A 57,671-nucleotide genomic window follows, 5' to 3' on the forward strand; every position below is an offset into this window, starting at 1 on the left:
ACGTGACCGTTACGGCGCCATCCGGGCTTAGGCCGACGCAAAAGCGGGCCGCAGCAAACTCGAAACCGTTTGTCGTACGTCAAAGAGGGCCGGCGTTTTTGCTCTAGTGTGAATTCAACGAAGCCGAGGGCTTCCAGACAAGGAGTAAGAAAATGAAGAAGATTTTGGCATCCCTGGTCGGTGCGGTGATCGCCACGGCCGTCTGCGCCACGGCGGCGTCGGCCGCCGATTTCGAAGTGCATATGCTCAACAAGGGCAATGACGGCGCGATGGTATTCGAACCGAGCTCCCTCAAGATTGCCAAGGGCGACACCGTTACCTTCGTCCCGACCGACAAATCTCACAACGCCGAAACCATCGACGGCCTGATCCCGGAAGGCGCAAAGCCGTTCAAGGGCCAGATGAATGAAAGCGTGAAGATCACGTTCGACGTCGAGGGGGCCTATGCCGTGAAATGCGCGCCACACGTGGGCATGGGCATGATCGGCCTTGTCGTTGTCGGCAACGCTCCTGCCAATGTGGAAGCCATCAAGACCGCGAAACTGCCCAAGAAGGCGCGCGAACGTCTCGACGCGGATATCGCTGCTTCCGGCGTTTAAGCGGGGGGCGTTCAGCGGCGGCCATTCCCTCTCCCCCTGGCCGCCGCTGCGCTCATTCTCCCGGCTTGATCCTGCGCGAAGTCAGCGCATCAGGCCGGCCATGCGAAGCGCATTTTCGATGATCTGCTGGATACCTTCAGGCTCTTTTGCTTCCGGGGAGGGAGCCGATGCCCGCCTGGGTCGGTCGCTCTCTGCCCGCAGCGGCTCCACGCCTTCGCGAAGCAGTCCCCAGCGGTTTGCCGAGTGAAGCGTCGACGATATGCCGACATCCAGCAGGTAGGGCGCGGCGTTCTCATAACCGAGCGTCGGGTCGATGGGTGTCCCGTGGCCCATACCGGCAATGCTGTAATATTCGATGACCTGCCGGCCGCGGGGATCCTTCCAGACGGCTTTCGACCGGCCGTCGACCTTTTCCTCCAGGTCCGGCCGTGAGCCGACCTCGTGAACGCCACGCCACTGGTCGATGATCGCCTGCGCGTTTGCTTCCGCGACCGTATTGTCCTGGGTGCCCTGCCATACCGAGATGGTCGGCCAGGGTCCCTGATGGGTGGAAGCGGCCTTCAGCCGCGACTGAAGCGCCGATGGTGCCGGCAGGCCTTGCCCGCGCATGCGGTCGAAGGCTTCGGGAACCGTCGCGGCGACGCCATAGGGCAGGCCGGCGATGATCGCTCCACCGGCGAAAACCTCCGGATAGGTGGCCAACATGATATTGGCCATCGCACCCCCTGCGGACAACCCGCTCACATAGATGCGCGAAGGGTCGATCCCATGCCGGGAGACGACGGCGTCGATCATCTGGCGGATCGAGTGCGCTTCGCCCTGGCCGCGGCGCGTGTCCCCGGGAAGGAACCAGTTGAAGCAGAGGTTGCCGTTGTTGGCCCGGACCTGTTCGGGGAAAAGGACCACAAAGCCGTGGTGTTCGGCGAGCTTCGACCATCCGGTACCGTGATCATAACCGGACGCGGTTTGCGTGCATCCGTGCAGAACGACGACGAGGGCGGGGCCTTTGGGAAGCAGGGAGGGAACATATACCCTGGCTCCCAGCGCCCCGGGGTTGGAGCCGAAACTGCTCAGTTCCTCCAGATGGCTGGGCGTGTCGGTCTGTTCCCGACCGAGTGATTTCAAGCGGGCAAGCCGCTCCAGCGTATCCGACAACGATCTCATATTGGCTCCTGGCAATCATTGCCGGGATGGCAGTGATCAGCGACAACGTTCCCTATATGGGTAATGTTGCTGCACTGCACAAATATTTTCTACCGTCACGAGACGGCGGGAGCCGAGAGGTTCGCTGCCCGCGAGGTCTTGCGTCCGCTTTCGATCAGCGCCTTGGTGTATTCGTGCTGAGGCGACAGGAAGAGGGTTTCCGTTTCGCCCTGTTCGACGATCTCGCCCCGTTTCATCACGATGGTCCGGTCGCAGATCTGGCGGATGACGGCGAGATTGTGCGAGATGAAGACATAGGTGAGGTCGAGTTCGGCGCGCAATTCCTGCAGGAAATCGAGCACCTGCGCCTGTACCGAGATGTCGAGCGCCGAGGTCGGTTCGTCGAGGATCAGCAGGCGCGGATTGAGGGCGATGGCGCGGGCGATGCAGATGCGCTGCTTCTGGCCGCCGGACAGTTCGTGCGGGTAGCGATACTTGAACATTTTCGGCAGCTGGACGATGTCGAGCAGCGCTTCGACGCGCGCCTCGATATCGCGTCGGCTCATGCTTGTCTGGATGCGTAACGGTTCGCCGATTGCGTCGCCGATCGTGTGACGGCCGTTGAGCGCCGAATGCGGGTTCTGGAAGACGAACTGCATGTGCCGGCGCATCAATCGCAGCGGTTCGCCGGTCAGGCCGGAAATGTTACGGCCGTCGAATATGATGTCGCCGGAGGTCGGCTCGATGAGGCGCAGCAGCATGCGCGCCAGCGTCGACTTTCCTGAACCGGATTCGCCGACCACGCCGAAGATTTCGCCGGTCGCGACCGAGAGGTTGATGCTGTTGACCGCCGTCACTTCGGTGCCGGACTGGCTGCGGTAGACTTTCTTGAGGTCGATCGCTTCCAGAAGCACGCCGGGTTTCGCCGGCTCTGCGATCGCCGGTTGGGCAGCTACCTTGGTTGCCGCGGTATCGATGTCCGGCACGGCGGCGAGCAGCCGTTTCGTATATTCGTGCTTGGGGGCGCTCAGGATATCCGCCGTCAGGCCCTGTTCGACGATCTCGCCCTTGTACATGACCGCGCAGCGCTTCGCGATCGTGGCGATGGCGCCGATATCGTGGCTGATCATGATGACGGTGAGGTTGAGCTTCTCGACCAGCGAATTGATGAGGTCGAGCACCTGAGCCTGGACCGTGACGTCGAGCGCGGTCGTCGGTTCGTCGGCGATCAGCAGGTCCGGTTTGCCGGACAGCGCCATGGCGATCAGCACCCGCTGGCGCATGCCGCCGGAAAGCTGGTGCGGATACTGGTCGAACAGCATGCTCGGGTTCGGCAGGCCGACCTGGTCGAGCAGGTCCTCGGTGCGGGTGCGGCGGGCGGCCTTCGAGGAAACGCCGTGGCCCCCCGCCTTTTCATGGGCGGCGATGACGTCGGAGATTTGCTGCCCGATCGTGAAGAGCGGGTTCAGATAGGTCATCGGATCCTGGAAGATCATCGAGATGCGGATGCCGCGGATCTTCGTCCAGTCCTTTTCGGGGAGCGCGGTGATGTCCTGTCCGTCGAAGGCGATCTTGCCTTCGACCACTTTCGATGCCTTCGGGCCGATGCCGAGCACGGAGCGCACCAGCACCGTCTTGCCGGAACCGCTTTCGCCGACGATGCCGAGCGTATCGCCGCGATTGACGGTCAGGTTGATGTCTTTCAGCACATGCACCGGGCCGTCGAACGTGGCGATGTCGAGCCGGTAGTTGTGGATGTCGAGAAGAGGTCCGGTCATCGGTCGCGGCTCCGGGGATCGAGAATGTCGCGCAGGCCGTCGCCCAGAAGGTTGAAGCCGAGCACGGTCAGGAAGATTGCGGCACCCGGGAAGAGCGAGTACCACCACCAGTCCGGCATGTAGGTGCGGGCGACCGAAATCATCGCCCCCCATTCGGGCGCCGGCGGCTGGGCGCCGAGACCGATGAAGCCGAGGCTGGCGGCCGACAGGATCGCCATGCCCATGTCCATGCTCATCTTGACGATGATCGGCGACATGCAGTTCGGCAGGATGTGATGCCAGAGGATCCAGGGCGTTTTGGCGCCGATCGAGCGGGCCGATTCAACGAACAGTTCTTCCTTGACGGAAAGCGTCTTCGCCTCCACGAGGCGCACGTAACCCGGCCACCAGACGAGCGACAAGGCGACCACGCAGTTGGTGATGCCGGGGCCGAGCGCCGCGACGATCGCCAGGGCAAGGGCCAGTCCCGGCACGGCGAGGAAGAGTTCAGTGATGCGCATGATGACGGCGCGCACCCAGCCACCGCGATACCCGGCGATGATGCCGAGCGGCACGCCGATGATGGCGCCGACGCCGGTGATGATCAGGCCGATCCACAGCGAGGTGCGGGCGCCGATGATGACGCGCGAAAGGATGTCGCTGCCCATTTCGTCGGTGCCGAACCAGTGGGCGGCGGTTGGCCCCATCAGCTTGTTGGCCATGTTGAAGGCGCCGACGGTGTCTTCCGGATAGGGCGCAAGCCAAGGCCCCAGGGCTGCAAGCAACAGGAAGAGCACGACCAGGCCGAGGCCGAGCATGGAGGAAAAGCTCTTGCCGAACATATGCGCATAGAGCCGCCACTGGCGGATCTTGCTTTCATGCCGTTCGCGGAAGGTGAGGGGCCGGGAGAGTTCCACGGGCGTCGTCATCAGGCGCTCCTGAGGCGGGGATCGATCCACGCATAGGCGAGATCGACGAGGGTGTTGGCGACGATGAAGAAGAAGCCGATCACCAGCGTGACGCCGATGACGGGCTTGAAATCCGATGAAAGCGCCGAAGAGACGGCATAGAGGCCGATACCCGGCCAGTCGAAGACGGTTTCGACGAGCACGGTGGAGCCGAGCATCCAGCCGAAGCGCAGGCCGATCATTGCAAGCGTCGGCAGCAGCGCGTTCTTCAGCGCATAGATGGCGACGATGCGGAACGAAGCGATGCCGTGGGCGCGTGCGGCGACGATATAGTCGGACTGCAGCACCTCGATCATCTCGGCGCGGTTGACGCGCAGGATCGAGGCGAGGCAGGGGAAGGAGAGCACGATCGCCGGGAGGATGATGTGCCGCAGCGCCGTCCAGAACGTATCCAGCCGGCCGGCGAGCAGGCTGTCGACGAGCAGCAGGCCGGTGACCGTTTCCGGCGGGCGGGTGACCAGCGGCAGGCGGCCGGAGACCGGCAACCAGCCGAGATCGACCGCAAATGTCAGCTGCAGGATGATGCCGAACCAGAAGGCCGGCAGCGCGACGCCCGAGATCGAGAAGATGCGGGTGATATGGTCGATCGGGCCGTCCTTGTAGACGGCCGACAGCATGCCGAGCGGCACGCCGACGATGATGCCGATGGCCATGGCGACGAAGACCAGTTCCAGGGTTGCCGGCGCATAACGCAGCACTTCTTCCAGCACCGGTCTTGTGGTGACGATCGACTGGCCGAGATCGCCGGTCATGAGGTCGCCCATATAGACGACGAACTGCTCGGGAAGCGACTTGTCGAGGCCGTATTCGGTGCGGATGGTCGTCACCATGTCCTCGGTCGCATTGGGGCCGGCGACCAGGCGGGCCGGATCGCCCGGCGCGACGTTGGTGATGACGAAGGTAAGTGCCGCAATGCCGATCATGGTTCCGACCAGCGTCAGCACTTTGCGGAAGGCGAATGCCAACATCGTCTTCTCCGGTGGCTATCTTCTAAAAAACTGCGCATGGCCCGGCCGGTTGGGATGGCCTGGCCATGCGCATCATGCTGGCTGCAGGAGGGGACGCAAGCCAGTTTCTATTCGGCCTTCACCCACATCGGGTAAAGATCGACCTCGCCGGTGAAGCGGACCGGGCTGAACTTGAAGCCCTGCAGATAGTCGCGATGCGCCCAGCGGCGGTTCTGGAGCATGCCGAAGACTTCCGGCTGGTCGGCGACGATCTGCTTCTGGATGTCGGCATAGAGCTTGGCGCGGTCGTCCCAGTTGGTGGCGGCGCGGGCCTGGTCGATCATCTCCGAAACCTTCGGATTGTCGTAGAACATCATCGCGTAATACTGGCCCCAGCTCGCCTTGTGGTACTGGTAGGCGACGGCATCCGGGTCGGTCGAAACCGGCGTCGTGAATACCGAGGTCATGGCCGGCGAGGTCTCGACCTTGGAACCGGCGGCGACCATGTTTGGCCACTGTTCCGGCTTGACCTCGACGGTGATGCCGAGTTCCTTCAGGTTGTCGAGCAGAACGAGGCCGATGCGGCGGGCTTCTTCGAGGCCTGCGACATGGACATAAGGCAGGGTTATGCCGCCGTTCGGATAAGCCGATTTTGCCAGGTATTCCTTCGCCTTGGCGAGATCCTTGCGTGGCATGCCGGGAACGGCGACATGGCCCTTCATGGCGTCCGGCAGCGGGCTGGTCTCGAGCGAGGCGGCGCCGTTATAGATCTGGATCAGCGCATCGTAGTCGAGCGCATAGGCGATCGCCTTGCGCAGGTTGATGTCGGCTGTCGGACCCTTCTGGGTGTTGAACTTGATCCCGAAAGTGGTCATGCCCTTGTGGTCCTGGATGACCACGCCGGGGACGCGCTTGATCTGGATATAGTCGTCCGGCGTCAGACCTTCGACGATATCGGCTTCGCCGCGCTGCAGGGCAGCCTTCTGGGCGGCAGGTTCGCGGATGATCTTGTAGATGACGCCGGCCGGGCGGTTCTTTTCGCCCTGCGGCCAGCCCTTCCAGTAGCCAGCATTCGCTTCGATCTCATAAAGAACGTTCGGTTCCCAGCGGCCGAGCTTGAACGGGCCGGAGCCGGCGGCATGGTCGGTCAGCCACTTCTGGCCGTAGTCGCCATCCACCTCGTGGGCCTTCACCTCAGCCGGGTTGACAACGAACCACCAGGGCAGGAAGGACAGGAATGGTGCGTAGGGCGCCCTGAGGTCGAAGCGGACGGTGTTGGCATCGACGGCGACGATGTTTTCCGGCGCGAGGAAGTCCTTGAGCATCCAGGCGACGCCCTTGTTGAGCTTCAGGCCGCGCTCGAAGGAGTAGCGCACGGCTTCGGCGGTCACCGGATCGCCGTTGTGGAATTTGGCGTTCTTGGCGAGGTGGAAGGTCCAGCTCTTGCCATCGGCGCTGGTTTCCCACTTTTCGGCGAGCCATGGCTTGATCTCGGCCGGGTTGCCTTCGTACTTGACCAGGGCGTCATAGACCGACTGCTGGATCATGCGCGTCGACCAGTCGTAGCGGATGTGCGGATCGAGGACCGGGATGGCCTGGCGACCGCCGAAGACGATGACATTGCCCTTGTCGGTACGCTCGAAGGCGTCGGCGGGCGCGGCGAGGATCGAAGAGGCGAGCAGCCCCGCGACCGCAACGTTTTTCAGGATTTTTCCGAACATGTGGTTCCCTCTGTTTTTAATGTGGCTCGGTAATCAGATCATCTGGCGGACGACGCCCGCGACGACGCGGCGCGACAACAGGACTGGGGCATCGACGGCGCGGCGCACCTCGTCCAGCATCCCGGCGGAATAACCCATGCAATGCATGACGATGAGGTCGCAGCCTTCGAGCGTCTTCGCCCGCTCACCCATATCGTCGCCGGCATAGGGCGAGGCGGCCACGAATTTGGGCTCGCCGCTGAAGACGTGGCGATCGGCGAAATCCTTGACCTGCCGTTCGAGTGGCAGGATGACGCCGAGCTTGCGCGAGGAGGCGGCGAGCGCCTCGACGGTCGAATCGACGATCCGCTGGGCTTCGACGACCAGCGTGTTTTCGAGCGGATCGATCCGGGTGCCGGTGCAGAGGAGAACGACAAGGTCGAAGCCTTGCGCATCGATCGTCTTCAGGAGGACGTTGAGTTTCTCTTCGGTCCGGGCCTTGGAGGTGACGATTTCCTCGCCGCTCTTGAGACGCGTGGCAAAGGAATGTTCGCCATCCACGGCGCGCATCGCGTCCAGTTCAGCCGGGTCCATGCCGTCGAGCACGCCGAATTCACGGAACTCGAGGCGACCTTCCGGCAGGCCGATGCCGATCTCGGCCATCATTTCCGGAACAAGGTCGATACGCGGCGTCTGGCCGATGGTCACGAAGGCGATCTTGGATGTGGAAGGCATGCTCTCATCGTTCCCTGCATGGCACTATGGAACGGAGCCTAACGCTCGGAAGCGCGGCTTCACTATAGGGTAATGCCCCTAGAACGACATGATTCTGACATGGTCAAGGCGACCAATTTTTAGGCAGACAGGTCTTTTGACGCAATTTTCTTGCGCGAATGCACTTATTTTCGATCAGGGATGGCCGGCGGAGATGACCATGCGGATGAGCGCATTGGACGAGGTGACTTCCATCTTGCTCATGACGTTCGAGCGGTGGATCTCGACGGTCTTCGGGCTGATGCCGAGCTGGCGGGCGATCGCCTTGTTGGAAAGACCTTCGGCGACAAGCGACAGGACCTGTCGCTCGCGCGGCGTCAGGCGAAGAAGCTTTTCCGCAAATTCCGGCGAGACGCCCGGCAGCGTCACCGGCTGCGAACGATGCAGGAGAAGCCGGATGGCGCTTGCGACGATGCGGCGGGCGAGAACCACGGGCTTGCCGCTCGCCTTGGCCACCATCTGCCGGTCGGCCTCCGTGAAACTCACGGAATTGAGGACGATGATCTCCGCATCGGCGAGATCGACCAGCGCGCCGGCCAGCAGTTTGCGGTCGCCATCGGCGGCGTAGCTGGCGCAGATCTTGTAAGGCGCCAGCGCGGGGATATCGAGTTCGGCTATCTGCTGCTGCAGCGGCTGGATGAGGCCAACGGAAGCGCCGTGCGCGGCAAGCGAAATCACCGCCGATTCCATGGCGCGCTGGGCGTTGACCGTCGGGCAGGTGCTTTCGAAATCGCGGAACAGGCCGGTCGAGAGGATGACGACCAGATCGAATTCGTTGGGCTGGAAAGCGGCGGCGATCTTTGCCATGCGCTCGGCGATACGTGGTTTGGACACGACGATATCGGTATTGTCGGCAAGCCGGGTGACGATGCTCTGTTCCCCCGGACGCACTTTCAGATCATCGATTTCTGCCTTGGAAAGCCCGTCCAGCGCGCCGATTTCAAGCGCTTCGATCGGCACGTCGAGATTGGTCAGCATGTCCCCGATGAGATCGGCACGCGGCGTCTGGCCGACGCTCAGAAACATCACCCGGTGGTGCGGTTCCGCACCTTCCGGCGAGGTCGGGGCCAGCGCATAGGGGCTCTTCGACATGTGCAGGGAATCGGTCCTTTCGATCGTCCAACCATGATGATGCCGGGCATGCCTAAAATCAAGGCAAGCTCATTCTAGGGGCAGTCCCCTATAGGCATCCTTCGTCACTCATGGCTAGGTTCTAGCACATTCTTCGGAGGTAAACATGATCCGTGATTTCGAAGCGGGCGAGATCGACCCGCTTGCCGTTGGCGCCTGGATTCTCGGCACCGGCGGCGGCGGCAGCCCCTATCTGGCGCAGCTCAACCTGAAAAAGCTCTACAAGGACGGCAAGCGCGTCAAGCTCATCGATCCCCAGGCGCTCGACGACGGCGATGCCGTCGCGGTCGTCTCCAAGATGGGTGCGCCGCTGGTCGGCCAAGAGCGCCTCGTCGACCCCGCGCATCTCGCCCGGGCCATGCAGCTGATGGAAGAATATACCGGCCGCAAGTTCCGCGCCGTGATGAGCGTCGAGATCGGCGGCGGCAATGCGCTGTCGCCGTTTCTGGCCGGCGCCATGCTGGACATTCCGGTCGTCGATGCGGACGCGATGGGCCGTGCCTATCCGGAAGCGCAGATGACGAGCTTTGCGATCGGCGACCTGCCGATGTATCCGCTGACGCTGGTCGATTGCCGCGACAACGAGGCGATCGTCGCCAAGGCTGCCTCCTGGAAGTGGATGGAACGGATTTCCCGCAAGATCTGCACCGAAGTCGGCTCGACGGCGGCGACCTGCAAGGCGCCGCGCACCGGCCGGGAAGTCAAGGACTGGGGCGTGCTCTACACGGTCACCAAGGCGGTCAGCCTCGGCCGCGCCGTGCTTGAGGCCCGCGCCGCCCACACGGATCCGGTCGAGGCCGTGCTCGCCCATGAAGGCGGCAAGGTGCTGTTCAAGGGCAAGATCGCCGATGTCGACCGCACCACGACGGGCGGCTTCCTGCGTGGTTCGGCGATGATCGAGGGTCTCGACGGTGATCGCGGCTCGAAGGTCGAGCTCGCCTTCCAGAACGAATGGGCGGTCGCTTTCCGCGACGGCCAGCCGATCGCCATGACGCCGGACCTGATCTGCCTGCTCGATACCGTCTCGGGAGAGGCGATCGGCACCGAGACGGTGCGGTACGGCCAGCGCGTCACGGTCGTGGCACTGCCGGCGCCTGACGTGCTGACCAGCGCCAAGGGCCTCGAACACGTGGGCCCGCGCGCCTTCGGATATGACCTGGATTTCAAATCGGTGTTTGCAGCATGAAGCGGATCGGAATTGACGTCGGCGGCACCAATACGGATGCCGTGCTCATCGATGGCGAGAAGGTTCTCTCGGCCATCAAGTTTCCCACCACGTCGGACGTGATGCAGGGCGTGGTCAATGCGATCGGCCATGTGGTCTCCTCGCAGGCGCCGGGTTCGGCACCGGTTGACGCGGTGATGATCGGCACGACGCATTTCACCAATGCGGTGGTCGAGCGCGCCCGTCTCGATCGCGTCGCGGCGATCCGCATCGCCATGCCGGCCGGCGCTTCACTGCCGCCGATGGTCGACTGGCCGGACGAGCTGCGCGACGCCGTCGATCCGCTCTCCTTCATGGTGCATGGTGGCCATGAATACGACGGCCGTCCGCTGGTGCCGCTTGCAAAGGATGAAATCCGCGACGCGGCAATGAAGATCCGCGATGCGGGCGTCGATTCGATCGGTATTACGGCGCTCTTTTCGCCGCTGACGGCGGAATGCGAGCTGGAAGCGGCGGAGATCGTTCGCTCGATCATCCCGAATGCGCGCATCACGCTGTCCCATACGCTCGGCCGCATCGGCCTTCTGGAACGCGAGAACGTCACGCTGCTGAACGCTGCGCTGCAGGGTCTCGGCCGCAAGACGATCGATGCCTTCAAGGACGCGCTGAAACAGGCCGGCATCGACGCTCCATTTTATCTGACCCAGAACGACGGTACGGTGGTGCTGGCGGATGTCGCTGCCGCCAACCCGGTCTACAGCTTCGCCTCCGGCCCGACCAATTCGATGCGCGGCGCTGCGTTCCTGACCGGTCTCAAGGAGGCCATGGTTATCGACGTCGGCGGCACCACCTCGGATGTCGGCTGCCTGGTCGGCGGTTTTCCGCGCGAGGCGAACAATGTCGTCGAAGTCGGCGGCGTGCGCACGCTGTTCCGGATGCCGGACCTGCTGCCGATGGCGCTCGGCGGCGGCACGATCATCGATCCGGAAACCCGCAAGATCGGTCCACGTTCGGTCGGTTATCGGATCACCGAAAAGGCGCTGGTCTTCGGCGGCGATACGCTGACGACGACGGATGTGGCGGTTGCCGCCGGCCTCGTCGAGATCGGCGACCGCGACCGGGTCAAGCATCTCGACAAGGCGCTGGTGGCCGACCTCCTGAAGCGTGTCGAGGCGATGGTGGAAGACGGCGTCGACCGGATGAAGACTTCGGCCGAAGGTGTCCAGCTGATCGCTGTCGGCGGGGGTGCCTTCCTGATCCCGGAAAAGCTCAAAGGTGCGAGCGAAGTGCTGCGCGTCGAACATGCCGGCGTGGCGAACGCGCTCGGCGCGGCGATGGCGCAGGTGTCCGGCGAAGTGGACCAGGTGTTTTCCGGCATGTCGCGCGAAAAGGCGATCGCCGAGGCCGAGCGCATTGCCCGCGCCCGCGCCGTCGAAGCGGGTGCCAGCGCCGGTACGATCGTGACGCTCGACACGGAAGATATTCCGATCGCCTATCTGCCGGGTGACTCCCGGCGGGTGCGGGTGCGCGTGGTCGGCGACATCGCCTTCATGAAGGACGAACAGAAGCGCGTGGCCGGGGCCGTGCGCTGAACCCAAATCTCCTCCCAGGGAGAATCGGCGGGCTGGCTTGTTGCCAGTCCGCCGATTTCATTTTGGGCTGCCCGGAATTCTGCAAGTCTCGGTGTCGATGGCGGCTATGCGCTCCACCGCGCTCTTCCTAGATAAAAATCGATAGGTATATTTATTTTACCGAAAGTGGCAGTTAAGCTTACCTTTATCGATGGCCTCCAGAGGTGACGCTTTTCATGACCCATGAATTCATCCAGACACTCCAGCGCGAACTCGCTCCCGATGTCTTTTTCGGTGAGGATATTCCTGTCCGCTTCCACAACGATTGGGGCGGCCTTTCTCCGGTCGTGCCGCTGGCCCTGGTGCGGCCGCGCACGACGGAGCAGGTCTCCGCAACGCTGCGTCTCTGCAACGAGTTCAAGGTGCCGGTCGTGCCCCAGGGCGGGTTGACCGGTCTTGCCGGCGGTGCGCGGCCCATCGAAAATGGCGTTGCGCTGTCGCTCGACCGCATGAACGGCATCGAGGAAGTCGACACGGTGATGGCGACGATGACGGTTCTGGCGGGCACGCCGCTGAGCGTCATCCAGGCGAAGGCGGAAGAGGCGGGGCTGTTCTTCGGGCTCGATCTCGGAGCCCGCGATTCCTGCGTCATCGGCGGCAATCTCGCCACCAATGCCGGCGGCAATCGCGTCATCCGGTTCGGCATGGCGCGCGAACACGTGCTGGGCCTTGAAGTGGTGCTGCCGGACGGCACGATCGTCACATCGCTGAACAAGATGCTGAAGAACAATGCGGGCTACGACCTCAAGCAGCTGTTCATCGGTTCGGAAGGCACGCTGGGCGTCATCACCCGCGCCGTGCTGCGGCTGCAGGCGAAACCCGCGGAGCTTGCCAGCGCCTTCTGTGGCTGCCCGGATTTTCCGTCGCTTCTGGAGCTCCTGAAGAGCGCCCGCCAGGGCATGGGCTCGGCGCTGACCTCGTTCGAGGTGATGTGGCCGAGCTTTTACGACTTCATGACGGGTAAGCTTCCTGACCTGCGCCGCGCCTTCAAGGAGCCGCACGGGATCTATGTGCTGATCGAAACCGGCGGGCGCAATGCCGAAGAAAACCGGGCGCTGCTGGAGCAGGTGCTGTCGGATGCGCTGGAAGCCGGCTGGGTTTCCGATGCGGTCCTGCCATCCTCGGAGCGCGAGACCAGGGACCTCTGGGCGGTGCGCGAAAGCGTGTCGGAATACGGCAAGCTGATGGGGCCGCTGACCGCCTTCGACGTCGGCCTGCCGACCAGTGCTGCCGGCCGGGTGGTGGACGAGATCGAGGCCGCGATGAAAGCCCGCTGGCCGGACGCGATCGCGCTCAGCTATGGCCATATCGGCGACAGCAACCTGCATCTCGTCTGCAACATCCCGTCTTCCGGCAGCGACCAGCCGCATAAGGAGATCACCGAACTGGTGTTCGGTTCGATTGCGCGCGAAGGCGGCACGATTTCCGCCGAACACGGGATCGGCCTCCTGAAGAAGCCCTATCTCAAGCTGTCGCGCACGCCGGAGGAGCTGGCGCTGATGGCGCGCATCAAGCTGGCGCTCGATCCCAACAACATTCTGAATACCGGCAAAGTGCTTTCCGTCTGAGCGGGATAGGAGGCGCCGGTGAATAGACATTTCCAGCCCGTCAAACTGCTGCTTCCGAATGAAGAGGTGGCGCGCCGGCTTGCCGATGCCATCAGGACCGGGTTTTTCCGGCTCGGTTCCCGCCTTCCTTCCGAGCGCAGCATCGCCGAGCAGATGCAGGTGAGCCGCCCGACCGTGCGCGAGGCGGTGAAGCTGCTGGTCGAGGCTAACATCCTCACCGTCAAGCCGGGCGCCGGCGGCGGCACGTTCGTCAGCAGCGAGATCGTGCCGCTCGACCTGATCGTGTCGAGGCCGGACATGCGGCCGGGGGATATCGACGAGGCGATCGAGGTGCGCCGGCTGATCCTGCCCTGGGTGGCGCAGATCGCCTCGCAATATGCCGAGGATGTCGATTTCGACCGGATGCGGGAGGCGATTCGGTTCGGCCGGGATGCGTTGCCGCCGCCGGAGGTGACCAGGAGTAGCCCGGAGCATATCAACTCGATCATCATCGCTTCGATGCGGTTCGACCTCGCCCTGGCGCAGGCGACCCGTAACAGCCTCGTCCTGGAACTGATGGAACTGCTGCTGCAATGGGTCGAGCCGATGCGGCGCGGGACGCTGCATACGCGGGCCGATCTCGCGCTGTCGCTCGAACTGGTCGAGACCATGATGCAGGCGATCGAATCCGGCGATCCGGCGCAGATCGCCGAGATCACCGAAAGGCGTCTCGGCATTCTGGAAAATGCGCTTGAGGAACAGACCGGGCGGCGCCTTCGCCGCAACCGTAGGCGGGCCACCGCGGGCTGATCAACGCCCCAGCGTTTCGTGCCAGGCGGTGCGATAGGCAGCAACGTCCCAGGACGGCGCGGGCACGGAGCGGCCGGGCTTGGTGTTCGGCGAAATGCCGGCCAGAAGTGCTGCGCCCTGGCTGGTGCCGGTCGAGCCGGGGAGGGCGACCACCTGGCGGCCGAGCAGAGCCGTCAACGCCTGAAGATAGGCCAGATTGGCGGAGAAAGGGCCTTCGACCAGAACCGGTCCCTTGGAGCCGATGAGGTCCAGACAGGTCTCCGTCATCAGCGCGAGATAGAGACAGGCTGCCGCCCAGCGCTGGTCGGTCGAGGCAGTGGTGTCGTTGATCCATTGCCGTTCGCGGCCGGGGAAGGGGCCGGAGCCGGCGGCAATGTTCGGCAACAGCATCAGGCCACTTTCGATGACATCCGGCACGGCTGCAAGGGCAGCTTCCGGCGAAAGTGCGCCGAGTTCCGCCGTCAGCGTCTCGAACTCGCGGCCGCCCATGAAACGGCTCGAGGGCACGGCGCGGCTATAGGCGTCGACATTGGCAAGTGCGTCGCGCTGGGGATCGAGATGATCGAGATCGCCGCCGACCGCGAAATTGATGACCCAGGTGCCGGTGGAGACGACCGCGAATGGCGGTTCCCGTCCCACCAGATGCGGCAGCAGCGAGGCATTGGAATCGTGGATGCCGCAATGGACCGGGATGGGTGTCGAAAGGCCGATCTGGGCTGCAATGTCCGGCAATAGGGGACCGAGCGCGTCGAAGGCCGAACGGACCGGCGCCATCAGGTCGCGGATGCCGAGCGTATCGACCAGCGGGGAATAGGTGCCTTCGCGCGGCCGCCAGAGATCGGTGTGGCAGCCGAGCGAGGTGACTTCGTTTGCCGTCACGCCGGTCAGCCGGAACGCCCAATATTGCGGGTAGGTGAGGATGGTGCGGGTACGGGCAAAGGCTTCGGGAAACGCCGTCTTCTGGTAGTGGAGCTGCGCGCCGACATTCAGTCCACCGGACAGCGACGGCGAGAAGGTTTCCGAAAAGGGCGGGCGGATCGTTTGATAGGCTCTGCGGATGTCTTCCGGATATTCGTGCTCGTAATCGAGCACCGGCAGGGCCAGTCCACCCTCGGCATCGAGAAGCACCGCCGATGCGCCGTGGGTGGTGATGGAGATCGCATCGAAGCCGGGTTGCTTGGCAAAGGCGGACAGGGCTTCGAGCACGAAGGTCCAGAGCGTTTCGATATCGTAATGCGGATAGGGTGGACCCGGCAGAACCCGGTTCGGCGCGCGCCTTTCGGCGATCTCCTCGCCGGTCGTGCAATCGAGCACGACGACCTTGGCATTGGTCTTGCCGATATCGAGGACGGCGATCTTTTCCGGCGTGGTCATGGCAGGTGGAAGACCGTTACCAGATCGCTCTGGACCGGCGAATTGTCGGGATTGGTTTCCATGATGTCGGCCATATGCGCCCACCATTTCTTCATCACCGGATGGTCCGGCAGGCCGGCCATCGTGTGGTCCGCAGGCCGTGTCAGAACGCCGAACAGCGTGTTGGTGTCGCGATCGAGATGGATGGAATAATCGCTGGCACCTGCCTGGTGCAGGAGGTCCACGAGCTCCGGCCAGATCTCGTCGTGGCGCTTGCGGTACTCCGCTTCCATGCCGGGATTGAGTTTCATCTTGAAGGCGTGCTTTTCGAGCGTCATCAGCTCATTTCCTTGATGCGGCGGGCGATGATCGGGATGGCGATGGTGATGATCAGGAGCAGGCCGACGAAGATCGACATGACGATGCCGGGCACGTTCAGGAGGCCCAGTCCGAAGGTGACGAGGCCCATGACAAAGGCGGCGATGACGACGCCGGCGATCGTGCCTGCACCGCCAAGGATGGAGACGCCGCCGAGCACGACCATGGTGACGACTTCCAGCTCCCAGCCTTGCGCGATCGAAGGGCGGGTCGAGCCGAGGCGGGAGGTGAGGCAGACGGAGGCCACGCCGGCCATCACGCCGGTCAGCAGGAACAGGATGAACTTCACCCGTTCCACCGGAATGCCGGAAAAGCGCGCCGCGAACTCGTTGTTGCCGATCACATAGACTTGCCGGCCGAAATTCGTGGCGTGCAGGAGGATGCCGAAAGCTGCGGCAAACACGAGGAACAGTACGAATTCGAAGGAAAAGACCCAGGCGACGTAGCCCTGGCCAAAGTAGGCAAAACTTGCCGGGTATTTGCCATAGGCCTGATCGCCCAGCACGATATAGGAAATGCCGCGGAAGAGGCTCATCGTGCCGATGGTCACCACGATCGACGGCAGTTTGAGGCCGGCGACGAGCAGGCCGTTGAACGCACCGCAGAGAAGGCCGGTGCCGATGCCGATCGCCACCAGTCCCGGCGTGCCGATGCCGGCCTGGGCTGCGGCGCCCATCGCAGTCGAGGCGAGCGCGATGATCGCCGCCACTGACAGATCGATCTCGCCGGCGATGACGAGCAGCGCCATGGCAAAGGCGATCATCGCCTTTTCGGTAAAGTTGAAGGTGGCGTCGGAGAGGTTCCAGGCATTCAGAAAGTAAGGCGAGGCGAACGAATTGAAGACGAAGATCAGCACCGCCACGCCGAAGAGCAGAACTTCCCAGCTCGCGAGGAGACGCGAGGTCTTGCTGCCGAGCCGGTCGGGGATGACCCGTTTCGAGGAAACGACGTCGCTCATGCGGACACCTCCTTTACACCCCGATCGCGCAGGATGATGCGGCCGGCCTTGCGTTCGGCGCGGGCATTAAAGACGACGGCGAGCACGATGACGATGCCGGAGATCGCCATCTGGGCAAACGGTGAGACGCCGATGACGGGCAATGCGTTCTTGATGACTCCGAGGAAGAGCGCGCCGAGCACGGCGCCGCCGACCGAGCCGATGCCGCCGGCGATCGAGATGCCGCCGATGACACAAGCGGCGACCGTATCCAGTTCGAAGCCGGCGGCGATATCCACATAGGCGACCGCATAACGCGACACCCAGAGATAACCGGAGAGGCCGGCGAGCGCGCCCGACACCACGAAGGCGATGAACTTCGTCCAGCCGATGTCGATGCCGGCATAGATCGCCGCCGTCGGGTTGCCGCCGGATGCATAGGCCGCCCGGCCGAAGGGCAGGCGGGTCAGCACGAACCAGGCGCCGAGCACGATGAGGATGGCGATCCAGGAGAGAATCGGCAGGCCGAGCACCGGCATTCGCGGGACGTTGAGGAAGGTGGGCCCCATCTGGTGGGCGTTCACCCAGCCGCCGCCCGACAGCACGAAGGCCATGCCGCGGTAGATGGTCAGCGTTCCGAGCGTCACGACGATCGGCGGAATCCGCAGCGCCCAGACGAGGTAGCCGTTGATCGCACCCAGGAAGGCGCCGATGCCGATCGCCATGACGATGAGCAGGGCGAGCGGCAGATCGGGATAGGCGGCGTTGGTCATGGCGACCGCCATGCCGGTGAAGGCAAGGTTGGCGGCGACCGAGAGGTCGATCGATTTGGTCAGGATCACCGTCATCTGGCCGAGCGCCAGGATGATCAGTATTGAGGTGTCGTTGAAGATATTGGCGAGATTACCGGGAGCTGCAAAGCCCTGGGCGCGGGTGGAAAAGCCGGCGATCATCAGGGCAATGATGACGGTAAGCAGGATTTCGCGGTTCTTCAGGAGGCGGTTCATCTGGTTCTCCTCACTGGTTGCCGGTCGCGGCGCGGACCAGCGCTTCGGCGCTCAAGGCCTCGCGCTCGAAGACACCGGCGGCCAGGCCCTCGCGCATCACCATCACCCGGTCGGACATGCCGAGAATTTCGGGAAGCTCCGAGGACACCATGATGATCGACAGGCCCTCGGCGGCGAGTTCGCCGATGAAGGCGTGCACGGCGGCCTTCGAGCCGATGTCGATGCCCTTGGTCGGCTCGTCGAGAATGATCACCTTCGGCTGGGTCGCCAGCCATTTGCCGATGACGACCTTCTGCTGGTTGCCGCCCGACAGGGTGCCGACCGGCACCGAAAGAGCGGCGGCGCGCAGGTCGAGCCGTTCGGCATATTTTCGCGCAAGCGCCAGTTCGTTGGCGGCCTTCAGGAAACCCGAGCGTGATGTCTTGCCGAGCGACGGCAGCGACATGTTCTGAAAGATCGGCATGGGTAGCGCCAGGCCGTGGCGGCCGCGTTCCTCCGGCACGTAGACGATGCCGGCGCGGATCGCATCGCCCGAGGAGCGGATGTCGAGCGGCTTGCCTTCCAGCACCAGCCGGCCGGAGGAGGGCCGGGTCACGCCGAACAGCGACTGGCAGAGCTCCGAACGTCCGGCGCCGATCAAGCCGTAGAGCCCAAGGATTTCGCCGCGGCGAAGCTCGAAGGAGATGTCGCGGAATTCGGTCGGGTGGCAGTAGCTTTCGACACGGAAGACCGGCGCGCCGATCGCAACCTCGACCTTGGGGAAAACGTCCTTCACGTCGCGGCCGACCATCAGCCGGACGATCTCGTCCTGCGGCGTCTGCTTCAACCGGCCCTGGCCGACGGCGCGGCCGTCGCGGAATACCACGAAATTCTCGGCGATCTCGTAGACCTCATCGAACTTGTGGCTGATGAAAAGGATCGCCTTGCCCTGGCGTTTCAGGTTCTCGACGATGCGGAAGAGGTCGTCGATTTCCTTGCGGGACAGGGCGGCGGTCGGTTCGTCCATGATGACGATCCGCGCCTCGACCGAGAGCGCCCGGGCGATCGCCACGAGATGGCGCTGGGCGATCGACAGGTCGCGCAGGCGGATCGTCGGGTCGATCTCGCTTTCGAGCTGCAGCATCAGGGCCTTGGCGCCGGAATTGATCTTCCGCCAGTCGATCGTGCCGAACCGGGTGCGCGGCGCATGGCCAAGAAAGATGTTTTCCGCGACGCTCAGCTCGTCGAAAAGCACGGTTTCCTGATGGATGGCGGTGACGCCTGCATCGATCGCTGCCTGCGCGCTTGCGAATGTGGTGGGCACGCAGTCGATCAGGATCTCGCCCTCGTTCGGGCGGTAGATGCCGGTCAGGATCTTGACCAGCGTCGACTTGCCGGCGCCGTTTTCGCCGATCAGGGCCGTTACCTGGCCGGGGTAAAGCTTGATGCTGACGCCATCCAGGGCTTTGACGCCCGGAAAGATCTGGCTGATGCCGCGCATTTCCAGGATCGGCATTGCTTCCGTCGTCGGTGCCGGTTGGGGCGATCGGTCTTGAATTTTCGTAACGCCGTTCATCAGGGACATTTTCCGACGAGTCTTTGAGATTACGTCTGGTTATTTTTCGCGCGCAAAAGGTCGATGGTTCCGAGTTTGGAGCGGCCCTCAACCCGGTCTCCGCTCCGTTCGGCCACCCTCTCCTCGAGGGGAGAGGAGGGAATAGCGAAGGCGCGACATATTTCTTCTCCCCGGCGGGGAGAAAGTGCCGGCAGTCGGTCGAGGGGGCGCTCGCGCCTGCCGGCAAGTGGAGTTCTCCAGATCAGAAGATCTTGGAGAACTCGTCGATGTTCTTGGCATTATAGACGAAAGGGTCGGCCATGGCGCCCTCGCCATTGTCGCCCACCTTGATCGAGCCCATGCGACCGGCCTTGATGGCCGAACCGGGCTTGGCGTCGGTATCGCCCTTGACGAGGTGATAGGCGATCTGGGTGGCCGAGTAACCGAGGTCGATCGGGTTCCAGATGGCGAATTCCTTGGTCGCGCCAGACTTGATGGCGCCGGCCATTTCGGACGGCAGGCCAAGACCGGTCACGTAGACCTGGCCGATCTTGCCGGCATCCTTGACGGCCTGAGACGCGGCGAGCACGCCGACCGTCGTCGGAGCGACGATGACCTTGACATTCGGCTGCGAGGTGAGGAGACCTTGCGCTTCGCGATAGGACTTGTCGGCAAGGTCGTCACCATAGACTGTCGTCACCAGGTTCATGCCGGGGAAATCCTTGAGCTGCTTCTTCATCTCGGCAATCCAGGTGTTCTGGTTCGTCGAAGTGGTGGTAGCCGAGAGGATGGCGAAACCGCCCTTCCCGCCGTCCAGGTGGTTCTTGGCGAGCGTCAGGCACATCTTACCGATCAGCTCGTTGGAAGACGGGTTCAGGTGCATGATGCGGCCTTCCTTGGCCACCGCCGAATCCCAGGAAATCACCTTGATGCCGCGCTGTGCGGCCTTTTTCAGCGCCGGGATGACGGCATCCGGATCATTGGCGGAGATGGCAATCGCATCCACCCCTTGAGCGATCAGCGAGTTGATCACTTCGATCTGGCCTTCGGCCGTCGTGGAGGTCGGACCGGTATAGATGACCTGGACGCCGCCGAGTTCCTTGGCCGCTTCCTGTGCGCCCTTGTTGGCCGCCTCGAAGAAGCCGTTGCCGAGCGATTTGACGACAAGCGCGATCTTCATGTCGGCGGCAGTTGCCGCCGTCGTCATTGCGGCGAAGGCAAGTGCCACGCCGAGAGCGAGTTTCTTTGCAAGTTTCATGATTTGTCCTCCCAGTTGATAGTTCGATCTTTCTCCCGCCGGTCGCTCCTCACGCGGCCGACGAGGAATCCTCCTTGGCCATGTCCGCTGCTGCGGCACCGGCAATGATCAGCTTGACGCCCGCGTCCTCGATCATCCGTGCGGCGTCGTCGGTCACGCCATCATCGGTGATGACGGTCGTCACCCGGTCGAGCGGGCACAGGATGAGGCTCGAGCGGCGCGAAAACTTCGATGAATCCACCATCACGATCAGTTCCTCGGCCTGGTGCATCAGCTTCTGCTCGCTTTGGATCACCAGCGCGTCGGCTTCCATCACCCCAAGCGGGCCGACGCCTTGCGCGCCGATGAACATGCGCCGGGCGTAAAAATTGCGGATCGCATCATTGTCGAAGGGCGACAGGATCAGGCTCTGCTCGCGATAGATCGCGCCGCCCGGTATCGTCACCGTGTTCTTCGAATGCTTGACCAGATGTTCGGCGATAGCAAACGAATTTGTCATCACCTGCAGGCGCCGCGCCGACATGAAATGCACCATCTGGAACGTGGTCGTGCCGCCGTTGATGATGACGCTGTCGCCTTCGTCGCAGAGTTCGACCGCGCGGCGGGCTATTGCACGTTTCTTGTCGATATTGACCGATTCCGACACCCGGAACGATCGGGCCGAAAGCTGGCCGATCTGCGGAGGATGCATGGCTTCCGCGCCGCCCCGGACGCGCCGGAGCTTGCCCTGAACGTGCAGGGAAGCGATGTCACGCCGGATCGTCGCTTCCGATGCCTCCGTCAATTCGGCGATATCCTGCACCGTGATGACGGGCTTTTCCTGGATAGCGCTCAAGATGATGCGATGGCGTTCACGTTCGTGCATTGGCTCCTCCTCGGCGACAACTATTACCGGAAAATTTATGTTGTCAATCAGAAACGATCAATTTCGCTTTTACTGCGCTGCACAATGAAACTTTATGATCGTTTATGATTGACATGCGGCGTGACAATGCGCGATACCGGTAACAGGGAGATGGCGGCTGCCTCGTCGCCGTGAGCCGAAACACGTTGGGAGGACAAGCAATGTCGGGCCAAACCCGCCTTCTCGAAAACCGTTGGGACGATGCCCAGGCTGCCAAGCTCGATGAGCCCGGCAAGCTGCTCTATCGCTCCAACCTTCTCGGTGCCGACAAGCGCATCACCAATTACGGCGGCGGCAATACGTCGGCCAAGGTGATGGAAACCGATCCGCTGACCGGCGAAAAAGTGAAGGTCATGTGGGTGAAGGGGTCGGGCGGCGATGTCGGCACGATCAAGCTCGACGGTTTCGCCACCCTCTACATGGACAAGCTGGAAGCCCTGAAAGGGATCTACAAGGGCGTCGAGGACGAGGACCGCATGGTCGGTTTCCTGCCGCACTGCACCTTCAACCTCAACCCGCGCGCCGCCTCCATCGATACCCCGCTGCACGGTTTCGTGCCGTTCACGCATGTGGACCACATGCACCCGGATGCGATCATCGCGATTGCGGCTTCGAGGAACTCGAAGGACCTGACGCAGCAGGTCTTCGGTTCCGAAATCGGCTGGCTGCCCTGGCGGCGGCCGGGCTTCCAGCTCGGGCTCGATCTGGAAGCGTTCGTCAAGGCTAACCCGACGGCAAAGGGCGTCGTGCTGGAAAGCCATGGCCTGTTCACCTGGGCAAATGATGCCAAGGCCTGCTACGAGCTGACGCTCGAAATCATCAACAAGGCGATCGAATGGTTCGCCAAAGAGACCGAAGGCAAGACGATCTTCGGTGGTGCAGCGACCAAGAGCCTGCCCGCGCCGGAACGCCGGGCGATCGTTGCAAAGCTGATGCCGGAGATCCGCGGCCGGATCGGCAGGGCGGAGCGCAAGCTCGGCCATTTCGACGACCAGGACGCCGTGCTGGAATTCGTCAATTCCAAGCACCTGAAGCCACTCGGCGCGCTTGGCACATCCTGCCCGGACCATTTCCTGCGCACGAAAATCCGTCCGCTGATCGTCGATTTCGATCCGGCGAAACCAGATGTCGATGCTGTCATTGCTGCGCTCGACAAGGCGCTCGAAGATTATCGTGCCGACTACACGCGCTACTACGAGACCTGCAAACACGGCAATTCGCCCGCCATGCGCGACCCGAACCCGGTCATCTTTCTGATCCCCGGCGTTGGCCTGCTGTCGTTTGCGCGCGACAAGGCGACCGCCCGCATTGCCGGCGAGTTCTATGTCAACGCCATCAACGTGATGCGCGGCGCGTCCACCGTTTCCGAATATCAGGGCCTGCCGGAGCAGGAGGCCTTCGACATCGAATACTGGCTGCTCGAAGAGGCCAAGCTGCAGCGCATGCCGAAGCCGAAAAGCCTTGCCGGACAAGTGGCCTTCGTGACCGGCGGCGCCGGCGGCATTGGCCGGGCGACCGCAGCCCGACTGATGGGCGAGGGCGCCTGCGTGGTCCTTGCCGACATAGACGGCGGCGCACTCGACACGACCAGGGCAGATTTCGAAAAGTCCTTCGGCAAGGATGCGGTGCGCGGGGTCCTGCTCGACGTGACGACCGAGGATGCGGTGATCACCGCGTTTGCCGAGGCCTGTGTCGAATTCGGCGGCGTGGACATCCTCGTCTCGAATGCCGGGATCGCGTCATCCGCGCCGGTCGAGGAAACCACGCTTGCCATGTGGAGCAAGAATATCGACATTCTGGCGACGGGTTATTTCCTCGTTTCGCGTGAGGCCTTCCGGTTGTTCCGGCGCCAGAAGCTCGGCGGCAACGTCGTCTTTGTTGCGTCCAAGAACGGGCTTGCCTCTTCTCCGAATGCGTCGGCCTATTGCACCGCCAAGGCTGCCGAAATTCATCTCGCCCGCTGCCTGGCGCTCGAGGGCGCCGAGGCCGGCATCCGCGTCAATACGGTCAATCCGGACGCCGTGCTGCGCGGATCGAAGATCTGGAACGGCGAATGGCGCGAACAGCGGGCGGCCTCGTCAAAGATCGAGGTGGACGACCTGGAGGAGCACTACCGCAAGCGGTCGCTGCTCAAGCTCAATGTCTTCCCGGAGGATATTGCCGAGGCGATCTATTTCCTCGCCAGCGATGCATCCGCCAAGTCGACAGGCAATATCATCAATGTGGATGCCGGCAACGCGCAGAGCTTTACGCGCTGAGTTTGCCAGACGCGTTGGCTGAATGGAATGATATGGGAACGGCATTCTCCACCCTCATTCCTGTGCTTGTCACAGGAATGAGGGTGGAGAATGCCGAAGCTTGAGGCTTTGGTGGAGGAACACATGCCTGAATTGAAGATCGCCGCGGACGTCATTTCCGAAGAAAACGGCAAGCGCGCAGCAGCGCTCAAATCCGATTACGACGCGCTTGGCGAAAACCTGTCGCGGCGTGGCGTCGATATCGAGACGATCACCAGAGAGGTCGAAAAGTTCTTTGTCGCCGTGCCCTCCTGGGGTGTCGGAACCGGTGGTACACGCTTCGCCCGCTTTCCAGGCCAAGGCGAGCCACGCGGCATTTTCGACAAGCTCGATGATTGCGCCGTCATTCACCAGCTGACGCGGGCGACGCCCACCGTTTCGCTGCATATCCCCTGGGACAAGGCGGATGCCAAGGAACTGCGCGCCAAGGGCGATGCGCTGGGCCTCGGTTTCGATGCCATGAATTCCAACACATTCTCCGATGCGCCGGGGCAGGCGCATTCCTACAAATACGGTTCGCTCAGCCATACGGATGCCGCAACGCGCGCCCAGGCGATCGAGCACAATCTCGAATGTATCGAGATCGGCAAGGCGATCGGCTCCAAGGCGCTGACGGTGTGGATCGGCGACGGCTCCAACTTTCCGGGCCAGAGCCATTTCACGCGGGTGTTCGAGCGCTATCTCGCTTCAATGGCGGAGATCTACAAGGCGCTGCCGGACGATTGGCGGCTTTTCTCCGAGCACAAGATGTACGAGCCCGCCTTCTATTCGACAGTGGTGCAGGATTGGGGCACGAACTACCTGATCGCCAATACGCTGGGGCCGAAAGCCTTCTGCCTCGTCGATCTCGGGCACCACGCGCCGAACACCAATATCGAAATGATCGTCGCCCGCCTCATCCAGTTCGGAAAGCTCGGCGGCTTTCACTTCAACGATTCCAAATATGGCGACGACGACCTCGATGCCGGTGCGATCGAGCCATACCGCCTCTTCCTCGTCTTCAACGAACTGGTGGATGCCGAACATCGTGGGATCAGGGATTTCCGCCCCGCGCATATGATCGACCAGTCGCACAACGTCACCGATCCGATCGAGAGCCTGATTTCCAGCGCCAACGAAATTCGCCGCGCCTATGCGCAGGCTCTATTGGTTGATCGAGGAGCGCTTGACGGGTTCCAGCAGGAAAACGATGCGCTGATGGCGTCCGAGACGCTGAAACGTGCCTATCGCACCGATGTCGAACCGATCCTGGCAGAGGCTCGCCGCCGCTCCGGCGGAGCGATCGATCCGGTCGGGGCCTATCGCGCCAGCGGATATCGCAAAAGGGTCGCGCTCGAACGGCCGGTTTCGATCAGCGGCGGCGGTGGGATCATCTGACCCCTCCAGCCTGTAATGATGCCGGCGGATGAGGTCCGCCGGCGGTCAATTCCTGTGATCCGGTCGAATGAACCGATCAGGTGTTCCGGCCGAGCGCGCGCTCCATGCGGCTCAGACCTTCTTCAAGCAGACTGCGCGGGCAGCCGAAATTGACGCGGACGAAGTTGCCATAGGCCTCCCCGAACTCAGATCCGGCATTGAAGCCGACCTTGCCATGTTCGAGAAAATAGCTCTGAGCATCCGGTTGCAGGCCGAGTTCCGAGCAGTCGAGCCAGGCGAGGAACGTGCCTTCCGACGGGATGAGCTTGATCTTGGGAAACCGGCGCGCCAGTTCGGCCGATAGAAAATCTCGGTTAGCCTCGATATAGGCAAGCATCCGCGTCTTCCAGTCTCCCGCCTTCGAGAAGGCCGCAAGCGTCGCCTCGAGCCCGATGATATTGGCGTTGTCGACCATTCCGAGGCGCGCCTGGTTGAACTTTTCGCGGATGGCCTTGTTGGCGATGATCGCGAAGGCGGTCTTGAGGCCGGCGATGTTGTAGGTCTTGCTGGCGGCCATCAGGGTGATGGTGCGATTGGCGGCATCTTGCGAAAGCGTGGCGATCGGTACGTGGCGGCGACCATCGAACAGGAGGTCGCAATGGATTTCGTCGGAGATGATCAGCGAATCGTTCTGGCGGCAGAGGTCGGTGATTGTCCTCAGTTCCTCTGCCGTGAATACTTTGCCTGTGGGGTTCTGCGGGTTGCAGAACAGCAGTGCCTTCGATTTTGCCAGTTCCTCCTTGAAGGCATCGGCATCCATCACATAGCCTTCAGCAGCCGGGGTAAGCGGCGCTTCGTGCCGAACAAGGTTCCAATTCGCGGGGGCTTCGAGGATGGGACGGTAGACCGGCGTCTGCACCAGCACGCCGTCACCGGGCCGAAGCATCGCGTGCAGCGCCATGTTGAAACCCGGAACGACGCCTGGGAGGAAGACGATCTCATCGGGCGCAACGGTCCAGCCGTATTTTTCCAGCATGTCGGCGATGATCCGGGCACGCAGTTCGTCGCGGGCGACGCCGTAGCCGAGCATCGGATGCTCGAGCCGGTTGCGAATGGCGTCGACGATCTCCGGTGCCGCGGGGAAGTCCATATCCGCGACCCACATGGGCAGTACGTCGTCCGGATACTTGCTCCACTTCGAGCTGCCGGTGCCCCGGCGTTCGTGCACCGCATCGAAATCGGTCATGCTATCAAATCCCCTGTTGTCATTCTGCCGGTCAAATCGATCGGCCATCCTCGTTTTCGACGCGGGCCGCGAACCCGGCAAAGCGCGAAATCAGCTCCCCGTTGTCCCCAACCGGCCGCGCGCCTGTCAACGCCTTTCTTCCCGTAACCGGCGAGCGCATCGTCTGACGCTTGTCCCGGCAAGGGAGCGAGCAGCCTGCTTCGTCATGGGGATGACGCGGATCGATCTGGCGGAAAGCTCAGGCGCGGATCAGGATATGCGCTTCCATAGCCGCTTCGACGAAGGCCTTTCTGGCCTCTTCCGGCTTGCGTTTTCCGGCATCCACCGCGGCGCAGACTTCGAGCGCCCGGTCGAGGGCCGTGCCATCCTCCACCGGCCAGTCTTCGATCATCGCCCATGCCGCGGCCTGCGTCGTTTCAATCGCGGTTTCGGCTGGCGGCTCGCCGATCGATATGACGACCGGCTTGTTCCAAGGCGTGTTCATTCTGTTCGGTGTCCCGTCTCGTCCATGCCGGTCTCATAGACCGATTTGACTGCCGTGGCGAGGGTCGGCAGTCGGCGATGCGGGAAAGAAAGGAGGGGCGCCCTACCTAGAGCAAGCCGCGGGCAGCGAGGTTCTTCATCAGCGCCGAGATGCCGAAGCTCCAGGGAGGGCATTCGGTCGAGAGGCGTACCGTGTTGCGCAGCGTGCCGAGGCCCGGAGAGGAGATCTCGACGATGTCGCCGATCTTGTGGGTGAAGCCTTGGTTCGGCACGTCGCGATCCTCCGTCGGCGCAAACAGCGTGCCGAGAAACAGCATGAAGCCGTCGGGATATTGATGATGCTCGCCGCATGTATGCTTGACCAGATCGAGCGGGTCGCGGCTGATCTGCGACATCGAGCTCTTGCCGTTGAGGACATATCCCTCCGGCCCGGTGACGCGCAGGTCGAGTTCGGCATTGCGGACATCGTCCAATCCGTAATCTTCATCGAAGAGGCGGATGAAAGGCCCGATCGAGCAGGAGGCATTGTTGTCCTTCGCCTTGCCGAGCAGAAGCGCCGACCGCCCCTCGACGTCGCGCAGGTTGACGTCGTTGCCGAGCGTCGCTCCCTTGATCTCGCCCTGGCTGCTGACCGCCAGCACGATTTCCGGCTCCGGATTGTTCCAGGTCGATACGGGATGGAGGCCGACATCCGCGCCCCAGCCGACCGAGGCCAATACCGGCGCCTTGGTGAAGACTTCAGCATCCGGGCCGATGCCGACTTCGAGATATTGCGACCACATGCCCTCCCTGATCAGCGCTTCCTTGACCTTCGCGGATTGCGGCGAACCGGCCTTCAGGTCCTTGAGGCTGCCGCCGATGATCGTGCTGACGGTCTGCCGGATGGCGGCCGCCCTGTCCGGATTGCCGGCGGCCTTCTCCTCGATGACGCGCTCGATCATCGATTGCGCGAATGTCACGCCGCAGGCCTTGATCGCCTGCAGATCGACGGGCGCCAGCAGATGGGGGCGCGACGGATCGGGCCTGCCCGTGCTGTTCCTGGCAAGGTCTTCCAACGTGCCGATGACCGGGCCGGCGGCGTTTCGGACAAATTCCGCAACATCGGCGCGCTCCAGAAGCGCGCTGAGGGTCGGCGCTTGTTTGCTGGTGATATCGACGACGGCACCGTCATGCAGCGTGACGACGCTCGGGCCTGAAACGGCAGGATTCCAGACGCGGCCGACAAAAAGCCCGTTGGCGAACGTATCGATGAGATTGTCGGTCATGCTGGTGTATCTCCTCCCGTCAGATGTGGCCGAAGGGGCCACTCTATCTTGTCTTGTTCTTCCGCCTGGCGCAAAGCGCGGTCTTCAGCTCGCAGCCAAGGCTGTGTGTTTTCGCTGTCGAAGACGCATTCGTCCAGCCCCAGGCGGCAAATTAGATCGAGATTTTGTGGGGCGCCGGTGCGTCGCACAGCCGATCGAGGAGCTCCGCGAACCACCTCGACTGAAACCTCCCGGCGCCGGGGTCGCAAAATATCGTTGTCAGGCGGCCGCCGCCGCTCGTTTCTCCTCCCCATTGACAGGGCGGTTACGTTCTATATTCTGTTATAAAAGTCTATATAACATAATTGTGGAACATAAACGGGAGACTATCATGAAATTGAAGCTTGCATTCCTTGTTGCAACGGCGCTCATCGCCGCGCCGTCATTCCTGATGGCGCAGGAGAAGGGCGGCATCATCAACGTCGCGACCATCGGCGAGCCGCCGACGCTCGATCCGATGACCTCGACAGCCGACCTTGTTGGTATCGTCACGCAGCACATGTTTGAAACGCTCTATACGTTCGACAAGAAGTGGGGCGTCACGCCGCTTCTGGCGGAAAGCCTGCCGGAGGTGAGTGCAGACGGCAAGACCTATACGATCAAGCTGCGCACCGGCATCAAGTTCCATGACGGCAGCGACATGACATCGGAAGATGTCGTCGCGTCGCTCACCCGCTGGACCAAGCTCGCCTCGCGCGGCAAGCAGGCCGCCGGTTTCATCGAGTCCGTCTCCGCCACCGATCCGGCGACCGTGACGATCAAGCTGAAGCAGCCCTATGCGCCGCTCGCCTCGCTGCTCGCCTTCAACAACTCCGCCGCGATCATCATCCCGGCGGAAAAGCAGGCCGATACGATGACCGACTTCATCGGTACCGGCCCCTATATGCTGAAGGAGCGCAAGGCCGACCAGTATATCCAGCTCACCCGCTTCAAGGACTACAAGCCGCGTTCGGGCGAGAGCGACGGTTATGGCGGCGCCCGCCACCAGTATCTCGACGAGATCCGTTTCGTGCCGGTTCCGGACCCGAACACCCGCGTCGAAGCCGCCGTTTCCGGCCAGTACGACTATGTCGACTCGCTGCCGGTCGAATCCTTCGACAAGCTGAAGGCCTCGAAGGCCACCCAGCCGCTGCTCCTGAAGCCGTTCGGTTATCCGGTCTTCGTCTTCAACACCGCGGAAGGTGCCGCCAAAAGCCTTGGCGTTCGAAAGGCGATCCGTCAGGCGCTCAGCATGGAAGACATGCTTGCCGCCGCCTTCGGCAGCAAGGATTTCTATGCCCTCGACGGCAACATCTACCCGGCTTCCTTCACGTGGAGCACGGATGCCGGGGTGAAGGGCAATTACAACGTCGCCGACCCGGAAGGCGCTGCCAAGGCGGCGAAGGCCGCGGGTTATGACGGCAAGCCGATCCGCATCCTGACCAGCCGCCAATACGAATTCCACTACAAGATGGCGCAGGTCGCCGCCGAGTATCTGAAGCTTGCCGGCTTTGCCGTCGACATGCAGGTGGTGGATTGGGCGACGCTCACCCAGCGCCGCACCGACAAGGCGCTTTGGGACATCTACATCACTCACAGCCCCTTCCTCCCCGAACCTGCACTGATCGGTTCGCTTGCGCCGACATCCCCGGGCTGGTGGGACACGCCGGCCAGAAAGGCGGCCGTGGATGCTTTCTCGGCAGAGTCGGATCCGAAGAAACGCGTCGATCTCTGGGCCAATGTCCAGAAGGCTCTCTATGACGAAGCGCCTTTCATGAAGATCGGCGATTTCAACGCAGTCTCGGCGATCTCGACCAAGCTTCAGGGCGTCGATCCGGCTCCGTGGCCCTATTTCTGGAACGCATCGATCAAGAAGTAATAGTCCTCCCAAGGGACGCGGATGCCGGTTTACGGACCGGCATCTGTCTTCGATGATGTCCGCAATGCCGGACACAGGAAAACCTTCGTATGATACGCTATATCCTTCAACGCCTTGCCGGCATGATCGTGGTGATGTTTCTCGTCGTGACGATCGTCTTCGTGATCGTTCGCGTGACGCCCGGCGATCCGGCCGCGGTCATGCTCGGTCCCGATGCCACGGCCCAGGACGTCGCCGAACTGCGGACGCGCCTCGGCCTCGATCAGTCCATCGCAGTTCAATATGTCTTCTATATCGGCCAGCTTCTGAGGGGCGACCTCGGCCAATCGATATTTCTCAACATGCCGGTGACGTCAGCGCTTCTCGACCGCGCCGAACCGACATTTTTCCTGACGATCTTCTCGTTGGCGATTGCCGGCGTCATCGCACTGCCGATCGGCATCTATGCGGCCTACCGGCGCGGGTCCTTCGTGGACCAGGCCGCGACGACGGTCGCAATGCTGGCGGCCAGCATTCCGAGCTTCTGGCTCGGCCTCATCCTGATGCAGTTCTTCGCCGTGCGGATGAATTTCTTCCCGGTTTCCGGCTATGGCGGGCCGGGCGCCAGCTTTGCCGAACGGATGTACCACCTAACGCTACCAGCCTTCGCGCTCGGGCTCGTTTCGTCGGCGCTGATCCTGCGGTTTACCCGGGCATCGATGCTCGACGTGCTCGGCGACGACTATATCCGAACCGCCCGCGCAAAGGGGCTGATCGAGCGACGCGTCGTGCTGAAACATGCGCTGAAGAACGCGCTGATCCCCATCCTCACCGTGCTGGGCTTGACTGCTGCCGTACTGATTTCCGGCGCCGTCGTCACCGAAACCGTATTCGGCCTGCCGGGCGTCGGCAATCTGGTGGTTTCGGCGGTGCTGCGGCGTGACTATCCCGTCATCCAGGGTGCGCTGCTCGTCATCGCCGCCCTCTATGTCCTGATCAATTTCGCAATCGACATGCTCTATCTGCTGGTCGATCCAAGGGTGCGCTACTGATGGCGGAAATTGTCACCACCAAACCGGCCTCGAGCGAGGGCGCCAAGTTCTTCCGTCGTTTCCTGAAACGCAAGACGGTCGCGCTCGGACTGGTCGTCATCGTGATCTTCGTTCTGCTCGCGGTTTTCGCGCCGTGGATCGCGCCCTATTCGCCGTCGAAGCTGTCGATCGTCAACCGGCTGAAGCCGCCGAGCGAGATCTACTGGTTCGGCACCGACGAGTTCGGCCGCGATATCTTTTCGCGAACAATCTATGCCGGGCGGCTGTCGCTGCTCGTCGGGGCGGCGGTCGTCACTCTTTCGGCCGTCATCGGCGTGACGCTCGGGCTGCTGGCCGGCTTCTTCCAGAAGCTCGATACCCCGATTGCCCGGCTGATCGATGCCATGATGGCTTTTCCGGATATCCTGCTTGCGATCGCGCTGGTCGCAGCGCTCGGGCCGTCGCTGGTGACGGTGATCATCGCGCTGTCGATCGTCTATTCGCCGCGGCTTGCCCGTATCGTCCGGGCCTCGACGCTGGTGATCCGCGAACTGCCTTACGTGGAGGCGGCGAAGGCGTTGGGCATTTCGACCTTCCACATCATGACGCGGCATGTGCTGCGCAACCTGATATCGCCGATCCTGGTGCAGGGCACGTTCCTGTTTGCCAGCGCCATGCTCGCCGAAGCCGGACTTTCGTTCCTCGGCCTCGGCGTCAGCCCGGAAATCCCGACCTGGGGAACGATGATCTCCGCCGGTCGCCAATATGTCGGCCAGGCCGACTGGATGACCTATTTCCCGGGCTTTGCCATCATTCTTTCCGTCCTGTCGCTGCAGATGGTCGGCGACGGATTGCGGGACATGCTCGATCCAAGACTTCGAAAGGACCTGTAAATGACCGGTGAAACAGCGGGCCAGCCGCTCCTCCTCACCAATGTGAAGCCGATGGCTTTCGGCGGCAGTGCGGCCTCCGGCACGACCGACATCCTGGTCGGCGCCGACGGAAAGATCTCCGCGATCGGCCCGTCGCTTGCAGCCCCCGCGGATGCGATCCGCGTCGATGGCAAGGGCGCCTTCATCTCGCCCGGCTGGATCGACCTGCATGTGCACATCTGGCATGGCGGCACAGATATCTCGATCCGTCCGTCCGAATGCGGCGCCGAGCGTGGCGTCACCACGCTGGTCGATGCCGGTTCTGCGGGCGAGGCCAATTTCCATGGTTTTCGCGAGTACATCATCGAGCCGTCGAAGGAGCGTATCAAGGCGTTCCTGAACCTCGGTTCTATCGGCCTCGTCGCCTGCAACCGCGTCGCCGAACTGCGTGATATCCGCGATATCGACCTCGACCGCATCCTCGAATGTTATGCGGAGAACAAGGAGCATATCGTCGGAATCAAGGTGCGGGCGAGCCACGTCATCACCGGTTCCTGGGGCGTCACGCCGGTGAAGCTCGGCAAGAAGATCGCCAAGATCCTGAAAGTGCCGATGATGGTGCATGTCGGAGAGCCACCTGCGCTCTATGACGAGGTGCTGGAAATCCTCGGCCCCGGCGACGTCGTCACCCATTGCTTCAACGGCAAGGCCGGTTCGAGCATCATGGAAGACGAGGATCTCTATAATCTTGCCGAACGCTGCGCCGGCGAGGGCATCCGCCTCGACATCGGCCATGGCGGCGCGTCCTTCTCCTTCAAGGTGGCGGAAGCGGCGATCGCCCGCGGCCTGCTGCCCTATTCGATCTCGACCGACCTGCACGGCCATTCGATGAACTTTCCGGTCTGGGACCTGGCGACCACCATGTCCAAGCTGCTGTCGGTGGGCATGCCTTTCGACAAGGTTGTGGAAGCGGTCACCCATCATCCGGCTTCGGTCATCAAGCTTTCCATGGAAAACCGGCTGTCGGTCGGTGAACGGGCCGATTTCACGATCTTCGATCTCATCGATGCCGATCTCGAGGCGACCGATTCCAACGGTGACGTCTCGCGTCTGCAGAAACTGTTCGAGCCGCGTTACGCCGTCATCGGCTCGGAAGCCATCACCGCCAGCCGCTACATCCCGCGGGCCCGCAAGCTCGTTCGCCACAGCCACGGTTACTCGTGGCGCTGAGGCGTTTCTTGAAATCGCATGACAGGAGTTGACGTGAATACGTCTTCAGCAAAAGCCGCTCCCACGGCACAGACACCTTACGATCGGCTGATCGCGCTCGGCATCAAGCTGCCGCCGCCGCCGCCGCCGATCGCCAATTTCGTCACGCATGTCCGCGAAGGCAACATGCTCTACCTCTCCGGGCAGGGTCCGCGCGAGGCGGATGGCCATCTGCATGCCGGCAAGGTGGGCGCCGATGTCAGCGTCGATCTCGCCTATCAGCATGCGCGGCTCGTCGGCATCAACCTGCTTGCGGTCATGCACGAGGCGCTCGGGGACCTTTCACGGGTTAAGCGGGTCGTGAAACTGCTCGGCATGGTCAATGCCGTACCGGATTTCGAGGATCATCCGAGCGTCATCAACGGCTGCTCGGACCTCCTCATTGCGGTGTTCGGCGATGCGGGCCAGCATGCCCGTTCGGCGGTCGGTTTCGGCTCGCTGCCGGGCAATATCACCGTCGAAATCGAGGCGATCGTCTCGCTGAACGACTGAGGAGGCAAGGTCAGTGGTTGCGCCAACCCATCAGCTTCTCGATCCGCTGGGCGGAAGCACGGACGTGCTCCGTATAGTGGTTCCCGTCGGACACGACTTTCTGTTCCGGCAGCACGATGGAAATGGTGGCGACGCATTCACCGCTCCGGTCGCAGACCGGCGAGGCGATGCAGGCAACCGCATAATCGGACTCCGCCACCTGGATGGACAGCCGTTCCTCGAAGGCCTTGCCGGCCGAGTCCGACAGCGTGCGGGCGTCGATCTCGGCGCGGCCGGTGGGCGAGGTGCGGGCGCAGCGCTTGAACAGCTCGATCCGCTCGGCCTCCGGCAGATGCCCGACGAGAAGCCGGCCGGATGCCGTCCAGTTGAGCGGCACGCGGGTGCCGACGCGAGACGCGACCTGATAATGGCTCGGCCCGTCCGCCATGGCGAGCACCAGCATGTAATCGCCGTCGCGACCACAGACCTGCACGGTTTCGCCCGCCTGCCGGCAGAGGTCGTGCATCTCGTGGGTCGCGACACTCATGAAATCCAGCGACCGGGCATAGGCGAGGCCGTAATGGTAGAGCCGGGCGCCGAGCCAGATAGAGCCGTCGGCATTGCGGGCGAGCATGTTCTTTTCGACCAGATCGTCGATGATCACGTAGACGGTCGACAGCGGCGCCTTGACCGCCTTGGCGATCGCATAGGCGCCGGACGGCGCACCCGTTTCGTAGAGATAATCGATCACCTGCAGCGCGCGGTCGATGCCGCTCACGCGCGAACGGCGCGCGCCCTTGGCTTCCGCTTCGGAGCCAGCGTCACCGGTGAGGTCTGCGGATGAAGTCTTTGCGTCCAATTCAACGCTCCTCGTCTGAATTCGAGAGGCTATTACATTATTATGGCATATCTGTCGATGGCAATTCGCCACTGGCCGCCACTTTGGAGAACCACAATGAGCGATGATATCCGCACCCAGATCGGCCTTCGCCCGGTCATCAACGTTTCCGGCACGATGACCAGCCTTGGGGCCTCGATTGTCGTTCCCGAAGCGATTCAGGCGATGGCGGCGATCCTGCCGCAATTCGTGGAGATCAATGACCTGCAGCGCAAGGCGAGCGCGATCATCGCCCGGTTGACCGGCGGTGAGGCAGGCTTCGTCACGGCCTCCTGTTCCTCGGGCATCAGCCTCGCAGTCGCGGGTGCGATCACCGGCAACAACCTGCTGGCCATCGAGAAGCTGCCGGATACCGTGCCGGACAAGAACGAAGTGCTCGTGCAGATGGGCCACGTGGTGAGCTATGGCGCACCGGTGGACCAGGCGATCCGGCTGGCCGGTGGCAAGGTGGTGCTGGTCGGCCAGGCGACCTCGACGCACCGCTACCACATGGAAAACGCGATCACCGAGAAGACGGCTGCCGCCGTCTATGTCGTCTCGCACCATGTGGTCGACTACGGTCTGCTCAACCTTGTCGAGTTCGTCGAGATCGCCCATGCCAAGGGCGTGCCGGTCATCGTGGATGCGGCTTCCGAATATGACCTCAAGCTTTTCCTGGCGCAGGGCGCCGATATCGTCCTTTATTCCGGCCACAAGTTCCTCGGCGGCCCGACTTCAGGCATCGTTGCCGGCAAAAAGGAACTGGTGCGCAGCGCCTTCCTCCAGAACATGGGCATCGGCCGCGGCATGAAGGTCGGCAAGGAAAGCGTCTTCGGCGTCATGGCGGCGCTGGAAGCCTGGGAGAAGCGTGACCATGCGGGCATCCGCGAACGCGAGACGGGTTACCTCAATCTCTGGAAACAGACGCTCGACGGCCGTCCGGGTGTCACCGCCCTGATCGAACCCGATCCGACCAACAATCCGCTCGACCGCATGCGCGTCATCATCTCCGCGCAGGAGGCGCATATCACCGCCTGGGATCTGGCCGCAGCGCTCGGCCGTGGCAATCCACCAATCATCGTCCGCGACCACGAGGTGGAGCATCACTATTTCTACCTCGATCCCTGCAACCTGCATCCGGGCCAGGAAACCATCGTCGCGGCCCGCCTGACGGAAGAACTCGACAAGGCGCGCGCCTCCAACGAGATCATCGCCACCCCGATCGAAGAACGCAGTCGCCACCGTTTCGACGGTGCTCTCCGCTGGCCGGACTGAGCAGAAAACAACGACAAGAAGGGAACGATCATGGCCATCTCGCAAGCACAAACCGTCCAGTCCGCTCAGCCGGTCCTCTCGGTGGAGAACCTGACCACCTCGTTCAATGTGGATGGCGAGTGGAAGTCGGTCGTGCGCGACGTTTCCTTCACCGTCGCTCCCGGCGAGACTGTGGCGATCGTCGGCGAAAGCGGGTCCGGCAAGAGCGTCACCTCGCTCTCGATCATGCGGCTGCTGCAGGAGGGTACAAGCCGTATCCAGGGCAAGATCATGCTCGGCGGGCGAAACCTTCTGGCGCTTCCCGAACACGAGATGCGCAAGGTGCGCGGCAACGATGTGGCGATGATCTTCCAGGAGCCGATGACGAGCCTCAATCCGCTCTTCACCATCGGCGACCAGATTTCCGAGGCGCTGCTCTGCCACAAGGCGATGTCAGCGGCGGAGGCTAAAGCCGAGACCATCCGGCTGCTCGAAAAGGTCCGCATACCGTCGGCGGCCTCCCGTTTCGACGAATATCCGCATCGCTTTTCCGGCGGCATGCGCCAGCGCGTCATGATCGCCATGGCGCTCGCCTCGAAACCGAAGCTGCTGATCGCCGACGAGCCGACGACGGCGCTCGACGTCACGATCCAGGGCCAGATCCTCGACCTGATAAAGGTGCTGCAGGACGAGGAGGGGACGTCCGTCCTCTTCATCACCCATGATATGGGCGTGGTGGCCGAAGTCGCCGACCGCACGATCGTCATGTATCGCGGCGAGCAGGTGGAGACGGGCGATACGCCCGACATCTTCCATCGCGGTAAACATCCTTATACGCGGGCGCTACTGGCCGCTGTGCCGGTACTCGGCTCGATGCAGAAATACGAGCGGCCGCTGCGTTTCCCCGTCGTCGATGTGGCGACCGGGGAATCCGATGTGCAGGTGGAGGTCGCCGATACGGTTGCGGCCAACGACCGGCCCATTCTGGAGGTGAAGAACCTCACCAAGCGTTTCGACATCCATTCCGGCCTGTTCGGCCGTGTCAGCGGCCGGGTGCATGCGGTCGAGAACGTCTCCTTCGATCTGCATGCCGGCGAGACGCTGTCGCTGGTCGGCGAAAGCGGCTGCGGCAAGTCGACGACGGGCCGCGCGATCATGCGGCTGATCGAGCCGGATGCCGGTTCGGTTGTCGTCGAGGGCCGCGATGTGCTGGCACTCGACAAGCGCGAGATGCGCGAGATGCGCAAATCCGTGCAGATGATCTTCCAGGATCCGTTCGCCTCACTCAACCCGCGCATGACGATCGGCCAGGCGATCGCCGAGCCCTATCTCGAGCACAAGATGGGCACGGCGAAACAGGCCAAGGACGTGGTTGCCGACATGCTGCGCAAGGTCGGTCTGACGTCCGACATGGTCAACCGCTATCCGCACGAATTTTCCGGCGGCCAGCGCCAGCGCATCTGCATCGCTCGGGCGCTTGCGCTCGAGCCCAAGGTAATCGTTGCGGATGAAAGCGTCTCGGCGCTCGACGTGTCGATCAAGGCGCAGGTCATCAACCTGATGCTCGACCTGCAGCAGAGCCTCAACCTCGCCTTCCTGTTCATCTCCCACGACATGGCGGTGGTCGAGCGGGTCAGCCACCGGGTGGCGGTGATGTATTTGGGCGAGATCGTCGAGATCGGCCCGCGCGCCTCGGTGTTCGGCAATCCGCAGCACGCGTATACGAAGAAACTGATGGCCGCCGTGCCGGTGCCCGACCCCGATCGCCGCCGCGAAAAGCGGACGGTCGCCAGCGACGAGCTCAAGAGCCCGATCCGTTCAGTGGACTACAAGGTGAATCCGCTCGACTATAAGACGGTTTCACCGGGTCATCTGGTTGCCATGTAACGTCTGCGGATAATCTCCGCAGCAATCAATCGATCACCGCCTCGATCAGGAAGGGTCCCTTGCGGATGAGCGCGCCGTCGAACAGCTTGACGAATTCCTCGATCGTCGTCGCGCGGCCGGACTCGACGCCCAGACCCTTGGCGAGCGAGCACCAGTCGAGTTTTGGCGCGTCGAGATCGAGCATGCGCTGGGCATTGCGGCCATAGGCATTGACGCCGACATTGGTCATTTCGCCCTGAAGGATGCGGTAGGCGCTGTTGGCGAAGACGATGGTGACGACGTCGAGTTGTTCGCGCGCCTGGGTCCAGAGGCCCTGCACGGTGTACATGCCGCTGCCGTCGGCCTGCATCGCCACCACCTTGCGATCCGGCGCCCCGATCGCGGCGCCAGCTGCGAGAGGGATGCCGATGCCGATGGCTCCACCGGTGATCGGAAGGTGATCGTGGGGTGGGAGCCCGGGTGCCAGAACCGGATACTGGCCGATGGAGGTCAGGCCTTCATCGATGACAACCGCATTTTCCGGTAGACGGCGCCCGATCGCGAAGCTGATCGCATCGGGGGTCAGCGCTCCGGTCGGCACCTGGATATCATTCTGGATGAACCGGTTGCGGACGAAGTCCGAACCCTGCTTGATCCCGAGTGCATCGGCGAGCGTCACCAGCACGTCGGCGAGATCGTGTTCGTGCTCCGCCAGCTGGATGACCTCGCAGGAAGGCGGCAGGGTTGTGCTCGGCTTCCCGGGATAGGCAAAGAAGGTAACTGGGCGCGGCCCGCCGATGCAGATGGCGACCTCGAAATCCTGGAGCGCCTCGAGGGCAAGATCGATCTTGTAGGGCACCGGTCTGATGAGCGCGCGCCCGGCGCCGCGGGCGCTGCGGCCCGAGGACGTGGAAAAAAGCACGGCGCCGGTGGCGGCAGCGATGCGGCCGGCGATTTCGGCAGGTTTTTCCCTCAACGCCGCTCCCGCCAGCATGATCACGGCCCGCTTGCCGCCGCGCAGCGCGGCAACGGCGGCTTTCAGGGTCTCGGGGTCGACCGCCGGAGGGGCAGGGATGGGGGCAGGCGTGAGCGTTTCCGGCGAAACCTCGCCCCAGGCGGCGTCCGCCGGCAGGATCATGGTCGAGACGCCGCGATTGGCAAGCGCCGCCACATAGCCTTCTTCGGTGCAGCGGCGGATATCGGCAGCGCCGGCGGCGCGTCCGACCCAATGGGACATCGGACGGGCCAGGCTTTCGATATCGCTGGTAAGCGGCGCATCATATTGAAGGTGATAGGAGGCATGGTCGCCGACGACATTCAGCATCGGCGTTCGGGCGCGGCGGGCATTGTGGAGGTTGGCCAGACCGTTGGCGAGGCCGGGGCCGAGATGGAGAAGGGTAGCGGCCGGCTTGTCCGCCATGCGGGCATAGCCATCGGCGGCACCCGTCACCACGCCTTCCGACAGACCGAGCACGCAGCGCATGGCCGGCTTGCGGTCGAGAGCGGCGACGAAATGCATCTCCGACGTGCCGGGATTGGCAAAGCAGACATCGACGCCGTTCACCAGAAGGACGTCACACAGCATATCGGCGCCGTTCATGCGCTTTTCCTTATCTTTGCAGCATGCCAAAGGCTGCCGCGACCGAGAAAAACCGCGGGCCCGATCGGTCCGCGGTCAGCGGTGATGCGCGAGGTTCAAGCGGCTGCCGAAGCGGTCGCGTCGGAGAACGCTGCCTCGATCGAAGCCTCGAGAATGGCTAGCCCTTCATCCAGAACCTCCCACTCGATGGTGAGCGGCGGCAGCAAACGGATCACATTGAAGCGTGTCCCGCAAGACAGGAGGATCAGGCCGCGTGCCTCCGCTTCCGCAATGATGCGGTTGGTGAGAGCGGGCGACGCTGCCTTCGACTGGCGGTCTTCGACCAGTTCGAACGCCACCATGGCACCGAGGCCGCGCACGTCGCCGATATGTTCCATGCCCTGGCGGGAGGGGATCATGGTCAGCCGCTCAGTGATCCGGCGGCCGACTTCGGCGGCGCGTTCGCAGAGCTTTTCATCCTCCAACACGTCGAGTACGGCATTGGCGGCGGCGACGCTCAGCGGATTGCCGGCATAGGTGCCACCGAGCCCGCCCGGATGGGCTGCGTTCATGATCTCGGCCTTGCCGGTGACGGCCGAAAGCGGGAAGCCGCCGGCCAGACCCTTTGCCATGGTGATCATGTCCGGCTTCACGCCGGCATGTTCGAAACCGAACATCCGGCCGGTGCGGGCCATGCCGGCCTGGATCTCGTCGGCGATCAGCACGATGCCGTATTTATCCGCGACGTCGCGAAGGTGGACGAGGAATTCCCTCGGTGCGACGTTGAAGCCGCCTTCGCCCTGGACCGGCTCGACGATGAAGGCCGCAATCCGCTCCGGATCGACATCGGCCGCAAACAGCCGTTCGAGTCCGGCGATCGCCTCCTCGGTCGAGAAACCGAGATAGGGGGTGGGGAAGGGCGCATGGTAGATGTCGGCCGGGAAGGGGCCGAAATTCTTCTTGTAGGGCATGACCTTGCCGGTCAACGCCATGCCGAGCATCGTGCGGCCGTGGAAGGCACCCGAAAAGGCGATGATGCCGGCGCGGCCGGTATAGGCGCGGGCGATCTTCACGGCATTTTCGACCGCCTCGGCGCCGGTCGTCACCAGCATGGTGCGGTTTTCAGCTCCGGTCGGCGCCAGGGCGTTCAGCCGCTCGGCGAGCCTGACATAACCTTCGTAGGGCGCGACGTGGAAGCAGGTATGGGTGAAATGTTCGGCCTGCTCGGCGACGGCGCGCATGACGGACGGATGCCGATGGCCGGTATTGTTGACCGCGATGCCGGCGGCGAAATCGATGAAGCGCTTGCCATCGACGTCCCAGAGCTGTGCGTTCAGGGCTTTCTGGGCGAAGATGCCCCGGGTTCCGACGCCGCCCGCCACGGCGGCTTTCTGGCGGGACTGCAGATCTGCTGAAATGGTCATGACGATATCCCCTGGGGTCGATGACCTAAGCTATAGTCCTGCTCATTATTTTGAGCAAGAGGCATTCGAAAAATCAGAGATAGGGCGGCGAGCAAGCTGAAATGACGATCGTCTGCCGATCCGAGAGGTTGCGGAATCGGTGAGGCATGCGACTGTCGAAGAGGTAGGCCTCGCCGGCTTTGAGGACGCGAACGTCGTCGCCGACCGTCACTTCCAGCTCGCCCTCGACCACATAGCCGCCTTCCGAGGACGCATGCTGCAGCCGTGTTTCGCCGGTGTCCGCATGGGGGCCGTAGATCTCGTGGAGGATCTGCAGGTTATGCGCCCGCGCATCGCCGATCTGGCGAAAGATCAGCGCGCCGTCACCGCCTGCAATCGGCGATGCGGCAACCTTCGAAGTCAGGTCGACCAGTTCATGTGCCGAGAAGAACGGGCCTTTCGGCGGGCTGCGTTCCGGCTCGAAAAAATCACCCATGCCGACGCCGAGACCGTTCAGGATCTTGCGAAGCGTTGAAACGGAAGGGCTGACCTTGTTGGTCTCGACATTGGATATCTGCGCGTGCGGGACACCCGCCCTTTCGGCGAGCTGGCGCTGCGAAAGGCCGGCGGCCGCGCGCATGGCGTTGAGGCGTGCACCGATGTCGAACTTTTCATCCATCTCAAATGTCCCGGCTGTTCGGGTCGGTTATGCCGTGGATCGGGATCGTGATCAACTGGATGATATTTTGAGCGCCATGGTCCCAGGGCGCCACCGGTGCATGACCGCTCGCGGTGGTGGCCGCGATCGACCGCCGTGGATATCAATGGAGCGCTGTCCCGCCTGAAGTGGTCCATTCTCTCCATCAGCCACGAGGCCGATAGGCCTATCGATATAGCTCATTTGGTGCAACTGCCCGCGACTCACGCGCGTGTTATCCTTGCTGCCCTGCGGATCAGAGAGGATTTCGCTCATGTTCAGGTGCGGAGACTGCAAGGACACGGGCTGGGTTTGCGAAGCTCATCCTGCCAAACCGTATACCGGTACCCGATGCTGCGGCTGCGGCGCGGTTGAAATGCCATGTCCCCGCTGTCTCGCGTTTCAGGACCTGGACAAATATCCCGAGGTGGCGCGGGTCTTGCCGAAGCTGCCTGGCGTCGGGATCCCCTTGGTTCAAGGTTTCGCTGAGCGCTCCGATGTAGCGCAAACCCGCACCTGAATGCTGAGTTTTCCTTTTAGAAAACCTGCGCGCTAGCAAAAAAATCTTCCGAATTTTCCGAAGGGAACTTTGCACATCAATATTTGTTTCCTCCTGCCTGGAGGTGCGATGTATGGCAGTGTTTCTGGTTATATTGGAATTCGAGAAGATTGAGTCATACAATCGGGCGCGCAAAAGGATTCAGCCGCTTGTAACCTGCAAGTTATCCGGAACTGCATGGTTGGTAGAGTTTGACGGAGATGCTGTCGAACTGCAGCGATATCTTGAGGAATTTATCCTCCAGAATGACAGCTTGTTCATTTCGGCGCTGAACCATGACTGGTCGAGTATCAATATGCATGCGGCAAGGCGCTGGCTTGCGGAGAGGCATGCGATCGGCCTTAAGTGATCACCCGCAAAGCCGGCGGCTGCGAAGATTTAAAGTCCCATTTCTATGGTAAGCTGCCAATTCCGGATTGACCGGAACCCTGAGTAATTTATATATTTCCCAATGTTCTGATTGAGCCTAGTCGCAGATCGGGAGATGTGGGAGTAGACGCTTGAAGGTTGTCAGCGCCGCTTCTGCCACGGGTTGGATTCGCAGTTTCAAGTGGCCGCCACGCTATCCCCGGGAGGTTGGGTTCGATGGTGAGATATTTCCTGAATGTCGATCTGAAAGACGGCTTTATTCCCGATACCGAGGGCCTCGACTTCCTCGATATCGAGAGAGCCACGGCCGAAGTCATCTCTGGAATGAGAGACATCGTCGTCGAACATATTCAGCAGGGCGAAGTCCTGGCTTTGCGGGCCATTTCCATCACTGACGATGCCGGCCATCTCATTTCGATCGTCACGCTGGCCGACGCTCTCAACGGCTTCCTGCCCGGCATAGCGGTGCCGGGCCTCGGGTAACGCCTTGCTGAGGTTTAGGTGGGGAAGCCGTAACGTTCGGTGATGTCCCAGAACATCCTGTTGATCGCGACGAGCGAATTGATGCTTTCCCGGATCCGGCCGATCTCGCGCGCATCGAGCTCCTCGATCTTTCCGTATTTGATCTCGTCCCTGCTTTCGAAGATCCGCATCGATTGCGTGATGTTGCGGCCGCTGTCGGGATCGAATGAATAAATGCAGTGATTGTATTTGTTGCGAAGCTTGGCTTCCTCAGAAAGGCGACGAGTGGCCTCCAGGATTTCCTTGCGGCAGACGGGCGCGGTCTTGCGCATCTTGGTCAGCCGTTCCACGAGATCGACCCGGGCCCGGGTCGTATTCAAGGTCAGGAAGATGACGATCGCCGTTTCCTTGTCCACCTTGGCAAGGCCTGCGATCATGTGGATCAGCAGGCTTTCCGTATTGGTCCAGGTATAGTTCAGCTGCCCGATCAGGAGCAGGATGTCCTGGAGCCTAGTACTTGTCGCCTGAGAGGGAGCGGCCGTCCTGGCCACGGTTCGAGTCGCCTGCATTGCCGGTCGTATCCTTGCGCCTATATTCGAAATAGAGAGCTACGACTTCCGTTCTGTTATGCACGCCGAGCTTGGTGATGATGTTGTGGATATGAATCTTCACGGTATGTTCGGATAGACCGAGCGCGGCCGCGATGATCTTGTTCTGATTGCCCATGGCCATCCGGACAAGAATTTCGTTCTCGCGTTTTGTCAGCTTTTCGATCGCCGGCTTGCCGGCCTGATATAAGGCTGGCTTGAGATCCGCCGGCTCTTCGCCTTCGAGAGGTGCGTTTCTCTGGGCCCGGTAAGCTGTGGAAGGGAAATATGTGCCACCCTTCAATATGATCCGCAGGCCTGACAGGAAAACGTCGAGATTGACGTTGAACGGCAGGATGCCCTGGACGATTTCGAGCTCTTTCGCCCTTCGATGATCGGAGGCTATCTCGCCGTCATCGGTACCCATCAGCGCAAGGGTCGCAGCAGGATGGTGTCGGGCGAGCTCCGGCCAGTACTCGGCGAGAGCGGAGGCAAGGCGGACATCCGCCAGCACGAGCTGGACGGGATTGTCGAATTCCACCGAGGCCAGTTTCAGGTCGGGAACCGTCTTGACGCTGAGCCACGGAAACTCGCTTTCGATGGCCGCCGTCATCGCGGTGGAGATTGTCCCGGGTGAGCAGATGAAGAGGAGTGTTCGGATCGCATTCATTCGCTTCAAGGCGTTTGTCGCCAGATCCAAGCCGACATGTTGTGAAAGACCATGCGGAATTTGCATGGAAATATCCCCCTCCCGTCGTTGATCGAAAGTACACGCAAAGTGCTGCTCCGAAGATCTTATTAGGGGACGGTAAACCAAGAGCCGAATGCTGGGAATAGACCGAAGGATTTACGGAATAGATCGAATCGGCCACGAAATAGAGCCTTCAAGGTCGTTTCCAGGAGAACGGACCATGATCAGGCAGAGTTTCCTCCCCGTTGTGAATGCGTTGCTGCATACATAAGGGTAATTTCGCGTCGATTTGGTATACGTCTTCTTGGTTAGATCATTTAGCCCATATAACTATGCTCATATAGTATTCATCTGGTTGCACTAGATCGAAATATCACCTTATTTCTTCTGCTCATTCGGGACACAGTGCTCTCATCCCGAAGCACTTGAAGAACGAGCGCTGAAGAAAGCTCGTCGGTGCAAATGTAGTGAGTATGCGATCCACGCGCCGCTCATTCCAAGTCTCTCGGGAAACTAGGGGAGAGGAAAAAAATCAGACATCACGAGAGAAAGACCGGCGAACGGTCGCGTTGACGCGCGCCTTGTCGCCAGAGGCAAATGACTCATTTCAATCGCGACGAGCAAAGATCCCAAAAAGATGAATGGCGGTCACGTCGTCGCAGTCACTAAGAGGACTGTGTGATGGTAGATAAACGTAGCGTGTTCGACACCTTGGTCGACGATCCTGATACCCAGGAGCAGGAGCAGCAGCAGCAACAACAGGAACAGCAGCAGCAGCAGCAACAACAGGCCAGCGACCAAAGCCAGAGCCAGACGAGCGATTCGACGAACCTCAACGGCAACGGAAATGGGAACGGCAACCTGAACCTCAACGGTAACGGCAGCCTGAACCTCAATGGCAATGGCAATTTCAACGCAAACATCAACGAGACCACTGTCACGGTCGATGTCGGTGTCAACCTTGAAGAATACCTGCCCTCGGACGACGACTTTGCTGACGTCGATATGACGGACAGCTCGATCGACGGGATGTTCAACATCCGCATCGATGATGTGCTCAATGGCTCGCTTAACGGCGAAGGCAATGATGTCGGCAATGTCTTCAGTCAGGTCGCCAACCTCCAGGACAACGACAAGCTCGAAAGCGCCAGCGTCAGCAATAGCGGCTCGTTCGAAATGAATCCCACCGCGGAGGGTGGTTTTGCGATCGCCTCCGAAGGGATCAATGCCGGCGGCGGCGGCGGTGACGGCGGAAGCCATGCGGATGCCGACGGCGGTGATGGCGGTAACGGCGGTACGGCGCTCGGCGGGTTCGCACTTGGCGGCGACGGCCTCGGTGGCCTGGCCGCAAGCGCTGCGATTGGCGGTGAAGGCGACGGCGGCGATGCCGACGGCGGCGACGGCGACAGCGACGCCGACAGCGGCGATGCCAACGGCGGCAACGGCAATGGTGGCGATGGCGGGCGTGGCGGCGACGGCCTCGGTCTGGGTCTTGGCCTGGGTCTCGGCCTTGGCGCAGGACTTGCATTTGCCGGTGACGGCGATAGCGGCGGCAGCAACACTTCCGGTGACGGTGGCGACGCCGGCGACTCGGACGGCGGCGACGCCGACGAAGGCGGTGACGGCGGCGATTCCGAAGGCGGCGATGCGGGAGCTCTCGTCGGCGGAAGCTTGGGCTTCATCAACCCGATCTTCGTTGAAAACGACGGCGGCGACGGCGAAGACGCCGGTAACGGCGGGGATAGCGAAGGCGGCGACGCCGGCAACTCCGAAGGTGGTAACGGCGGCGAAGCCTCGGATGCCGGTGACGGCGGCGATGGCGGCGGTGCGCTCGGTGCCGGTCTTGGTGCCGGCTTCGGTGCCGGTCTTGGTGCCGGTTTGGGCGGTGACGGCGCAGCAGGCGGCAGTGGTACCGGTGGCGCAGCGGCATCCGGTGCGGCAACCAGCGGTGATGCTACCGGCGGTGAAGCCACATCCGGGGCTGGCGAAGGCGGTGCGGCACTCAGTGGCGCATGGGCAGACGGCGCCGGTGGCGATGGTATCGGCGGATGGGCATTCGGCGGAGCTGGCGCAGCCGGCGGCGCGGGTGGCTGGGCCTCCACCGGTTCGGGTGCAGCCGGCGGCGATGGCGGTACCTGGGGCTCGAACAACGGCGACGATGGTTTCGTCACCGGGACGAGTTCAGCATCGGCCGATGCCTTCATCGAAACGCACGCTTTCAACCAGGAAATCGTGATGGGTGCGAACCTGCAGCAGAACGCGATCGATATGACGATCGTGGGCGGGAACCTCTCCAGCACGGTGGCCGGCGACGACACCGAAGATGGCGTCTAAACCACACAGCTCCCTGCTTTAGGTAGAGACTTCACATCGTGGACTGCGCAGACTCTCCTGCGCAGTCCCTCATTCCGAACGACCTGTGATGCAGGCATGCCAATATAAAGGCAGCGGTCATGACGACGATGGACACAATCACCGAGGAAATCGCTCATTTCATCGGCCTTTTCCACACGAACGTCGAGGATGCGCGCCTGCGGGATAGTTATCAGGACTTCTCGCTCGACACGCCCGAACAATTCATCCCGACATCAGCGGTGTTCCGCTCCAATTTCGAGGCGCCTTACGAGTTGCTCGGGTTCGATCCGGGCGTGGTCTACAAGGCGCCTGCCAGTTTCACGCCGATCTGGCATCCCCATTTCGTGGGCCGATACGATCATCCGCCCATTCCAACGATGGAAATCAAGACGTATTACGGTCGGCACGAGATGCCGCAGCACGAGTACCCGTTCTACGCAAGCGGCAAGTCCTTCACATGGGAGATACAGCCTCCCGGATCGGTCGCGAATTTCATCGTTCAGGTCGCCTCGCTTTCCGACAACGACAGCTTCGCCGTCGGGGGACATGGCCTGACGTTCAATCCCACCCCGGTTGACAATGGCGAGCTGCTGCAGACGGCCAAGGATGTCCTTGCGGGCGCACCTATCGGCGATCTCGAAATGCCCAAGTCCTCGGACGACCTTATCGAGATCATCAATACGGTTGCCAGCCAGTTGGAGGCCCTTTCGGCCGATTCCGGCGGACCCATGGAGGCTTTCCTCCACCAGTCCACCACGATCGACGGCATTTATGTCAACGGCGTGCTCGTCGATGAGGCACCGAAGCTGGAGGATCATCATTCCTTCGGTGAAGACGAAGAGGAAGCAGATGATGCCGCCGACGCTGGGGATGAGGCCGATGCGGAAGACGATGCTCAGCCATCCAACGTCCATGTCTATGCGGACGGGTCGGTCGAGGTGGAAGCCTCGGTCGAGTTGGTCGGCGGCAACAATACCGTCGTCAATGATGCCGTTCTCAAGAATATCTGGACAGGCGCGACGGTAACCGCGGTCGTTGGCAATCACTTCGAGATCAACGTGGTCATCCAGGTGAACGTCATCCAGAATACGGACGCGATCACCTCGGCCATCAGCAGCTGGACGAACGACGGCGCGCCAGATGAAATATTCAACATTGCGACATTCCAGAGGGTCGATCCGCTGGAGGACGGCAACGCACCGGCAAATGCCGGCGGCGGCTATCCCGCTAGCTGGGCGGTCACGGAGATCCACGGAGATCTGCTTATCGCCAACTGGCTGGAACAATACATTTTCATGTCCGACAACGACATCGGCATCCTGTCGTCTTCCGGCGCCACAACCAGGGTCATCGCCGGCGACAATATGAGCGTGAACCATACCTCGATCTACGAGCTCAGCCAGGCCTATGACCTGATCCTGATCGGCGGTAGCCTGTACGATGCCAATATCATCCATCAGACGAACATATTGTTCGACAACGATGTCGTCGGTGCGGTAACGGGTTTCGGAACGACCGGCGAGGGCACGATATCCAGTGGCGGAAATCTGCTCTGGAACCAGGCTCATATCTACAATATCGGCGGCGCCGACCGCTTCAGCACTCTGCCTTCGGCCTATCTGGATGCGGCCAACGATTTTGCCGCCGGCGGAAGAGATATTTCCCAGGGCATTTTGACCGACCCGGCGTTTGCGGGAACGGCTGGGCTGCGCGTTCTTTATATCAGCGGTGACCTGCTGAATATCCAGTATATCAGCCAGACCAACATCGTCGGCGACAGCGACCAGATCGCCCTGGCGCTGAATGCCCTCAATCCCCACGCGGACGCGACCTGGTCGATCTCGACGGGGGGAAATGCGCTCATCAACAATGCGGCGATCGCCGACCTGGATTCTCTCGGCATTACCTATGTGGGAGGCGAGCAATATTCCCAGGAAACGCTTTTCCAATCGGGATTGATTTCGAGCAGCCCGGAATGGGCCGCGCATGATCCCGACGCACTGGTCAACGAAGCGGTGGCATTTCTCGACGATTCCATGTTGGAAGCCGATCCGACCGAACTCGGCTTCGGTGTGCCTGTAGATCCCGACGGCCAGTATCAGAACGACGGACTACAGCATGTGCTCGGATAATGGGGGGAAACATGTCGGACGTCCAAAAGAGGGCCGATCTGGAACAGGCCCGCAATCACGATGAAGGTCAGCAACTTGCCGGTGAGGATGTCTATGAAAAATTGGAGCGCGTTGTGGACGAATGCCTGAAACTGTCATCCGGTGGCGCAGCCCCTTCAGCAACGATATCCAGACTGGAACCCAGAAACGCGTCGCAGAACCCATCCCGGCCGAATGAAAGCTCCGACGGAGCCGATATTCTGTCCATGCCTGCCAGTGACAGGATCATCGAAATCGAGCCGAAGCCCACGGTGCGCGAAGCGACGGAGGCAAAGGCGCCGGAAGGCATGATCACGATCGATGCCGACACCGGACCCTTGCGGACCGAAGCAAAGACCTTCGGAAAATCGCCGTCGACCGGCGGCGGCCGCGGCGGCGACGGAACGTTTCACAAGCGTCTCGCCCCCGTCGACTTCTCGGCCAGCCTGCGGGCAGGCGTCAACGCCGTGCGGCGGAACCTGGCGGTCGTCATGCTGTTCACCATCGCCAGCAATATCCTGGTGCTGGCGATCCCGATCTACCTGTTCCAGATTTCGGACCGGGTGCTGACCAGCCGCTCTCTCGACACCTTGGTGATGTTGACGATCGTGATCGTCGGTGCCGTCATCCTGCAGGCTGCCTTCGATGCGCTTCGGCGGTTCATCCTGATGCGCACCGCGGTGGAAATCGCAGCCCAGCTCGGGGCCCCGATCCTGAGCGCGGCCGCCCGCGCCTCGCTTCAAAGCAATGGCCGTGAATACCAGGTGCTCGGCGATCTTCAGCAGGTTCGTTCGTTCCTGGTCTCCAGGACCCTGCTCTCGTTCCTCGACGCGCCGATCGCCCCTCTGTTCGTGGTGGCGGTCTTCCTCATCCATCCGCATCTCGGCCTGATCGTGGTCCTGACCGCCCTCCTGCTGCTTGTTTTCACCCAGATCAACCAGCGCATGACGGCCGAGCCGTTTGCCGAAGCCAATACGGCGCAGATAAAGGCCAATCTTCATCTGGAATCGATGTCGCGTAATTCGCAGATCATCAATGCGCTCGCCATGATCCCCGAGACGGTACAGATCTGGGGCAAGGATACCGCCTCCTCGCTGAAGTCGCAGGTCATTGCCCAGGACCGGAATATCACCATTGCGGCCATATCGAAGGCCTGCCGTCTTCTGACGCAGATCGCGATGCTCGGCTGGGGCGCCTACCTGTCGATCGAAGGGCAGATCACCGGAGGCATGGTGATTGCGGCCTCCATCATTGCGGGTCGCGCGCTGGCGCCGATCGAAGGGGCCATCGAAGGGTGGAGCCAATACAGCCAATCCCGTGCGGCCTACGCTCGAATAACGGCGCTGCTGAAATCCTCGCCCTTGAATTTCGACCGCCTGAACCTGCCGAAGCCCGAGGGGCGCCTGGACGTTGAACGCCTCCTCTATGTGCCGCAGGGAACCAAGCGCGTCGTGCTCAACGGCGTTTCGTTTGCCCTGCAGCCCGGAGACTCGCTGGCAATCATCGGCAATTCAGGCGCCGGCAAGACCACCCTTGGAAAAATGCTCGTCGGCTCGATCCTGCCCACGTCGGGCAGTGTCCGCCTGGATCTGATGGACCTGAGAAACTGGGACCAGCGGCAGTTCGGCGAAAACATCGGCTACCTGCCGCAGGACGTGCAGCTCTTCCCGGGCACGATCAAGGCCAATATCGCCCGCATGCGGCAGGATGCCGACGACGAGCAGATTTACCGCGCCGCGATGCTGGCCGATGTTCATGAGATGATCGCCAGCCTGCCCCACGGATACGAAACCGTGGTTGCGGCGGACGGCTCTCCCCTTTCGGGCGGCCAGAAGCAGCGCATCGCGCTGGCCCGGGCATTCTTCGGCGATCCGAGGATGGTGGTGTTGGACGAGCCGAATTCCAATCTCGACAATGCGGGTGATGCGGCGCTGCTTCATGCACTTCAGCATGCCAAGGAACACAAGATAACCGTCGCGACGATCACGCAACGTCCGGCTCTCCTCAGCAATGTCGACAAGGTTCTTCTGCTGGTGAATGGCACCGTTGCGCTGTTCGGAATGCGGGCGGATGTGCTGAAGGCCATCGAGGCCCGCGGCATCGATATCAATACCGGTTCATTCGGCCATCTGTTGCAATAGGGGTTGGGCATGTCTGCTGTTGCCAAGGTACACGATCTCGAATGGTACTCGGAGGTCCCCCGGTCGGTCTGGAAACAGACGGTGACTGGTCTGGCGCTGACGGCCATAGCCTTCGGCGGTTTTGGCACCTGGGCTGCGACGGCCCCGCTTGCGGCGGCCGTCATCGCCCAGGGCAGTTTCGTCGCAACCGGGCGCAACAAGATCGTGCAGCATTTCGAGGGCGGCATCATCAGGGAGCTGCTGGTCAGCGAGGGCGACCAGGTTGTCGAGAACCAGCCGTTGGTCAGGCTCGACGAGACCGCATCGCAGGCCAAGAAACGGGAATTCTTCCTCAGACGCGTCAGGCTGGAAGCGACGGCCGCCCGGCTTACCGCCCAGTCCGAGGGCGCCGACTCCATGACGATTTCGTCATACCTGAACGATTTTAGGGATGACCCGGATGTTTCCGCGATCATCCTCACCCAACAGCTCAACTTCAAGGCCCAGCGCATGAAGCTGGCGACCGAGCTTTCTCTGCTGAAGCAGAACATGAAAGCGCTGGAGTTCCGCAGCGAAGGTTACACCCGGCACCGCGAGGCCATGTCGCGGCAACTCGCCCTGCTCAAGGACGAATACGATACCAAGCGGGTTCTGTTGACCAAGGGATTGCTGCGAGCAACCGAGGTCAGGGCGCTTCAACGGGCGATCGCCGATGCCGAAGGGCAGATCGGCCGGCTGGAGTCGGAGATATCGGAAACCGGTGCCCAGCTCCTGAAGGGACAGCAGGAGATCACGCGCGCTGAGGAGACATATCGGGAGGAAGCGCTCGACCGCCTGCAGTCGATCCAGGGCGAGCGTGATGCTTCGCGTGAACAATCACGGGAAGCCGACGACGTTCTGCGCCGCGCGACGATCCTTGCTCCGGTGTCAGGTACTGTCGTGCGGACATACTACCATACGACGGGTGGCGTTATCGAAAGCGGCAAGGGGATCATGGAGATCCTGCCTGCCGGTGTGCCGTTGATCATCGAGGCAAAGGTGCCTCGCAACGAAATCGACAGCGTCAAAGTCGGCCAGAAAGCCACGGTCCGCCTTATCGCATTGAACCAGCGCACCACCCCGGTCCTGCAGGGCGAGGTGTTCTATGTCTCCGCGGACGCAATGGAGGATAGCAAGGCAGGGCTCTCAAACCACGACGTCTATGTCGCGCGCATCAATATCTCGTCCGACGAGATCGCCCGCATCAAGGGGTTTACTCCGCAACCCGGGATGCCGGCGGAAATCATGATCCAGACTGCGGTCAGAACGTTCTTCAGCTATCTGGCCAAGCCGGTTGTGGACAGCATGTCGAGGGCGTTCACCGAGCGCTGATAAGCCCCACCTGTCGGGCCTACGCCAGGGGGCTACCTCTTAAGGCGTAGGTTCGCTGCCATCTTCAACGCGTCCTGTAAAGCCATTCGCCTTTACGGGCCTTCCAACCGGCGCTCCGGAGATGGGCTTTCCTCGCTTGTTCCCTAAAAGAAACCCTCGCTGATGAAACAGCGAGGGTGTCCGCAACACGGGAAATACTCGAGGCTGACAGGACGCCTCGGACAACATAACACCACGAGCGTTGAAAAATGTCAGGTTCACCAAAAGGAGAAGGCCCGACCGTTTTTCCCGTTCGAGCCTTCAGCAGTCTGTTTGGCAAAAGTATTATTCCTTTATCTGCAAAAGACATCAACTCAATCAAAAGGATTAGGTTCTCTCATTCGTTGTGGATAGGATAAAATTTAATAATCACAGGTTGTTTTGTGTTTTTACATGCCAAGATTCGGGTGAAGTACACGAAACCCGACGGCAATTCGTTCGGCATTTGGTTGGCTAAATTAGGTGCGTGAAAATTACACTTGGGGTGTGGCCTGATTGCAATATCGCCGATCTATGATTGTGTTATTTTATAGTGCGGACTTGAGCAGAACGCCTCGGGTTTCGGCGTTGTAGACTGGCCGGTTGCCACCTAGGCAGCCGGTCAGTTGTTTAATCAATACTTCATGGCGATGCCTTCGGTTCTGTGCCATGAAAGCGTGATATTCCGCCCCGTGAACCACAAGGCTGACCGCGTCGACAAAGATCTGACGATTGTGTCTGTTGATCTTCTTCCAGGCTCGTAGTTTTGGACACCACTGTTCTTGGCCGCTTTCACGCTTTGGCTAGAGATGCCATCTGCCATCGGGCTGGCTTCTTCACCCTCCAGCTCGCGGACCTCCCAATCGGGCGGGAAAGTCCTCAGGCTCTGTGATCACGCCATTCCCGGACGGACAGATGTTTAGCCTTATGGCCGAATTGACGCAGCCACAGCCGCCAAGAGGCGCTGGCCCAGTCACCTAATTGGGAGTGGGTGCTTATCTACCGGCCTCCGGAAGTTGCTGTTAGGTTCTTTCGCAGGCAAAGGGGCGCGGGATGGACAGGCGGGGCGGGCGTTTTACGGTGGTCGACGCATTGCGCGGCGTGGCAGCGATGGGAGTTGTCATTTATCATGCCGTTTCGGCCGGCCACCTGAAACGCCTCCTGGAAATTCTCCCTTCCTGGGTTGAGACGGCGTTGTTGAACGGCGGGCTGGGCGTTGCGGTCTTCTTCGTACTCAGCGGTTTCGTCATCGCCCATTCACTTTACAACAAGCCGATGTCCCTTCCGGAATTCGGGCGTTTCACCCTGAGGCGATCGCTGCGACTGGATCCGGCCTACTGGGTTTCCATCGCGGTGACCATCGCCTTTGCTGCCCTGTCGTCATATCTGGTTTCCGGAAAGCAGATGCCCGACCTTACCGCTCCCCAGATCGTTTCTCACCTCTTCTATCTACAGGACCTGCTGGAGTTTCCCGCAATCAGTGCTGTCTATTGGACGCTCTGTCTCGAAATCCAGTTCTACCTCGTCTACGCGCTGCTCATGAGCATTCGCGGCTCCAGAACGGTTCTGGTCGTCGCAGCATGCGTCATCAGCCTTTTCTGGCCGCTTGGCTTCGGCCCGGACGTGTGGCCGGGTCTCTTCCTGCCGCTTTGGTATGGCTTTCTTCTCGGTGCGGCGGCCTATTGGGCATGGCGGGAGCCGAAACTGGTGCCGCTTTTCGGAGCCTATGCCGGGATAATCTTTCTAGCGGGCATGTATTCGGGAAATGCCTTTGGCGTGGTCTGCTCTGCCGCCGCATTCGTTCTTTTCGGCTCGGCTGTGTCCGGGCGGATCAGTTCCGGGCTGAATTGGCGATGGCTGCAGTTCCTGGGGCTGATCTCCTACTCGCTCTACCTGACCCATAACCTGGTTATCGGCGCGGTGTTTCGGGTAGCCGTGATGGTCGGAGCCGCCTCGCCGTTGGGGGTGTTCATTTGGTGGGTTGTGTCGCTGCTCTGCTGCGTTGCCTTTGCCGCTACATTCTGGTGGCTGATAGAGCGGCCCAGCATGGAGTTGTCGAAGCGGCTCGGCCAGCGCAAGGACCCGGATTTGCCTCCGCAGAACGTCGCTCCTGTCGCCGTTCGGCACCTGGCGCAATGATGCCCTGCGTTGATCCACGTCGGAAGCGTCCTGGCCGGCCCGGCGATGATGGACAGGTAAGTGCAATCAGGGAAACAATTCGCGTGGCTCGGCGGATGCCGAAAATTGGCGAAGGACGTCGATAAACATCATCAGCCGAGGCGTGGATCGCCCGGATAACAAAGCATCACGGGACGACCGGCAGGAGACTGCTATCGCGCGATACTTACGGAGCCCGTTTCTGATTGGAGCTCCCTGCGCATGAGGATTTTCTCTACTGCAAGCCACTTGGGATTGCTGTCGCTCTCATTTTCCAACAGCCCCCAACTGCCCCACTTGCTCGCATCCGTCATTGAAGAATATAGCGCATAGACATCTCCACCGGATCGCTGCCAGATATTCAGATGGAGGAGATAGAGATCGCCCATCCGTCTGTCACGATTTGCCGCTATGAAGAGGTTCGTCATCCTCTCGTTGTTTTCTGCACCAGTATGTCCGACAAGATGTTGTCCGCCTTCATAGGCGTAAAGCTTGACGCCATATTTCCTGGCAACGGAAGCCTGAGCCTCGATCATCTTCCGATTGTCGTTTAATACTTCCCGTTCAAGTTCCGTGAACAACTGGGCCAAAGGCCATCTGGAAACCGCTTCAGCTCGCTCAGGCGACCCGAGACTGCCGCCAAAATAGGGCGCGATGGCAAGGACGTCCGCATGCGCCCGCACGCCCTTCCACGACAGTATCGTTTCACTGGTCCAATCATTTACGGATTGAGCAGAATAAATCCCGACGACCCTTTGCGCCTGTCCACGAAATACGTCTTCCCAGATGGCAAGAATTTCCGTTGTCCGCTGGGCATAGTAGCGGAGTTGGGCTTCGAACTCGTTGCTCGAAAGTCCGAGCTCGAGCCCCTTTTCCTTCGCATGCTCCGCCTGGCCGAAACTGGAATTCCAGACCTCGTTGGAATATTCCACATTCACCATCAGGTTTCCGTCCAAGCCGTCTTTCACCTGCTGTGCGAACCGGCGGATGTAATCGTCATCGGCTTGGTGAGGCATGTTGAACCAAGGGTCGATTTTTAGCTCGTTACTCAGTTCGATCATGTACTCAAGCGGCGTTCCGGCATCGGATTTACCGAAGTGGCCCACACGGGGCCGATCATCCCAGCTGCGGACCGCCGAGTTATTGGTAGCCATCCAGTCCATGAAGCGTAGCGTAGACATGCGCTTCAACCGCCTGAGGAAGGGCTCGCGGAATCGTTGTGTCGGCCTTTTGCCTCGTTCGTAGACACGGATGTTGCGGATCGGATCGGAAGGATCGGTTTCCATCAAGATTGTGGTGAAAGCCGCGTCCTTGCGAAGATTTCGCACGTCATCGCGCCCCGGCAAACGCGCCTCCAGTTCCGCGCCTTCGTGATATCCGAGTTTTCCCTTGCCATCATAATAAACCGAGAGATTTACAGGCAGATTTCTCCGTTCACGGGAGAAGATCAGGAAACTCTCGATCGTAGAGTTCGCCGGGACGTTCAACGGGTAACCGTCCGGTGTCATCGGCGGTAACGGCGTGTCCCATGTGAAGGGCGCGCCTCTGACCTGCACACGCCAGCGTGAGGCGTTATAGGCCAGGTCCGAGAAAACCTGCTCGGTCGCCCAATAATTCATGGGGCTTAGATTCACGCCCAAACGGCTTGGATAATCCTCTCTGGCTGAGGCTTGCCCAAACGAAAAGGCGTTGAAAGATTCGGTGGCTGCAAGACCTGCCAGCATTTGAAGAAGTGTTCGGCGGTTCACGGCAGATGTTCTCCGTATTCACTCGGATATCTGTTGCAGTGCTGTCGCGGAACGAGGCCGTCCACTACCAAACGAGATAATACAAGGCGCCCGCGAGCAAGCTGCGCATTAGTCGTATGCCGCCTCCAAAGTTAGTAGGTGGGAATCCCTTTTACCGTGTGGCGACCTGCAACCGAATGGGTAGCATTTCAACGTAGCGGGATACCTTGCTCAATAGCAGCGGGTGGCGGGGAAAATATAGAATATGCGGGCGTTCCTCAGATCATTGCGACGAGGCAAGAGACGTTAGATGCCAGAATTCCTGCGCTCTCTTGTCTATGTATTGATAGTCGCGGCCCCTGCCCTTTGGGTCGGCGGGAAGATAGCGGTACCGATAATCGGTCAGGCTGAGTTCCGCCTTTGGCGAAATTGCTGGCTGCTGGCCACCGTCATCACCTTTCTATCCAGGGGTTTCTTTGATTTTGCTGTCGCGCTGGCCCTCGTGAGCTTTTATGTTCACCGATACTCCAAGCATCCGGTTTTTTTCTATATAGTCCTGATGTTTGTTGCGCCCTGCGTGCCTATCCCCAGCGGCATACCTGGCATCTTCAACAAGATTCTTGATCTCGATCCTCCTCGTTGGCTGGCGATTACAATTCTCCTGCCGATTGCGCTCAGGCTATTGAGGGACCGAGGCACTCGGGAATTTCGGGGCCTGGATGTTCTTGTAATTGCCTTCGTGGCGTATACCTCGCTGCTTTCTGTAAGGTTGGAAGATTTCAATTCCATTCTTCGAGTCCTGGCCGGCAATTTTCTCGATATCTGCCTTCCTTACTTTGTTTTCAGCCGGGTGATCCGCTCCAGTCTTGATATGAACAAAGCGCTCCTCGCCTTTGTGGTCGGCGTGCTTCCCCTGAGTGCCGTCGGGGTTCTGGAGATATCGAAAAGCTGGCGCGTCTATTATGTCGTCGTGCAAGAATGGGACGTGTTTCTCATAACCGCCTATCTATTTCGAGACGGGCTCTTGCGTGCTTCAGCCACGTCTATCGAGGCGATCGCATTCGGCTTCGTCTGCATGACCGGAGCCGGTTGTCTCTTGGCTCTCCGAAGCCCCGTCCCGCTGGGTACCTGGCGTTATGCGGCACTGGGCATATTGGTGCTCGGGCTGCTCTCGAGCGTGTCACGAGGCCCTTGGCTGGGTTTCGCATTCTGTATCTTGTTCTTGACCATCACCAGTCCGAAGAGGTCTTTCAGGCTGGCTCTTGCCGGTTTGCCCGGGGTGGTTGCGTTGCTGTTCCTGCATCCCCCATTTCTTGACCGCTTCATAAACCTGCTCCCGTTTGTCGGGTCGGCAGACAAGAGCAGCGAAACTTACAGATCCAGCCTTTTCGAAAATTCCCTGATAGTCATCCAGCGTTATCCGCTGTTCGGTTCGGCTTCATTCCTGAAGGAACCAGAGATGCAGACCATGATACAGGGGCAGGGTATCATCGATATTGTGAATACCTATCTGCAGGTCGCGCTATATTACGGACTGATCGGTCTTTTTATATTTGTATTATATTTCGCCTTTATTGTGTGGGCGCTGACCCGAAAATCGTTTGGGGGCAATTCGGATGCGTTAAACTACAAGGCAGTTTTGGGTATCATGGTCGCGATGCTCCTGGTGATTATCACGACCAGCAGCGTTTCTTTCATACCCTATATATATTGGACTTTC

General features: G+C 61.4%; 46 protein-coding genes (1 of these 46 only partly in view). 22 read left to right on the plus strand and 24 right to left on the minus strand.

Going from position 1 to position 57,671, the window contains the following annotated elements; translation table 11 throughout:
- Nucleotides 1-152 precede the first annotated feature (152 nt).
- Nucleotides 153-599, plus strand: a complete 447-nt coding sequence (locus GQ59_RS23205; protein ID WP_037085705.1) for a pseudoazurin — start codon at nt 153-155, stop codon at nt 597-599.
- Nucleotides 600-680: 81 nt separating this feature from the next.
- Here GQ59_RS23205 and GQ59_RS23210 read toward each other — a convergent pair whose 3' ends face one another.
- The 7 genes from GQ59_RS23210 to GQ59_RS23240 all read right to left on the minus strand — a co-directional run bounded on the left by GQ59_RS23210 (nt 681) and on the right by GQ59_RS23240 (nt 8,980).
- A complete protein-coding gene (locus GQ59_RS23210) occupies nt 681-1,763 on the minus strand; it encodes an extracellular catalytic domain type 1 short-chain-length polyhydroxyalkanoate depolymerase (protein WP_037085707.1) in 1,083 nt (360 codons plus the stop codon).
- Nucleotides 1,764-1,858: 95 nt separating this feature from the next.
- Nucleotides 1,859-3,520: an ABC transporter ATP-binding protein gene (locus tag GQ59_RS23215; RefSeq protein ID WP_051904157.1), complete on the minus strand. Its 1,662-nt coding sequence runs from the start codon at nt 3,518-3,520 to the stop codon at nt 1,859-1,861.
- Nucleotides 3,517-4,428, minus strand: a complete 912-nt coding sequence (locus GQ59_RS23220; protein WP_037085710.1) for an ABC transporter permease — start codon at nt 4,426-4,428, stop codon at nt 3,517-3,519. The genes GQ59_RS23215 and GQ59_RS23220 overlap by 4 nt, the downstream gene beginning before the upstream one ends.
- Nucleotides 4,428-5,435 (minus strand): ABC transporter permease, encoded by a 1,008-nt coding sequence (locus tag GQ59_RS23225; RefSeq protein ID WP_037085712.1) that lies wholly within the window; start codon nt 5,433-5,435, stop codon nt 4,428-4,430. Before GQ59_RS23225 ends, GQ59_RS23220 begins: the two co-directional genes overlap by 1 nt.
- 107 nt (nt 5,436-5,542) lie before the next feature.
- On the minus strand, nt 5,543-7,135 hold the full coding sequence (locus GQ59_RS23230; RefSeq protein WP_037085714.1) for an ABC transporter substrate-binding protein: 1,593 nt from the start codon (nt 7,133-7,135) through the stop codon (nt 5,543-5,545).
- A 33-nt stretch (nt 7,136-7,168) separates the two neighbouring features.
- On the minus strand, nt 7,169-7,849 hold the full coding sequence (locus tag GQ59_RS23235) for an AroM family protein (RefSeq protein ID WP_037085716.1): 681 nt from the start codon (nt 7,847-7,849) through the stop codon (nt 7,169-7,171).
- A gap of 174 nt (nt 7,850-8,023) precedes the next feature.
- The gene (locus tag GQ59_RS23240) at nt 8,024-8,980 is read right to left on the minus strand and encodes an AroM family protein (protein WP_007756813.1); all 957 of its coding nucleotides are present in this window, start codon (nt 8,978-8,980) and stop codon (nt 8,024-8,026) included.
- A gap of 145 nt (nt 8,981-9,125) precedes the next feature.
- Here GQ59_RS23240 and GQ59_RS23245 point away from each other — a divergent pair, with 145 nt between their 5' ends.
- The 4 genes from GQ59_RS23245 to GQ59_RS23260 all read left to right on the plus strand — a co-directional run bounded on the left by GQ59_RS23245 (nt 9,126) and on the right by GQ59_RS23260 (nt 14,172).
- A complete protein-coding gene (locus GQ59_RS23245) occupies nt 9,126-10,205 on the plus strand; it encodes an S-methyl thiohydantoin desulfurase family protein (RefSeq protein ID WP_037085718.1) in 1,080 nt (359 codons plus the stop codon).
- Nucleotides 10,202-11,776 (plus strand): hydantoinase/oxoprolinase N-terminal domain-containing protein, encoded by a 1,575-nt coding sequence (locus GQ59_RS23250; protein ID WP_051904158.1) that lies wholly within the window; start codon nt 10,202-10,204, stop codon nt 11,774-11,776. Before GQ59_RS23245 ends, GQ59_RS23250 begins: the two co-directional genes overlap by 4 nt.
- A 215-nt stretch (nt 11,777-11,991) precedes the next feature.
- The gene (locus tag GQ59_RS23255; RefSeq protein WP_037085850.1) at nt 11,992-13,383 is read left to right on the plus strand and encodes an FAD-binding oxidoreductase; all 1,392 of its coding nucleotides are present in this window, start codon (nt 11,992-11,994) and stop codon (nt 13,381-13,383) included.
- Between the two features lie 18 nt (nt 13,384-13,401).
- Entirely contained in the window at nt 13,402-14,172 is a 771-nt protein-coding gene (locus GQ59_RS23260) for a FadR/GntR family transcriptional regulator (protein ID WP_037085720.1), read from the plus strand.
- Here the strand turns inward: GQ59_RS23260 and GQ59_RS23265 are convergent, their stop codons facing one another.
- The 7 genes from GQ59_RS23265 to GQ59_RS23295 all read right to left on the minus strand — a co-directional run bounded on the left by GQ59_RS23265 (nt 14,173) and on the right by GQ59_RS23295 (nt 21,504).
- Nucleotides 14,173-15,546 carry an FGGY-family carbohydrate kinase gene (locus GQ59_RS23265; RefSeq protein WP_037085722.1) on the minus strand — a complete coding sequence of 458 codons (1,374 nt, stop codon included), beginning with the start codon at nt 15,544-15,546 and terminating at the stop codon, nt 14,173-14,175.
- Nucleotides 15,543-15,863 carry an L-rhamnose mutarotase gene (gene rhaM / locus GQ59_RS23270; protein WP_037085724.1) on the minus strand — a complete coding sequence of 107 codons (321 nt, stop codon included), beginning with the start codon at nt 15,861-15,863 and terminating at the stop codon, nt 15,543-15,545. Before rhaM ends, GQ59_RS23265 begins: the two co-directional genes overlap by 4 nt.
- Complete coding sequence (locus tag GQ59_RS23275; RefSeq protein WP_037085726.1) at nt 15,863-16,861, minus strand: ABC transporter permease; 999 nt, start codon at nt 16,859-16,861, stop codon at nt 15,863-15,865. Before GQ59_RS23275 ends, rhaM begins: the two co-directional genes overlap by 1 nt.
- Nucleotides 16,858-17,847 (minus strand): ABC transporter permease, encoded by a 990-nt coding sequence (locus GQ59_RS23280; RefSeq protein ID WP_037085728.1) that lies wholly within the window; start codon nt 17,845-17,847, stop codon nt 16,858-16,860. Before GQ59_RS23280 ends, GQ59_RS23275 begins: the two co-directional genes overlap by 4 nt.
- Before the next feature lie 10 nt (nt 17,848-17,857).
- Entirely contained in the window at nt 17,858-19,342 is a 1,485-nt protein-coding gene (locus GQ59_RS23285) for a sugar ABC transporter ATP-binding protein (protein ID WP_152564436.1), read from the minus strand.
- A gap of 301 nt (nt 19,343-19,643) precedes the next feature.
- The gene (gene rhaS, locus GQ59_RS23290) at nt 19,644-20,639 is read right to left on the minus strand and encodes a rhamnose ABC transporter substrate-binding protein (RefSeq protein ID WP_037085732.1); all 996 of its coding nucleotides are present in this window, start codon (nt 20,637-20,639) and stop codon (nt 19,644-19,646) included.
- A 49-nt stretch (nt 20,640-20,688) separates the two neighbouring features.
- Entirely contained in the window at nt 20,689-21,504 is an 816-nt protein-coding gene (locus tag GQ59_RS23295; protein WP_037085734.1) for a DeoR/GlpR family DNA-binding transcription regulator, read from the minus strand.
- Between the two features lie 200 nt (nt 21,505-21,704).
- On the opposite strand from GQ59_RS23295, the gene GQ59_RS23300 reads away from it, so the two are divergent.
- Both GQ59_RS23300 and rhaI read left to right on the plus strand, forming a co-directional pair.
- Complete coding sequence (locus tag GQ59_RS23300) at nt 21,705-23,801, plus strand: bifunctional rhamnulose-1-phosphate aldolase/short-chain dehydrogenase (protein ID WP_037085736.1); 2,097 nt, start codon at nt 21,705-21,707, stop codon at nt 23,799-23,801.
- A 123-nt stretch (nt 23,802-23,924) separates the two neighbouring features.
- Nucleotides 23,925-25,217 carry an L-rhamnose catabolism isomerase gene (gene rhaI, locus GQ59_RS23305; RefSeq protein WP_037085853.1) on the plus strand — a complete coding sequence of 431 codons (1,293 nt, stop codon included), beginning with the start codon at nt 23,925-23,927 and terminating at the stop codon, nt 25,215-25,217.
- 76 nt (nt 25,218-25,293) lie between these two features.
- Here rhaI and GQ59_RS23310 read toward each other — a convergent pair whose 3' ends face one another.
- The 3 genes from GQ59_RS23310 to GQ59_RS23320 form a co-directional block, all read right to left on the minus strand.
- Nucleotides 25,294-26,442 carry a MalY/PatB family protein gene (locus GQ59_RS23310; RefSeq protein ID WP_037085738.1) on the minus strand — a complete coding sequence of 383 codons (1,149 nt, stop codon included), beginning with the start codon at nt 26,440-26,442 and terminating at the stop codon, nt 25,294-25,296.
- A gap of 238 nt (nt 26,443-26,680) precedes the next feature.
- Nucleotides 26,681-26,926, minus strand: a complete 246-nt coding sequence (locus tag GQ59_RS23315; protein WP_037085740.1) for a DUF982 domain-containing protein — start codon at nt 26,924-26,926, stop codon at nt 26,681-26,683.
- A gap of 106 nt (nt 26,927-27,032) precedes the next feature.
- Nucleotides 27,033-28,190 carry a fumarylacetoacetate hydrolase family protein gene (locus GQ59_RS23320; RefSeq protein WP_037085742.1) on the minus strand — a complete coding sequence of 386 codons (1,158 nt, stop codon included), beginning with the start codon at nt 28,188-28,190 and terminating at the stop codon, nt 27,033-27,035.
- A gap of 370 nt (nt 28,191-28,560) precedes the next feature.
- On the opposite strand from GQ59_RS23320, the gene GQ59_RS23325 reads away from it, so the two are divergent.
- The 5 genes from GQ59_RS23325 to GQ59_RS23345 all read left to right on the plus strand — a co-directional run bounded on the left by GQ59_RS23325 (nt 28,561) and on the right by GQ59_RS23345 (nt 33,730).
- Nucleotides 28,561-30,087, plus strand: coding sequence for an ABC transporter substrate-binding protein (locus GQ59_RS23325; RefSeq protein WP_037085744.1), 1,527 nt, complete (start codon nt 28,561-28,563; stop codon nt 30,085-30,087).
- A gap of 89 nt (nt 30,088-30,176) precedes the next feature.
- Nucleotides 30,177-31,118 carry an ABC transporter permease gene (locus GQ59_RS23330; protein WP_037085746.1) on the plus strand — a complete coding sequence of 314 codons (942 nt, stop codon included), beginning with the start codon at nt 30,177-30,179 and terminating at the stop codon, nt 31,116-31,118.
- A complete protein-coding gene (locus tag GQ59_RS23335; RefSeq protein WP_037085749.1) occupies nt 31,118-31,990 on the plus strand; it encodes an ABC transporter permease in 873 nt (290 codons plus the stop codon). Before GQ59_RS23330 ends, GQ59_RS23335 begins: the two co-directional genes overlap by 1 nt.
- Nucleotides 31,991-33,199 (plus strand): amidohydrolase/deacetylase family metallohydrolase, encoded by a 1,209-nt coding sequence (locus GQ59_RS23340; protein ID WP_037085751.1) that lies wholly within the window; start codon nt 31,991-31,993, stop codon nt 33,197-33,199. It begins immediately after the preceding gene.
- Between the two features lie 18 nt (nt 33,200-33,217).
- On the plus strand, nt 33,218-33,730 hold the full coding sequence (locus GQ59_RS23345) for a RidA family protein (RefSeq protein ID WP_051904159.1): 513 nt from the start codon (nt 33,218-33,220) through the stop codon (nt 33,728-33,730).
- A gap of 10 nt (nt 33,731-33,740) precedes the next feature.
- On the opposite strand, the gene GQ59_RS23350 is transcribed toward GQ59_RS23345, so the two are convergent.
- The gene (locus GQ59_RS23350) at nt 33,741-34,568 is read right to left on the minus strand and encodes an IclR family transcriptional regulator (protein ID WP_037085756.1); all 828 of its coding nucleotides are present in this window, start codon (nt 34,566-34,568) and stop codon (nt 33,741-33,743) included.
- A 96-nt stretch (nt 34,569-34,664) separates the two neighbouring features.
- Here GQ59_RS23350 and GQ59_RS23355 point away from each other — a divergent pair, with 96 nt between their 5' ends.
- Nucleotides 34,665-35,861, plus strand: coding sequence for an aminotransferase class V-fold PLP-dependent enzyme (locus tag GQ59_RS23355; protein WP_037085758.1), 1,197 nt, complete (start codon nt 34,665-34,667; stop codon nt 35,859-35,861).
- Nucleotides 35,862-35,891: 30 nt separating this feature from the next.
- Nucleotides 35,892-37,727 (plus strand): ABC transporter ATP-binding protein, encoded by a 1,836-nt coding sequence (locus tag GQ59_RS23360; protein ID WP_037085760.1) that lies wholly within the window; start codon nt 35,892-35,894, stop codon nt 37,725-37,727.
- Between the two features lie 25 nt (nt 37,728-37,752).
- Here the strand turns inward: GQ59_RS23360 and GQ59_RS23365 are convergent, their stop codons facing one another.
- From GQ59_RS23365 to GQ59_RS23375, 3 genes are all read right to left on the minus strand, one after another.
- Complete coding sequence (locus GQ59_RS23365) at nt 37,753-39,306, minus strand: acetolactate synthase large subunit (protein WP_037085761.1); 1,554 nt, start codon at nt 39,304-39,306, stop codon at nt 37,753-37,755.
- Nucleotides 39,307-39,401: 95 nt separating this feature from the next.
- The gene (gene gabT, locus GQ59_RS23370) at nt 39,402-40,709 is read right to left on the minus strand and encodes a 4-aminobutyrate--2-oxoglutarate transaminase (protein WP_037085763.1); all 1,308 of its coding nucleotides are present in this window, start codon (nt 40,707-40,709) and stop codon (nt 39,402-39,404) included.
- Between the two features lie 73 nt (nt 40,710-40,782).
- Nucleotides 40,783-41,367, minus strand: a complete 585-nt coding sequence (locus GQ59_RS23375) for a cupin domain-containing protein (RefSeq protein WP_037085765.1) — start codon at nt 41,365-41,367, stop codon at nt 40,783-40,785.
- Between the two features lie 650 nt (nt 41,368-42,017).
- Here GQ59_RS23375 and GQ59_RS23380 point away from each other — a divergent pair.
- Together GQ59_RS23380 and GQ59_RS23385 are read left to right on the plus strand one after the other, a co-directional pair.
- Entirely contained in the window at nt 42,018-42,293 is a 276-nt protein-coding gene (locus GQ59_RS23380) for a hypothetical protein (protein WP_037085767.1), read from the plus strand.
- A 236-nt stretch (nt 42,294-42,529) separates the two neighbouring features.
- Nucleotides 42,530-42,796, plus strand: a complete 267-nt coding sequence (locus GQ59_RS23385) for a DUF6894 family protein (RefSeq protein ID WP_037085768.1) — start codon at nt 42,530-42,532, stop codon at nt 42,794-42,796.
- A 14-nt stretch (nt 42,797-42,810) separates the two neighbouring features.
- Here the strand turns inward: GQ59_RS23385 and GQ59_RS23390 are convergent, their stop codons facing one another.
- Complete coding sequence (locus GQ59_RS23390) at nt 42,811-43,344, minus strand: hypothetical protein (RefSeq protein WP_037085770.1); 534 nt, start codon at nt 43,342-43,344, stop codon at nt 42,811-42,813.
- Nucleotides 43,286-44,098 (minus strand): helix-turn-helix transcriptional regulator, encoded by an 813-nt coding sequence (locus GQ59_RS23395; RefSeq protein ID WP_084683268.1) that lies wholly within the window; start codon nt 44,096-44,098, stop codon nt 43,286-43,288. Before GQ59_RS23395 ends, GQ59_RS23390 begins: the two co-directional genes overlap by 59 nt.
- Before the next feature lie 636 nt (nt 44,099-44,734).
- Between GQ59_RS23395 and GQ59_RS23400 the strand changes: the two genes are divergently transcribed.
- From GQ59_RS23400 to GQ59_RS23420, 5 genes are all read left to right on the plus strand, one after another.
- Nucleotides 44,735-46,387, plus strand: a complete 1,653-nt coding sequence (locus GQ59_RS23400) for a hypothetical protein (RefSeq protein ID WP_051904160.1) — start codon at nt 44,735-44,737, stop codon at nt 46,385-46,387.
- Nucleotides 46,388-46,506: 119 nt separating this feature from the next.
- Nucleotides 46,507-48,540 carry a hypothetical protein gene (locus tag GQ59_RS23405; RefSeq protein ID WP_037085774.1) on the plus strand — a complete coding sequence of 678 codons (2,034 nt, stop codon included), beginning with the start codon at nt 46,507-46,509 and terminating at the stop codon, nt 48,538-48,540.
- An 11-nt stretch (nt 48,541-48,551) separates the two neighbouring features.
- On the plus strand, nt 48,552-50,699 hold the full coding sequence (locus GQ59_RS23410) for a type I secretion system permease/ATPase (protein ID WP_037085776.1): 2,148 nt from the start codon (nt 48,552-48,554) through the stop codon (nt 50,697-50,699).
- Between the two features lie 9 nt (nt 50,700-50,708).
- Nucleotides 50,709-52,049: an HlyD family type I secretion periplasmic adaptor subunit gene (locus GQ59_RS23415; RefSeq protein ID WP_037085778.1), complete on the plus strand. Its 1,341-nt coding sequence runs from the start codon at nt 50,709-50,711 to the stop codon at nt 52,047-52,049.
- A 1,071-nt stretch (nt 52,050-53,120) separates the two neighbouring features.
- Complete coding sequence (locus GQ59_RS23420) at nt 53,121-54,206, plus strand: acyltransferase family protein (protein WP_051904161.1); 1,086 nt, start codon at nt 53,121-53,123, stop codon at nt 54,204-54,206.
- 191 nt (nt 54,207-54,397) lie between these two features.
- Here the strand turns inward: GQ59_RS23420 and GQ59_RS23425 are convergent, their stop codons facing one another.
- A complete protein-coding gene (locus tag GQ59_RS23425) occupies nt 54,398-55,972 on the minus strand; it encodes a hypothetical protein (protein ID WP_244448032.1) in 1,575 nt (524 codons plus the stop codon).
- Nucleotides 55,973-56,261: 289 nt separating this feature from the next.
- On the opposite strand from GQ59_RS23425, the gene GQ59_RS23430 reads away from it, so the two are divergent.
- Nucleotides 56,262-57,671, plus strand: the 5' portion of a protein-coding gene (locus tag GQ59_RS23430; protein WP_037085779.1) for an O-antigen ligase family protein. The gene runs 165 nt beyond the window's last position; only the first 1,410 of its 1,575 coding nucleotides appear in the window; it begins with the start codon at nt 56,262-56,264; its stop codon lies beyond the right edge, outside the window.

The sequence above is a fragment of the Neorhizobium vignae genome, assembly GCF_000732195.1.
In the GTDB taxonomy this organism is placed as follows: Bacteria; Pseudomonadota; Alphaproteobacteria; order Rhizobiales; family Rhizobiaceae; genus Neorhizobium; species Neorhizobium vignae.

What these genes read in the sequence shown, in the direction of transcription:
- GQ59_RS23315 (WP_037085740.1), bottom strand. Translation starts at nt 26,926, where the DNA reads ATGAACACGCCTTGGAACAAGCCGGTCGTCATATCGATCGGCGAGCCG.
- GQ59_RS23345 (WP_051904159.1), top strand. Translation starts at nt 33,218, where the DNA reads ATGACAGGAGTTGACGTGAATACGTCTTCAGCAAAAGCCGCTCCCACG.
- GQ59_RS23285 (WP_152564436.1), bottom strand. Translation starts at nt 19,342, where the DNA reads ATGCCGATCCTGGAAATGCGCGGCATCAGCCAGATCTTTCCGGGCGTC.
- GQ59_RS23215 (WP_051904157.1), bottom strand. Translation starts at nt 3,520, where the DNA reads ATGACCGGACCTCTTCTCGACATCCACAACTACCGGCTCGACATCGCC.
- GQ59_RS23375 (WP_037085765.1), bottom strand. Translation starts at nt 41,367, where the DNA reads ATGGATGAAAAGTTCGACATCGGTGCACGCCTCAACGCCATGCGCGCG.
- rhaI (WP_037085853.1), top strand. Translation starts at nt 23,925, where the DNA reads ATGCCTGAATTGAAGATCGCCGCGGACGTCATTTCCGAAGAAAACGGC.
- GQ59_RS23330 (WP_037085746.1), top strand. Translation starts at nt 30,177, where the DNA reads ATGATACGCTATATCCTTCAACGCCTTGCCGGCATGATCGTGGTGATG.
- GQ59_RS23255 (WP_037085850.1), top strand. Translation starts at nt 11,992, where the DNA reads ATGACCCATGAATTCATCCAGACACTCCAGCGCGAACTCGCTCCCGAT.
- GQ59_RS23245 (WP_037085718.1), top strand. Translation starts at nt 9,126, where the DNA reads ATGATCCGTGATTTCGAAGCGGGCGAGATCGACCCGCTTGCCGTTGGC.
- GQ59_RS23400 (WP_051904160.1), top strand. Translation starts at nt 44,735, where the DNA reads ATGGTAGATAAACGTAGCGTGTTCGACACCTTGGTCGACGATCCTGAT.
- GQ59_RS23340 (WP_037085751.1), top strand. Translation starts at nt 31,991, where the DNA reads ATGACCGGTGAAACAGCGGGCCAGCCGCTCCTCCTCACCAATGTGAAG.
- GQ59_RS23300 (WP_037085736.1), top strand. Translation starts at nt 21,705, where the DNA reads ATGTCGGGCCAAACCCGCCTTCTCGAAAACCGTTGGGACGATGCCCAG.
- GQ59_RS23320 (WP_037085742.1), bottom strand. Translation starts at nt 28,190, where the DNA reads ATGACCGACAATCTCATCGATACGTTCGCCAACGGGCTTTTTGTCGGC.
- GQ59_RS23365 (WP_037085761.1), bottom strand. Translation starts at nt 39,306, where the DNA reads ATGAACGGCGCCGATATGCTGTGTGACGTCCTTCTGGTGAACGGCGTC.
- GQ59_RS23360 (WP_037085760.1), top strand. Translation starts at nt 35,892, where the DNA reads ATGGCCATCTCGCAAGCACAAACCGTCCAGTCCGCTCAGCCGGTCCTC.
- GQ59_RS23385 (WP_037085768.1), top strand. Translation starts at nt 42,530, where the DNA reads ATGGTGAGATATTTCCTGAATGTCGATCTGAAAGACGGCTTTATTCCC.
- GQ59_RS23420 (WP_051904161.1), top strand. Translation starts at nt 53,121, where the DNA reads ATGGACAGGCGGGGCGGGCGTTTTACGGTGGTCGACGCATTGCGCGGC.
- GQ59_RS23390 (WP_037085770.1), bottom strand. Translation starts at nt 43,344, where the DNA reads ATGCAGGCGACTCGAACCGTGGCCAGGACGGCCGCTCCCTCTCAGGCG.
- GQ59_RS23265 (WP_037085722.1), bottom strand. Translation starts at nt 15,546, where the DNA reads ATGACCACGCCGGAAAAGATCGCCGTCCTCGATATCGGCAAGACCAAT.
- GQ59_RS23310 (WP_037085738.1), bottom strand. Translation starts at nt 26,442, where the DNA reads ATGACCGATTTCGATGCGGTGCACGAACGCCGGGGCACCGGCAGCTCG.
- GQ59_RS23225 (WP_037085712.1), bottom strand. Translation starts at nt 5,435, where the DNA reads ATGTTGGCATTCGCCTTCCGCAAAGTGCTGACGCTGGTCGGAACCATG.
- rhaM (WP_037085724.1), bottom strand. Translation starts at nt 15,863, where the DNA reads ATGACGCTCGAAAAGCACGCCTTCAAGATGAAACTCAATCCCGGCATG.
- GQ59_RS23395 (WP_084683268.1), bottom strand. Translation starts at nt 44,098, where the DNA reads ATGCAAATTCCGCATGGTCTTTCACAACATGTCGGCTTGGATCTGGCG.
- GQ59_RS23205 (WP_037085705.1), top strand. Translation starts at nt 153, where the DNA reads ATGAAGAAGATTTTGGCATCCCTGGTCGGTGCGGTGATCGCCACGGCC.
- GQ59_RS23405 (WP_037085774.1), top strand. Translation starts at nt 46,507, where the DNA reads ATGACGACGATGGACACAATCACCGAGGAAATCGCTCATTTCATCGGC.
- GQ59_RS23220 (WP_037085710.1), bottom strand. Translation starts at nt 4,428, where the DNA reads ATGACGACGCCCGTGGAACTCTCCCGGCCCCTCACCTTCCGCGAACGG.
- GQ59_RS23230 (WP_037085714.1), bottom strand. Translation starts at nt 7,135, where the DNA reads ATGTTCGGAAAAATCCTGAAAAACGTTGCGGTCGCGGGGCTGCTCGCC.
- GQ59_RS23280 (WP_037085728.1), bottom strand. Translation starts at nt 17,847, where the DNA reads ATGAACCGCCTCCTGAAGAACCGCGAAATCCTGCTTACCGTCATCATT.
- GQ59_RS23415 (WP_037085778.1), top strand. Translation starts at nt 50,709, where the DNA reads ATGTCTGCTGTTGCCAAGGTACACGATCTCGAATGGTACTCGGAGGTC.
- GQ59_RS23335 (WP_037085749.1), top strand. Translation starts at nt 31,118, where the DNA reads ATGGCGGAAATTGTCACCACCAAACCGGCCTCGAGCGAGGGCGCCAAG.
- GQ59_RS23235 (WP_037085716.1), bottom strand. Translation starts at nt 7,849, where the DNA reads ATGCCTTCCACATCCAAGATCGCCTTCGTGACCATCGGCCAGACGCCG.
- rhaS (WP_037085732.1), bottom strand. Translation starts at nt 20,639, where the DNA reads ATGAAACTTGCAAAGAAACTCGCTCTCGGCGTGGCACTTGCCTTCGCC.
- GQ59_RS23355 (WP_037085758.1), top strand. Translation starts at nt 34,665, where the DNA reads ATGAGCGATGATATCCGCACCCAGATCGGCCTTCGCCCGGTCATCAAC.
- GQ59_RS23210 (WP_037085707.1), bottom strand. Translation starts at nt 1,763, where the DNA reads ATGAGATCGTTGTCGGATACGCTGGAGCGGCTTGCCCGCTTGAAATCA.
- gabT (WP_037085763.1), bottom strand. Translation starts at nt 40,709, where the DNA reads ATGACCATTTCAGCAGATCTGCAGTCCCGCCAGAAAGCCGCCGTGGCG.
- GQ59_RS23325 (WP_037085744.1), top strand. Translation starts at nt 28,561, where the DNA reads ATGAAATTGAAGCTTGCATTCCTTGTTGCAACGGCGCTCATCGCCGCG.
- GQ59_RS23380 (WP_037085767.1), top strand. Translation starts at nt 42,018, where the DNA reads ATGGCAGTGTTTCTGGTTATATTGGAATTCGAGAAGATTGAGTCATAC.
- GQ59_RS23410 (WP_037085776.1), top strand. Translation starts at nt 48,552, where the DNA reads ATGTCGGACGTCCAAAAGAGGGCCGATCTGGAACAGGCCCGCAATCAC.
- GQ59_RS23275 (WP_037085726.1), bottom strand. Translation starts at nt 16,861, where the DNA reads ATGAGCGACGTCGTTTCCTCGAAACGGGTCATCCCCGACCGGCTCGGC.
- GQ59_RS23250 (WP_051904158.1), top strand. Translation starts at nt 10,202, where the DNA reads ATGAAGCGGATCGGAATTGACGTCGGCGGCACCAATACGGATGCCGTG.
- GQ59_RS23295 (WP_037085734.1), bottom strand. Translation starts at nt 21,504, where the DNA reads ATGCACGAACGTGAACGCCATCGCATCATCTTGAGCGCTATCCAGGAA.
- GQ59_RS23240 (WP_007756813.1), bottom strand. Translation starts at nt 8,980, where the DNA reads ATGTCGAAGAGCCCCTATGCGCTGGCCCCGACCTCGCCGGAAGGTGCG.